This is a genomic window from Desulfopila sp. IMCC35006, from assembly GCF_005116645.1.
In the GTDB taxonomy this organism is placed as follows: Bacteria; Desulfobacterota; Desulfobulbia; order Desulfobulbales; family Desulfocapsaceae; genus Desulforhopalus_A.
This window is the reverse complement of record NZ_SWCM01000010.1, coordinates 57672-115342: the sequence shown is the minus strand read 5'-3', so window position 1 is coordinate 115342 and position 57671 is coordinate 57672. Positions and strand designations below refer to the sequence as shown.

Sequence of the window (57671 nt, the reverse complement as noted above, 5' to 3'; positions counted from 1 at the left end):
GCGCCTGAACGGTATTGACCGTCTCACCTTCCAGCTTGATGGGAAAGGAAACAAAGGCCGAATATTGCTTGATGATCGAATTTATTTTCCACTTCTGGGCATAGTCCTTGGCTTCGTCTTTCAGTTCGACAATAACTTTGGTGCCTCGATGCAGCCCAGCCATTTCGCTGATGGTAAACGAACCGGTTCCGTCGGACATCCATTCATGACCCTCACTCTTATCCCAGGATCTGGTCTGCACCCTGACTGTCTTGCCGGCCATAAACGCCGAATAGAAACCTACACCGAACTGGCCGATGAGACTGACATCTTTTTTAGCGGCTTCAACAAGCTCAGCGAGATAGGTGTTGGATCCGGAATGGGCAATGGTACCCAGATTATGCTCGAGTTCACTTTTAGTCATACCGATGCCGGTATCGGTAATAGTCAGGGTGTTCTTTTTTTCATCCAGCTCAATGGTAATTTCAAGGGGCAGGTGGTCATCAAAGACCTCCGTTTCGGTGATACTCGCATGGCGAAATTTTTCCAGGGCATCGGCCGCATTGGAGATCAGCTCCCGAACGAAGACGTCGCGCTCGGTGTACAGAGAGTTGATGACAATATCGAGAAGTTTCTTCGTTTCTGCTTTGAATTCATAGGTTGCTTTTTGATCAGTCATGTTTTACCTCACGTAATGTTGTACTTGATAACTTAGAAATAATTTTTCCGGCATTTGCTGCCATTTGACCACAAGTCGCTCGACAAAGAAGAGCCGGAAGATTATCTAGTCAAGGCCTTTGTCCCGCTTAAGGGGGCCTTTCCGTTGATTTTTTAGAGAAAGTCGGCGAAAATGGTAAGCATCGATGGTTCTCTGTCAAGAGTATTGGAGGGGCTGCCAGGTTGACATCTCAATCCATTTAACCGAGTACAGGCCTATGCAAATAATAGCCTTTGGCGACATACATATGGCAACAGCGGCAGCGGCAGTAATTCCCGGTATTAAAGACGCCGACCTGCTACTCCTGAATGGAGATCTGACCAACTATGGTGGGGCCGCCGAAGTCAAAAAGGTTCTCGACGATATCATGCGAATCAACCCCAGGGTGCTGGCCCAGTTCGGCAACCTTGATAAAACAGAGGTAAATGAATATCTCGAAAAACTGGCAATCAACCTGCACGGCCAGGCCCGGCTGGTGCAGGGAGAGGTTTGCCTGATCGGTGTTGGAGGCTCCAATTTTACTCCGTTTCATACTCCATCTGAAATGCCGGAGAAAGAACTGCTGCATCTTGCCGATCGTGCCTTTCGCCAGGGCCTCGACTATGTTTCTCTGGCCCAGCCCCTGCATAAGAGGAAAATTCCGCAGATCCTGCTCTCCCATGTGCCCCCATTCAATACCAGGGTTGACACCTTGCGCAACGGCAGGCATGTGGGCTCAAAAGCTATCCGCACTATCATTGAACAATACCAGCCGGAGCTCTGCATCACCGGCCATATCCATGAAGCAAAGGGCCACGATATGATCGGCAAAACCCCTGTTTACAACCACGGCATGCTGCGACAGGGCGGCTGGATACATATTAATATACAGCAATCTCAACTGACAATTACTCTTTCATGAATAACCACTATCAAACGCTTATTTTAGGCGGAGGCCTTTCCGGACTTGCCGCTGCCCACACCCTGCGACACAACGATCCCCGCCACCGATTCTGCATTCTGGAAAAAAGCGGCCACACCGGCGGCGTTATCCGCACCCATCGGGACCAGGGCTACATCACCGAAATCGGCCCCCATGGATTCTTAGACAACTGCCCGGAAAGTAAACAGATCCTGGCAGAAACGGGGCTTGACCGGGAATGTGTCAAAGCGCCGCTCATCGATTTCGTCAGATATGTCTACCTGCACGGCAGACTCAACCTCATCCCCCAGACTCCCGGCAAGATTCTCAAGGCTCCTCTTATTCCCTGGCAGGCCAAACTGCGCGTGTTGGCCGAATTGTGGCAACCGGTTTTGACCGGCGAACCCACAGTTGCCAAATGGATAAACCACCGCTTTGGCCCGGCTCTGCTGCCCTTTGTCGACGCCGTCTATACCGGGACATATGCCGGAGACTTCGACCGATTGACCATCGACAGCGTCATGCCGGGCGTTCGTGCCCTGGAAAGAGAATATGGCTCGGTCCTCCGCGGTCTTTTTGCGACATTACGTCAAAAAAAACGCCGGGAAAAAGGGGCAAAGAAGGTCCCCTTCACGATGCCGGCCATGACCAGTTTTCCGGCGGGCATGCAGCGTTTACCGGAAAGACTGACAGAGCCGCTTACCGCCGGCGAGGATCTCCACCTCAATACTGAGATTTTGGCGGTACAAGCCGACGGAACCGGCTGGCAGGTACACACGTCGCAGGGCATGTTCCGCGCCAGGCAGGTCATTTTTGCCCTGCCGGTCAATGCCGCTCTGCAGCTGCTTGGAGCCATGGATGCAGCTCTGCCGGAGAAAGCTATCCCCGAGACCTGGATCGCAACAGTAGTCTTTGGTTTTGACGACAGCGTCAGACTCCCTCCCGGTTTTGGCTATCTGACACCGGAACAGGAGCAGCGCTTTACCCTTGGCTCGCTCTTTTCCTCGAATATGTTCCCCGGCCGTGCCCCGGCCGGTCATCTGGTCTTTGAAACCCTGGTCGGCGGGAGACGGCACCCGGAGAGGCTGAAGCTTGACGATGCAACCCTGACCCAAAAAGCCTTGGAGGATGTTCGGCAGATCCTCAACATCACCAAAGAACCTACCTATACTACAATTTTGCGTTCCCATGGCGGTATCCCGCAACTGGAGAAAAACTATCCGCAACTGCTGCAATGGCGCAAAAGATTTCTTGCCGCCCATTCCGGGTTACACATTGTCGGGTTTGGCTGGGAAGGAATAGGACTCAACGATATGATGAAACACGCCAGCCGTGCAGCCATGGCGGTACTTTCTTCATCCCGCGCCGGGCAATCCGGTGCAGAGATTAAAGGCATTTACTTCTAGAAAAAATGTACCCTACATGAGAATGGCGCGGTAAGAAGTTTGATATACGAGGCGTAGTGTTTTGGGCCGGCTTCCGACTATACAAGCAATATGTCGGAAACCAGCCCAAAAAATACGCCCTTAAGGAAGTGCCCTTGGGGTACAACGAAGGAGATCGAGCTTTTTACGACGCCATCAGAGTTGTTTGACCTTATTACTGAGAATCTCCAACTGGGCATTAACAGAACCGTCCCGGACCAGTTTATCGGAGACCACTTTGATTGAGTGCAGCACTGTCGAGTGATCACGATTAAATATCTTACCGATGTCAACCAGGGATTCCTCAGTGTATTTACGGGCCAGGTACATGGCAATCTGCCGTGGGGTGGTGATGACCTTTTTTCTTGATTTTGACTGCAGCTCTTTGACGGAGACATTAAACTGGCCACTCACCAGGTCACAGATCATCGCTGCGGTAAGTATCTGATTGACTCCGACGACCGAAGCCACCACCTCCCGGACCAGATCCATATCGACCTGCCCCCCGGCCAGTCTTGCCTTGGCGCGAACGGCGATCAGTGCTGATTCGATCTTGCGGACATCGCCGCGGATATGATTTGCCAGGTAGCCCACTAAATCCTCATCGAGATACAGATTCTGCTGCAGGGCTTTCTTCTTGACGATTCTAAAACGGGTCATAACATCCGGTGCCTTCATGGTGGTAACCAGCCCGGAAGTCATCCTCGACCGAAACTCGCTGTCAATCCCAACCAGATCATCAGGGGTATTCTTGGAGGTCAGAATCACTCTCTTGCCTGATTTAATGAGGGTATCGAGGATATCGTTCAGCTCCTCCTGCGTTTTTTTCTTGCCGGTAAGAGAATGCACATCCTCCACCAACAGAATATCACAGTTATCCTGGTATTTGCGTTTGAAATCATCCATGGTCCGGGTCTGGATACCACGAACCATCTCCGCCGCGAACTGTTTGGCTGTCAGGTAGTGCAGCCGGGTCATCGGCGATTCGGAAAATACCTGATGCGCCACGGCATGCGTCAGATGGCTCTTGCCCAGGCCGGTGCCACTATTAATATAGAGACAGGGACCAACCAGTCCATCCTTGGCAACCATCGACCTGCAGGCGGATTCGGCAAGAATATTGCACTCTCCGACCATGAACTCATCAAACGTATAACGCGGATGGAGCGCCCGGAATTTTGAATTGTTTTCCGGAACATGGGGGAGACGCATCTGGCTTCCGGACACGGGTTTACCCGTCGAAGTAACCGGAAGGCATTCCCGGCTCTTCTCACAAAAAACAAGCTGCGTTGCATGCAGTCCGTTTTCCTGTAATTTGTCCGCTATTACCGATGCAAAATTCTGTTTGACATATGCACTGAAATATCTATCCGGACCTGAAAGATAGAGTCGATTCCCCTGTAACTGTTCAAACTGTAACGGCTCTATCCAGAGCTGAAAAATATTATCTGCAAGAGATTCCTTGAGACTCTCTTTAATTTTCGCCCAGACCATAAAAGAAACCTTCACCCTTATTTACTTCAATAGTTTAAAATGCCAATAAGATATGTTTCCGGGGCAAAAAACGACAACCACACCCAGACCCCAGCATATCTACATACCGTAATTGAATAATCTTCAGCTATGACAACCAATTGAAAAGAATCACCGAGTTGTGAATAACCCGATGTGAAATTTATGTGAGGAAATAAACTCTAATTCAAATTTTTGGTCAAAGACGATTTTCAGATATTTTGCGGGGACGGCTGTCGATTATCCACACCTGTCGGAACCCCTTTGTTTTAGCGGAATCCACGGCAGCAGCAGGCTGCGATGCCTGTATTTCTGAGCATTGCATTTAATCTCATTTTTTTGGCGACATCTAGCACCCTTAGGGCTTTATCAACAAAGTTATCAACAGTTACATATAATTTTTCAACTCAATATTACTTCATTTTATGATGATTTATTCAATATTGCTCAATTTTTCAACTACTCCACTCTAGCAATCGCGATAAGTCGCGGCTTTCAGCCGAGAATATTTTTTTGGCGACTTCAGAAGTTCAGCAGAGAAGGTTCAGAGGGATATGCAGTGACCTTTGCCCTGGTGTTCCGCAGCCTGAATGGCTGCGGTCAAGCCCTCAGGGATGGGTTTAGCGCGTCCCGGCAAAGGTCATTTTATCTCCACATTCAGCGGAGGTTTAGCGATGATAAAAATATTGTTAAACCGGTAAAAAATTATTGCATCCCTCTGAGTCTGCCACTGTGTGGCACGCCAGCCCTGGCCAGAGTCAGCACCCTTACTTCCGCGGCACCGCTGGCCATTATGACCTTGCTGCATTCTGTCACGGTAGTACCGGTAGTAAAGACGTCATCGACAAGACAAATTCGGCTGCCGGCTACGTCAGCGGTCGCCTTGACCTGAAATGCGCCCTGCAAATTTCTTCTCCGCGCATTTCGGTCGAGTTCTGTCTGCGGCACCGTATTTCTGGTCCTGAACAACCAATCCGCCTTGATAATACTGGGACGCTCAGCAAAAAACAACCTGGCCAGAACAGCAGCCTGATTAAACCCCCGATGGCGCAGTCGTCGAATATGCAAAGGAACCACCAGCACATAGTCAACAAAGGCATACTCAGCCAAATCATAGTCGCCAATCACGGCAACTAATCCAGGTATAATTGAGAACTCACCGCCATACTTTAACTTATGGACCAGCCATTTGACCTGCGGCTCGTATCGTACAACCGACCTGGCCATCGTGTACGGCGGTGGATTTCTCAGACATTCGCCGCATAAAGGGTCGTGTCCGGCACCGGATACACCAGAGATTTCAATACCGCAGACGCGGCAAACAGGTGGGGTCAGATAATGAATTCCCGAAGCGCACCGCTTGCAAAATCTAGCTGGCCCGGACACGGGCAGCCTCACGCCGCACCCCGAACAGCCTGGTGGCAGAATGATGTCCATACAACTTCCGGCAAATCTGGTCAGCCACATTCCTTTTCCTTTTATTCTGGCAAACGAATTTTCTTTGTCTTCATCCTCATCTCAGAGAGCACAGCAAATCCACTCGATCTCATTGTACCTCTTATTTCTGAAAATTTTCTTCTCTGCTCGTTTGGATCCTTTGCAATTGCGATGAAACATGGCATAATGTGCTCGCTTTTCGCTTATTTTTTTGCAGCACATCTCATGAACGAATAATTGCCCAACCCCGGCAATCGAAAAAAAAGCCAGGATAAGTCCCTTGGGGGACAATGTGTTTTCTTGCCAAGAAACAAGAAAATACATTGCGAGGTACTAATAACTCAATATGTGCGATGGGCAGGTAAAAAATATTTTGCCGCAGCATCGCTATCAGGAAGGTTTCTATGATTTCATTCAGGAAGGTTTTCTTCCAATTTCCGGCAAGACTCGCACCTCTTTCCTGCCTTGCTCTGTTGATTTTCGTCGCTTTCACGGTCTCTCCAGTGTGGGCGAGCAAGGCCAAAACCACATTTTTACCGTTAAAGGTCAATAGCCCTGGTGAAAGCACGAGTCTTACCGCAAAAGCGGACAGCGACCTTCAGGCAGCCCTCGCCGAGTCCGGCATCACCTTTCTGCCACGTATCGAGTCGGAAAAGATGGCCAATTACCGGGGCAGCTGGCCGCCTCCGGTTAAAGTTATGCAGGATATAGCGGCAAAGACCGATTCCGAAAACCTGGGCACGGGCAATCTTACGCTTATCGGCAGCCAGATCAGCATCGACATTAAACTCTTTGATCTTCTCGCGCCGAACAGTCCCACCTACTATTCCCAGACAACTGACTCCCCTGATGGCTTGCAGGAAGCGTTCAGGAAAATTGTCGCTGAAATAGCGGGATACAACGACAGGGATTTCCGTATCGCCTCTATCGCTCCAGAGGGAAACAAGAACATCGATTCCGGAGCAATTCTCAGAAAAATAAAGACCAAGCCAGGGGATCCGTACGACCAGGCTTCTCTTAGAAACGACCTGAAAGAAATCTATGCGATGGGCTATTTCAATGATGTCCAGATCGATGTCAGCGATACCCAAAAGGGCAAAAAAGTTATCTTCAGAATTATCGAAAAACCGGTCATAAAATCGGTACTCTTTGAAGGAATAGATGAGCTGAAAGAAGATGATGTCAAAGCAGCGGCCAACATCAAAGAACATTTTATCCTCAACCCGGCCAAGATTACCGTCGCCGAAGAAGCTATCCGCCAGCTGTACAAGACCAAGGGGTTCTATAACAGCAAGGTGACCGCCAAAATCACCTACCCCGACAAACAGGGTGCCGTTGTCCAGTTCGTCATTGACGAAGGGGTGAAAATGTACATCAAGGAGATTACCGTTGAGGGTAATAAGACCTTTACTCAGAAGGAACTCCTAAAGCAAATCGAAACCTCAACCAAATGGTTTTTGTCATGGTTGACTGAAGGTGGCCTGCTCGACATGAACAAGGTGCAGCAGGATGCAGGGCGGATTGTCGCCTTCTATAACGACAACGGATTTCTTGACGCGAAAATCGCCGAACCGGAAATCAGACAGGACAAGGAATGGCTCTATGTCAAATTCATTGTCGAGGAAGGTCCGCGTTACAAAGTCGGGACTATCGATTTTACCGGCGATCTGCTGAAAGGCAAAGAACCTCTGTTGGCCCTGCTGACTATTAAGACCGGTGAATATATGAGCAGACAGGCCGTCCGCGACGATATTCTCAAAATAACCGACTACTATGCTGAAGCCGGTTTCGCCTTCGCCAACATCCGGCCGATTATCAAGAAGGCCGGGAGCGAAAATATAATGGATGTCACTTTCGATATCAGTAAGAACAATCTGGTCTATATCGACCGGATTTCCATCAGGGGCAACACCCGGACGAGGGACAACGTCATCCGCCGGGAGCTGCTCATTGCCGAAGGTGGCGTGTTCGACTCAAAGGCCCTGCGCGAGTCGACCCAGGCCCTGCAGCGGCTCTCTTACTTTGAAGAGGTAAATATCATCCCCGAGCCATCCCTTGACCCCGACCGGATGAATGTTATCGTTGAGGTAAAGGAAAAAAGCACCGGCAACTTCAGTATTGGTGCAGGCTTCAGCTCCGCCGACAATCTCATTCTCATGGGACAGATCTCCGAAAACAACTTTCTGGGCCGCGGTGACACCCTGTCGCTGAGCGGCAATCTCGGCAGCAGCAGTTCGAGGTACAACCTGGGCTATACGAACCCGCATCTCAACGATTCGGCGCTCTCCTGGGGGCTGGACCTGTTCAGCACCCAGCGTGAGTACGATAACTACACCAAGGACTCCAAGGGCGGTGGTATTCGTATCGGCTATCCAATTTTTGGCAAATGGAAGCTCTACGGCAACTATAGCTTCACCAACACCGACTTGACTGACGTTTTGGACACCGCCTCATACATTATCCGCAATTCAGTTGACCTGCATACAACCAGCGCGCTGAAGTTTTCCTTCGTCCGGGACACCCGGAACAATCTTTACAACGCCTCTGAAGGCTCCAGGAATGTGCTGAGTGTCAAATATGCCGGAGGCCCACTCGGCGGGGATGCCCAGTTCACCAAATTCGAGGCCTCATCCGGCTGGTATTTCCCGATGTTCTTGAAAACCGTTTTTCATCAGGAATTTTCGGCCGGCCAGGTGTTTGAGAACAAAACCGACAAGCTGCCGGTGTATGAACGGTTCTATCTGGGCGGGCTGAGTTCGGTGCGCGGCTTTGAATACGCCAAGATCAGTCCAGTCGAGGCGAATAGTGCGGGTGGGTATGACCGTGTTGGCGGTGACAAAATGTGGTACACCAATTCGGAGGTTATTTTCCCCCTGCTGCAGACCCAGGGACTCAATGGCCTGGTATTCTTTGATGCAGGGCAGGTTTTAGACGATAATCAGGACTGGGCCAATGCCACTGACAACTTTAAAAAGGCCGTTGGGCTTGGGATAAAATGGCTGTCACCAATGGGGCCTCTCACCGTGGTCTGGGGCTACAACCTTGATCCCGTCGATGACGAAGACACCTCGGTATGGGATTTCAGCGTCGGGGGGACATTCTGATCTCTGCATGCGCCTCTGTGGCTAATACCATTTTATAGTACGCCCTTAATAGAAACACAGTTTACACCTTATTTCAGCCGGTTATACAGGTATCCCCTGTATAACCGGCACTTTTATTAATGATATACAATACTCTCACAACCCTTTTGGCCGACAGCCCCAGTGTCTCGGTTTCAGGTCTGCGCGGAGCGAGCCCGGCATGGCTTGCCGCGAACCTTGCCGAACACCATACCTGCTGCTGTATTGTCCCGGACGAACACTTACTGTCGATTTTCGAACAGGATCTGCACCTTTTTTCCGGCAGACAGGTGCTTGTCTATCCCGGCCACGAAATACCGCCTTACACCCCACTGTCTCCTGACCAGCTCACCACCGCCTCCAGGCTTTCGACACTCTATCGATTAAAAGAAGGATCAGGCGGCATCATGGTCACTTCGATTGAGGCATTGCTGCGCCGAATCATGCCGGCAAAGCTGCTTACCAGTGTTGCGGAATATCTGATGGTTGGTGAGGATTGCGATCAGGACGACCTGCTGCACAAACTCACCTACCTTGGTTATGACAAGGTGGCCCTGGTCCAATCAGTCGGCGATTTTTCGGTGCGGGGCGGCATTATCGACATCTATCCCCCGCCTTTTATCATAGAACCTCACACCCTTCATGAAGGCCCTGTTCGACTCGATTTTTTCGGCGACACCGTCGAATCCCTGCGCTCCTTTGACCCTTTTACCCAGCGCTCCACCGAGGAGATCAGCGAGGCCACCCTGCTGCCGGTGACTGATCTGCTGTTTGACTACAGCTCTCCGAAGGTTCGGGAAAATCTTTCGCAACTGTTTTCCCGATACGGCGAAAAACTGCAGTGGAACAGCGAAGAAACGGCAAGCCTTATGGAGCAGGTGGGCAGCGGCCGTCGCTTTGCCGGGATGGAATTTTTTCTCCCGCTGTTCTTCCAGGATCAGACTCCGTCCAGTTCATCGGTTCTGGATTTTTTGCCCAAGGAAGCAGTTGTGCTGATGATTGACCCGGAAGGTATCCACCAGTCCATGGACATCACCCATGAACGTATCATGCAGAATTACCAGACGGCTCTGGACCTCGCCAACCCTGCCCTGCCACCGGAGATGCTCTTTCTCACCAAAGATGAAATAACCAGGCAGCTGGCTGGATTCAAACAGTTGCGACTGACTGATTTTCCCCGGCAGAACGATCGCTGCCTGGCCGTTTCTTCGAGCAACCACCAGCTCCTGAAACAGGACATATCCCTCAAAAGAGCCAAAACCGGACTGCTGGCACCTTTATCCGAGCAGATTTACCAATGGCAGGCTGCAGACGGGCAAGTGATCGTCTGCTGCCGCTCCTCCCGTCATACGAAAAATCTGGCCGAACTCCTCAGCAAGCATCACCATCAGATTGAAATAATTCCTTCTCCCCTGAATCTTGACCAGTTCCCGGAAAAATCCGCCGAACAGTCGTTGTATCTCTGCGACCACCCCCTGTCCCAGGGATTTTCGCTCTCCGACAGCAGGCTCCATATTCTGTCCGAGAGTGAACTCTTTGGCGAGATGCGCCTCGGTGGAAAAACAAAAAAGAAGGCAACCGGCGAACCGCTCCGTTTCACTGAACTGCACGATGGTGACATCGTTGTCCATCGTGATCATGGCCTGGGGATATATCGCGGTCTCAGCACCATCGCCCTGCAGTCAATCATCAATGATTTCATGCTCATTGAATATCGCGACGGCGACAAGTTGTATCTGCCGGTTGATCGGCTTAACCTGATCACCAGATACCAGGGACTTTCCGACCGGGCACCCAAAATCGATAAACTTGGTACCCAGAACTGGAAGACCACCACCGCCAAGGTCAAAGAAGAGGTGTGGAAGGTCGCCCAGGAGCTTCTTCATATTTACGCAACCAGGGAGATACGGGAGGGCAGGCAATTTTCACCGCCGGGGGCGCTTTTTCATGAACTGGAAGAATCCTTTGATTTTGATGAAACCCCGGGACAGGAAAAATCGATCAACGATGTCATCGACGATCTGACCAGCGATCGCCCCATGGATCGGCTGGTGTGTGGCGATGTCGGCTACGGCAAGACCGAAGTCGCCGTGCGTGCCGCTTTTAAGGTTGTCGAGGACGGCTATCAGGTGGCTGTTCTGGTACCTACCACCGTGCTGGCGGAACAACATGCCAAGACCTTTGCCGAGCGACTGCACGGGTTTCCGGTGAACATCGGCTGCCTGAACCGTTTTCGTACCGCTGCGGAACAGCGGGCCATCTTAAAAGAGCTGAAAAATGGCGGTGTTGATATAGTTATCGGCACCCACAGGCTCCTCTCCAAAGATGTCGTCTTCCAGAATCTGGGCTTGCTGGTCATCGACGAAGAACATCGATTTGGCGTTGCCCATAAGGAAAAACTGAAAAAACTGCGGGCCGAAGTAGACATCCTGACCCTTACCGCCACGCCCATTCCGCGCACCCTGCAGATGTCACTGTTATCCATTCGTGACCTGTCGGTTATTTCCACCCCGCCGGAACACCGGCAGCCGGTAAAAACCTTTGTCGCCCGCTACGACGACCTGGTCATCAAAGAGGCGGTCACCAAGGAAATCAGGCGTGGCGGGCAGGTCTTCTTTGTGCATAACCGGGTCAAATCGATTCACAAGATGGCCGCGCTCATCCAGAAGCTGGTGCCCGAGGCGAAGATAGCCGTTGCCCATGGGCAAATGGCCGGCAAAGAGCTCGAAGACATCATGGTCTCTTTTATCAAAAAAAGGATCAATGTCCTGGTCAGCACGACAATAATTGAATCAGGGCTGGACATCCCTTCAGCCAATACCATTATCATTAACCGGGCCGATATGCTCGGTCTGGCGGAAATCTATCAACTGCGGGGCAGGGTCGGACGGTCCAGCACCCAATCATTTGCCTACCTGCTTGTCCCGTCACTTGACAGCCTGAGCAAAGACTCCCGCGACAGGCTCCGCGCCCTGATGGACTGCAACGAACTGGGTGGCGGCTTCAAACTGGCGATGAGCGATCTGCAGATCCGCGGCGGCGGCAATATCCTCGGCGTCTCCCAAAGCGGCAATATCGCCGCCATCGGTTATGACCTGTATCTGGATCTGCTGCAAAAGACAGTGGCCGATCTGAAAGCCCAGGCGGCAAGCGGTCAGTGCGAGACGGTCAGCGACGATCTTGATCCGGAGATAAACCTGCAGCTCTCGGCGTATATTCCGGACAGCTACATTCCCGACATCAGCCAGCGCTACATAACCTATAGAAGAATGGCAGCCCTGGCTGGCTCTCCGCCGGAAATGCAGCTTGACCTGCAGGACGAGCTGGTTGATCGTTACGGACCTCTGCCGGTGGAAACCAGCACCTTGTTTCGCATAATCAGCCTTAAAAAGGGTCTTGCGGCATTGCGGATAAATAAACTCGAACAGGGCAGAGACAGCCTGGTGTTCACCTTTCAGGGCGACACACCGCTTTCAGCTGAAATGCTCTTGCGGTATCTACAACACCACACCGGCAGAAAGAATAGTCTTGTCGCGAAATTAACCCCGGACAGCCGCCTGGTGCTCAACGGCCGACTGTCCTCCATCGAGCATATCTTCGACACTCTCGACACAACGCTTGAAGAATTAACCACCCTCGCCCATGCAGCTCACTGACACACCACGACAGATTCCGCCAGATTTTTCCTGGGACGCCATCGATACCGTCTTGCTCGATATGGACGGCACGCTTCTGGATAAATATTATGACGACTACTTCTGGGAGCAGTATGTACCCGAAGTCTACGCCGCCAAAAACCAGCTTGATGTAATCGACGCGGCACAACTGCTGCTGGGTATCTATCGGAGTGTCGAAAACACCCTGCAGTGGACCAATCTCGATTACTGGTCGGATCGTCTGAAACTCGACATGGTGGCACTCAAACGAGATATCCGCCATCTGGTCGATTGTCATCCCCATATTATCGAATATTTCAAACATATGCAGAAAATGGGCAAGAAATTATACCTGATCACCAATGCCCATCCAAAGTCACTGGAAGTGAAAATGGACCAGGTGCAGCTCGGCGACTGGTTTGAAAGGGTGGTCTGTTCGGTGGAGATCGGCGCAGCCAAGGAACAGCCGGAGTTCTGGCCCAGACTGCAGCAGCTGTTAGCCCATGATAACGAGAGGACCCTGTTTGTCGACGATACCGAAAAAGTGCTCCACCGTGCAGCCGAATTCGGCATCCGCCATGTGATACATATCGCCAAACCCAGCTCCAGGCTGCCCGTCCAGTTTTCGACCCGCTATCAATCGATTGTCAACTTTCAGGAGCTGATATTTTAACCAGCCGGTAAACGAAAAGAAAGCCGGGATACGTGCCCTGGAGGTTGGTTTAAGTTCGTCATCTCAAAACACTCTCCATATTTCTTGTTTTTTATGACAGGCTTTAAGGAGAGAGGCACCAAACAGCCGGTCAGCCGGCAATACGCCCCAACCCGGGGATTTTTCATCCACTCCTATGCACTTTTTTCTCCTCTTCTTATGATATCTCCGATCAGTGGCAGAATCACCAGTCTCCCTTCTCTTGCGCTGCTGCTGGCGGTTATCCTCTGGGCCAGCTCGTTTATCGCCCTGAAAATCGCCTTTGTTGCCTATGATCCGATGGTGGTGATCTTCGGCCGCATGTTCGTCGCCTCCATCTGTTTTGTAATCGTCGGCCGCAGGGTTACCCAGGCACTGCATTATTGCCGGGGTGACTACAAACTTATCATCGCCATGGCCTTTTGCGAACCGTGCCTCTATTTTATTTTTGAGGCCAAGGCGGTACAAAACACCACCGCCTCCCAGGCGGGCATGATTACCGCACTTGGACCGATACTTGTCATGACCGCCGCCGCCCTCTTCCTGAAAGAACGGATTAAAGGACGATCATGGCTGGGATCACTGATCGCCATTACCGGCGTCTGCTGGCTCACCATGGAGAGCAGCCCGAGCCTGGATGCTCCCAATCCACTGCTCGGCAATTTTTTAGAATTTTTGGCCATGGTCTGCGCCACAGGCTATACCATCATCCTTAAAACCCTCACCGAGCGATATTCCCCTTTTTTCCTGACCGCGATGCAGGCATTCATCGGCTGTTTATTCTATTTCCCGCTCCTTTTCCTGCCATCGACGGCCCTCCCTGAGCAACTGCATCACGGCCCTGCTCTCGCCATCATTTATCTTGGTGCGGTTATAACTCTCGGTGCCTACGGCTTATTCAATTACGGCGTAAAATATCTTCCGGCCAATCAGGCAGCTTCCTATATCAACCTGATCCCCATTTTTTCGGTGCTGCTGGGCTGGTCAATTCTAGGCGATACATTTACCGGCTGGCAAATATGTGCCGGAGTCCTTACTGTCGGGGGAGTTTATCTGACGCAGAAATAAAGTTATTTGATTACCCCTCAAACTCAGCCTATCGGCATGGAGGGGGGTGAACTGTTCGTGTCTCGGGTCTCTGCAGCCATGGACGGCTGCAGCGAAGCCCCCAAGGATGGGTATACGGTGTCCCGAGACACGAACAGTTCACCCCCTGATTCAGTAGCTGAACATGAGGGGGAATCAAATAAAGTTATGTAACTGTTTATTTTTAAAAGAACCCCGCCCAAAAGATTCGCGGGGCTCTTTTCAGTACTCGCTTGACGGGTGCTCTTTTCAGTCCCCGTCCTGTGCGGGGGTAAGTTCATGCACAAGATAATTATCTTGTACACCAGAGAACCCCGCCTAAAAGATTCGCGGGGCTCTTTTCAGTACTCGCTTGACGGGTGCTTTTTTCAGTCCCCGTGCTGTGCGGGGGTAAGTTCATGCACAAGATAATTATCTTGTACACCAGAGAACCCCGCCCAAAAGATTCGCGGGGTAAGTTCATTCACGAAATAATTATCTTGTAAACAGCACAAGATAATTATTTCTAATTCACTAAGGAGTGTCCAATGAAAAAAACAGCCATAGTAGCATGTATCTTTCTTCTTGCCGGATGCAGCGCAGATTATCCGCTGTCCGCCAACCTGCATCTCCGTGCCGGGAACCAACCGATGGGAATCTACGACAATACGACAACCGCGATCCTGAGCGGCCATGATGCGCGCAAAAACAGTGCGGTTGTGGCATACCAGATTAAAGGTCAGTCTGAAGTACTGCTGCCCAATGAGACTGAACCCCATGTCCTTGTCGCCAACCAGCTGGCGCGGGGGTTTTTAGAGCAGGGCTTGGTGTTTGAAAATGGCGCCCCGGTCCGCATCCAGCTGAATCTTGAAGAACTCCTGGTCAAGGTCAACCGCCCCAAACTCCTGTACAACGCCACCGCCAGGAGTCATATCACCCTGATTGTCACCAACAGGGGGACAACGCTTACCAAGACGTACGTCCGGGAAGCAAACCGGGAAACGGCAACACAGCCGCCTGTTAAAGATCTGGAAAAGATGCTCAATGAGCAGTTGACCGATATCGTCAAGCAGATTTTGCAGGACGAGGAAGTACGTACGGCCATCCGTACACGTTAACATACGGCCAGGATTAGCCGGTGGATCAGGCCGATTTCTGGATGCGGCTGACGGCCTGTCGATAGAGTTTTTCGGCCTGATAGCTGCTCCGGACAAAAGGGCCTGACGCCACCCCGGAAAATCCTGCGTCGAGCGCCTCCTGCTGCAGTTCGGCAAATTCTTCCGGCGGCAGAAAACGGTGGACGGGCAAATGATCGGTGCTCGGCTGAAGATATTGGCCCATGGTGAGAATATCGCAGCCTGAGAGCAGCAAATCATGCCAGGTCTGGACAAGTTCGGGGTGGGTTTCGCCTAATCCGAGCATCATCCCGGACTTGGTCGGAAGATGTGCATTTATCTTTTTTGTCTGACGCAGAAGCTCCAGAGATCGTTGATAGAGGGCCTGAGGCCGCACTTCGGGGTAGAGACCGGCGACGGTTTCGATATTATGATTGAGGACATCAGGACCTGCCGCAATGATCGTCCGTAATGCCTGCCAGTTCCCCTGCAGATCGGGGATCAGCACTTCGACCAGGGTTTTTGGGCTGCTCTCCCTGATCCGACGGATTGTCTCGGCGAAAAAAGAGGCGCCGCCATCGGCGAGATCGTCTCGCGTCACCGAAGTAACCACCGCATAACGAAGCCCGAGAATGACGACGGCTTCAGCGACTCGCCCTGCTTCTTCCGGGTCAGGCATGCTTTCCGGCTGGTGCCGGACAGCGCAGAACCGGCAATTACGCGTACACCTCTCACCGAGGATCATGAAAGTTGCCGTCCCCTTGCCATAGCATTCAAACTGATTGGGACAGTGTGCCTCCTGGCAGACGGTGGTAAGGTCGTGGCTTTTCAGCAGCTGGCGGATCTTTTCATATTCCGGCCCGGTCGGCAGGCTGCGCCTGAGCCATTTCGGTTTGGCCGTCTTTTTTTCTCTCTGACATTGTGACATCTGGATGGTCCTTGTCGAGTGGTATTAAATTGCGGTTGAACACAGCTCTAAGCTGATCGAACAGCGCCCCCTTCACCTCGTCCAGGGCAACCGCCCTGCCGCATTCCCGACTCAGCGTCGTCATCCGCACCCCGGTCAGCCCGCATGGATTGACCCAGGAAAAAGGCTCGAGGCAAACATCTACATTAAGAGCCAGACCGTGGAAAGCAACCCCATGACGGATAGCGATCCCCACGCTGCCGAGTTTTCGGCCACCGGCCCAGACACCATGGTTCCTCAGGTCCCGTTCTGCCGCCACCCCGCACTCTGCAGCCAGGTTGATCATCAGCTGCTCCAGTTGATGGACATACGCAGCGACCGTCAGACCAGCCTGGCGCAGGTGGATGATCGGATAGATCACCAGTTGTCCGGGGCCATGATAGGTTATATCGCCGCCTCGTTCGATGGGAACCAGCGGGATGTTTTTGTCCTGAAGGAACTGTTCCGAAACCATCAGGTTCTGCAGCCCTCCCCGCCTGCCAAGGGTAAAGGTGGCCGGGTGTTCGGTGACTATAAAAATGTCACCTGCGGCCGTTGCCTGTCGGCGCTTTTCCACCAGCGCCTGCTGCAGCCGATAGGCCGCGGCATAATCGCTTTTTCCGAGATCGACAAGGCGGGCTGCCGTTTGCTGCTTATCCACCTGGTCAGCCGCAGAGACAGGGCTTGCGCGCTGCCTGGGTTTCATCCAGACGACGCAGCTTGGCCTTCACCGGGGCCTGCCGGAGCAGTTCGGGATGCTCTTTTGCCTCCTGCACCACCAGTTTCATGGTGGCAATGAACTGGTCGATATCATCTTTACACTCCGTCTCGGTCGGCTCGATCATCAGCGCCCCGTGCACCACCAGCGGAAAATAAATGGTCGGTGGATGGTAACCATAATCAATAAGTCGTTTGGCGATATCGAGAGTGGTAATTTTATCCTCTGCCTGCAGGGCGTCGGAAAAGACGCATTCGTGCATACAGGGCCTGTTGTAGGCAAGCTGCAGGGTACCCTTTAACTGTTCTTTGATATATGCTGCATTGAGTACTGCCAGCTGACTGGCTTTTTTTAGATTTTCCGCGCCCATCGTCCGGATATAGCAATAGGCCCGGATCAGCACCGAGAAATTGCCGTGAAAGGCATGTACCCTGCCGACAGACTCAGGACGGTTAAAATTCAGGCGATAGATATCCCCGTCTTTTATGGCGCTCGGTACCGGCAGAAATTTTTCCAGCTCGGCCGTGACACAGATCGGCCCGGCCCCCGGGCCGCCGCCGCCATGCGGTGTTGAAAAAGTCTTGTGCAGATTGAGATGCATCACATCGATACCACACCTGGCCGCGTTAATAACCCCCATGATGGCGTTCATGTTCGCGCCGTCGCCGTACACCAGACCTCCTTTGGCATGGACAATATCGGCAATTTCACGAATATTGGTTTCAAAGAGGCCAAGGGTATTCGGGTTGGTGATCATGATCCCGGCACACTCTTCATCCATTGCCTCGGCAATTGACTGGACCTTGAGGATACCGTTTGCCCCGGATTTGATCGGCACCGGCTTATAGCCGCACAGGGCGGCACTGGCCGGATTGGTGCCATGGGCGGTATCAGGAATGAGGATCTTCGTCCGCCTGGAATTTCGACTGCGATGGTAGGCGGCAAAGACCAGCATTCCGGTCAACTCGCCATGGGCACCCGCCGCCGGCTGCAAAGAGACCCCGGGAAGCCCGGTGATGGCGGCCAGATACTGCTGCAGTTCATACATGATCTGCAGATTGCCCTGGACCTCATCATCGACCAGCATCGGATGGGCGGCGGCCAGCTCGGGGGTGGCGGCCAGCTTCTCGTTGATTTTCGGGTTATACTTCATGGTACATGAGCCAAGCGGATACATACCGCTGTCCACCCCATAATTCCATTGAGACAATCGGGTATAGTGGCGTACCACATCGATTTCACTGAGATCGGGGAATTCAGGTCCGGCCCCCTGCAGCTCGGCGGGAAACTCCGCCGGCGGCACATCACTTGCCGGAATACTCATCCCGTGCCGGCCTTTCTGGCCTTTCTCCCAGAGCAGGGGTTCCTCAAAAATCAATCCGCTTATACCTGGTGTCTTCGTCATGGCTTCACCTCAGCAACTACTGCATCTATGACTTCTCTGGCAACCGTTTCCGTCACGCAGAACAGATATTTCCCGGCAAGTTCCGGGTAAAACCTGCCCAGCTCCAGACCGGCAACAATTTTCCTGGCCAACAGCTTCTTATAGATCGGTTCGAAATCAGTGCCGAACTCAACAACAAATTCATTAAAAGTCGGGGAATCAAAGACGATTCGCGCCCCTTTCCGGATCAGCTGACTCTTGAAATATTCGGCGCGGTCGTAGTTGGCCCGGGCCAGCTCTCTCAGCCCCGAACCACCCAGAGAGGCCATATACATCGCCGCAGTAAGCGTACAGATTCCCTGATTCGAACAAATATTGGAGGTGGCCTTTTCCCTTCTGATATGCTGTTCCCTCGTTGAAAGGGTCAGGACAAAGCCACGTTTACCTTCGATATCGGTCGTCTCGCCGACGAGTCGACCGGGCATATTCCTGGTGAACTGATCCCGGCAGGCAAACATGCCGAGGGCCGCCCCACCAAAAGATCTCGCCAGGCCAAAACTCTGGCCCTCCCCGCAGACTATGTCAGCACCGCATTCGCCGGGATTTTTGCACAGGCCGTAGGCAAGAGGTTCGGTAAAACTGGTGATGAAAAGAGCCCCGGCTTCATGGATAACCCGCCCGAGAGTAGTGAGATCCTCGATGACCCCGAAAAAATTCGGCGACTGGACAGCAACCGCCGCCACCCCTTCGATGCCGGCAAGACCGGATACATCGGTGCGTCCGTCTTTACCCACCGGTAATTCAATCACTTCATGATCCGTCGGCTGAAGGTATGTTCGGACCACCTCGCGATAATGGGGATGAATTGCCGCAGAGACGGCCACTTTGGTCTTTTTCTTACCGATGCGCAGCCCCATCAATAAAGCCTCGGCAAGGGCGGAGGCACCATCGTACATGGAGGCATTGGCCACATCCATGCCAAGCAGCCTGGCGGTCAGGGTCTGGTATTCGTAAATACCCTGCAGTGTCCCCTGGGCCATTTCCGGCTGATAGGGGGTGTAGGCAGTGAGGAACTCCGACCTGGCCATCAGCGTACCTAAGGTTACCGGGATATTGTGATGATAACTGCCGGCACCGATCAGCACCTTGTTTTTATGGGTGACCTTCATTGCCTCGGCTAATTCACTGAAATGATCGGTCAGCGACCATTCGTTCAGCGGTTCAGGCAAATCCATTGTTCCTTCGTACCGACAATGGTCAGGAACCGAGCAAAAAAGTTCCTCCAGACTTTTTCTGCCAATGACGTCCAGCATGGCACGAATCTCTTCATCAGTATGAGGCAAATAGCGCATGGTTTTATCCTTTGAGTAGGTCCCGATAGGAGGCAACAGAATGGAGATCCTCAAGCTCATCCATATCGGCAGGTTTGATTTCAATTATCCAGTGCGTATACGAATCTTCATTTATGAGTTCCGGGGCATCGGCAAGATCTTCATTGACCGCAACGATTTCACCGCCGATCGGCATATACAGTTCAGAGACCGCCTTTACCGACTCAAGGGTACCGAATTCTTCTCCTTTTTCGAACGTTGCGCCTACTTCCGGCAGCTCGACATAAACAATATCCCCCATCTGGTCCTGGGCATAATCACTGACGCCGATCTTAAGGGTAGCCCCGCTCTCACTCACCCATTCGTGATCGTCCGTATAACGCAGTCCCTCTCTAAAATTCAGCTCACTCAATTCTTTCACGGCCCCTACCTCCATTAAATGTTGTTGTGTCAACCCAGCATCAAACTCATCGCTTTTCTCGCTGTCCTGTCCGGACGAACATCCGCCCGTATTTCAACCTTTATTTTCCGTTTCCCGTCGCTCAGGATAACTGTCTCTCCAGGAACACATTGTTTATCAAGCAGCACGAAGCCGCAGCAAAGTCCCTTGGCCTGAAATTGTTTGTTGCCTGCCACGCTGACGATTTCGCCATCGACGCGGCCAATGGCCATATCCGTAGTACAGGTCAAGATCGAGCCCAGCCTCTCGCCGGTTTCCGAGGTGACAAAACTGTCACTGCCGGCGCCAATTTTACGCGGGTCGAAACCGGCAAAGGGAAGAGTATACTTGTCCCAATTCGACTGCAACAGCGCTTGTGCACCAATAAAGTCTTTACTGAAACCGGAATGGCCATCGTTGAAAGGCAGGGCAAAGGGCCAGGGATTATTGAGAAATGGCCATGGGCCGATATCCTGGTGGGAAAGCGGCAGGACCGCACCCGCCCTGAGTGAATCACGAGCGGCCAGACCGCAGGCCAGAACGCCCTTTTCTCTTCCCGCCTCAAGTACCATGGTCCAGACGGATACCAGGCGATCAATGGGGACAAAAAGCTCAAAACCGAATTCTCCGGTATAGCCGGTTCTTGACAGCAACAGCGGCGTACCATCGACCAGTTCAACCGAGGCGGAGGTCTGAAGATCGGCGAAACCGCCCTTGCACGAAAAGTACACCAGCCGTTCAAAAACCGCAGCCGGATTTTTAAGAATTTTTCCAAGGATTCTGGCAGAGTCCGGACCCTGAATATCCATCTTGCCGACCCGATCCGTCAGATCGACCACGGTGACGGTCCTCTCCCCACCATTTTCAACAAGATGGCCGGCAATTTCTCCGCCCATGCCGGCATTCACCACCACCATGAAGGACTCAGCCTGCAACTGATAGACAATTGCATCGTCGATTACGGTGCCATCCGTTTTAAGATAAACCCCATAAACACATCGCCCGTCGACCAGCGGTGATTTGCCCTGACCAAGACAACAATCTATATTCTTGCTCAGACAACGCTGCAAAAGAGTTCTTGCCCCCTTGCCCTGCACCGATACCGCGGCCATATGACTGGTATCGAAAATTCCGGCACCCTGAATGACCGCCAGATGTTCGGCTTTAGCGCCCGTCTTATACCAGAGAGGCATATCATAATTGCCGAAAAGAGCCATATTGGCCCCATTTGCCACATGCCAGCTGTGCAGGACAGTTTCTTTGCTTGTTGCCATTTCGTCACCTTTGAGTTTCTCTACAACCTTGACATCTTCGTAATTACGGCAGAGTAAGAGGCACCTTCAGATTAAAGCTCTTATATACAACAAAAGTCTCCACTGCCCTGACGTTCTCCAGCCTTGCCACTTCTTCTGTATAGAATTTCACCATGGGAAATTCCTTGGTAAGCAGCACGGTCAGGATAAGATCAAAACGGCCGGTTACCACGCAAACGGAGATAACTCCGCGTAATTTACTGAACTCCTCGCCTTTTTTGACCAGATCCATATCCTTTAAGCGTACTCCGACCAGAACAATATTCTGTTCGGGCACGGCTTCGGGATCTACGAGGGCGGTTATATCGAGAACGCCCTCTTCTTTCAATTTCTTCACTCTGGCCCGAACTGTCCCCTCAGAAAGCGCCAATAAGTCGGCAATCTTCTTAAACGGCATCCGTCCATCCCGCAGGTGATTAATAATTGCCAGATTTATTTCATCGATTTCCATCGAGAACACCACTTTTCCATTAAACTTTCACGCACGCAAAAGCAAGCGAAATACGATATAATCATCTCACTGGAGATTAAATTACGAATACATTATTTTCAATAGATATCTTTTACGCTTTTCGTATTCATCCATCAATTAATCTGTATTTTTATATCATTTTATGCATTGTCGTTCCATTCGTCACGCCTGTACTGCAAAATGTTGGACCCCAACCACCGGGCAGGTAGGGATTTTCCCTACCTGTCAAACGATTTTCACTTACTCGCTCATGGGTCGAAAGCGCATCCGTTTTGATCCCTTTACCTACATCTATCTCATTAATTTTAATAGATAAAAAACAATACGCCGTTTTGCCCGAAAGGCGCATTTTTCTGTAGCATTTTTTCAAAGTATGGGGAATGCTATGCCCTGAAAACCATGTCCACCGACACTACCAGAAGAGAGCTGCTTTTATTTTTCCGGCGGTATACTAAATATCGCTGGATACGCGTAGCTGAGTCACTGGAACGAAATTTCCTGATCCAGCCAAGAAGGTACCTGGTAGACGCGGTTGCATACAAGATACGGTCTGGTTTGCATCTGCCGGACCTTACACTTTTCACCTCACCTGTGACAAACAGGAAAGGAGTATTCAATGGGAGTATCTAGGCGGGATTTTTTAAAGCTATCAGGCGGCACCGCATTGATAGCATCGCTTGGCGTGAACCTCGATTCGGCAAAGGCTTATGCCCGGGAATTGCGAATCAAAAACGCCAAGCAGACGACAACAATCTGCCCCTACTGTTCAGTCGGGTGCGGCATTATCGTCTATGCGGAAAACGGCAAAATCATCAACACCGAGGGTGATCCCGATCATCCGATCAGTGAGGGCACGCTCTGCTCCAAAGGAGCGTCGGTCATGCAGCTGGCCAATAACGACAAGCGACTCGGCAAGCCGTTGTACCGCGCACCTGGCGAGACGGCATGGAAACAAGTCGAATGGGAATGGGCTCTCGATAGAATTGCCCATTTGGTCAAAGACACCCGGGATAAAAGTTTCAAGACGGTTTCAACCTCCAAAGTCATGGAAAAACAGGCCGACGGCACTGAGCTGCTGGTCGAAAAGGAATTCGTCGTCAACCGGACGGACAAAATCGCCCACGTCGGCAGTGCAGCACTTGACAACGAGGAGTGCTACCTGCTGCAAAAACTTGTTCGGTCCTGGGGCCTGGTGTACGTAGAACACCAGGCGCGTATCTGACACAGCGCAACTGTTGCGGCTCTGGCAGAGTCGTTTGGACGCGGTGCAATGACGAACCACTGGATTGATCTGAAAAACTCCGATGTAATCCTCGCCATGGGCGGGAATCCAGCCTCAAACCATCCCATTTCAATGAAATGGATTATGCGCGCCCGGGAAAAGGGTGCCAAACTGATCTGTGTCGATCCCCGATTTTCACAGACTGCCGCCAAAGCAGATCTCTACGCCCCGCTTCGATCCGGGACGGATATTGCTTTTTTGGGCGGCATGATCAGGTATATTTTAGAAAACGATCTGTATTTCAAGGATTATCTGGTCAACTATTCCAACGCCGCCTTTCTGGTCAACCCCGACTTTAAAGGCCCGGCGGACCTCGACGGTCTTTTCTCCGGCTATAACCCGGATACAAAAAAATACGACAAAGCCAGCTGGGCCTTTCAAAAAGACGAAAACGGTATTGCCCTGAAAGACGTCAGTCTGCAGGACCCCAATTGCGTATTCCAGCTGCTGAAAAAACAGTATGCCCGCTATACCCCGGAAAAAGTTGTGAACATCACCGGGACTCCCATGGATAAACTGATGGAGGTGTATAAGCTCTACAGCTCCACCGGCAAACCCAACCGGGTCGGCACCGAGTGCTACGCCATGGGCTGGACCCAGCACACCATCGGCACCCAGAACATCAGGGCCATGACCATCATCCAGATGCTGCTTGGCAATATGGGCATGCCCGGCGGCGGCATCAACGCCCTGCGCGGCGAGTCAAACGTTCAGGGCTCCACCGACTACGGCATCCTCTTTCATATCCTGCCCGGCTACAATCCGGTACCGAATGCCGCGCTGGTCGATCTTGCCACCTATAACGAAAAAAACACTCCGACAACCAAAGAACCGGGGAGCGTCAACTGGTGGTCAAACCGGCCCAAATACGTCGCCAGTTACCTGAAGGCCGTGTACGGGACCGCGGCAACCAAAGAAAACGATTTCGGCTACTCCTGGATGCCGAAGCTCGATGTCGGCATGAACGCTTCCTGGCTCATGATCTTTGACAAGATGTACAAGGGAGAATTCGACGGCTTCTTCGCCTGGGGCCAGAACCCGGCATGTTCGGGAGCGAACTCCAACAAGACCCGGGAAGCCATGACCAAACTCAAGTGGCTGGTCAACGTCAACCTCTTTGATAACGAAACCGCCTCTTTCTGGCGTGGCCCCGGCATGAACCCCAAAGACATCCAGACGGAAGTCTTCATGCTGCCGTGCTGCTCTTCAATGGAGAAAGAAGGCAGCATCACCAATTCCGGTCGCTGGGGGCAGTGGCGCTATAAAGCTATCGAACCCCAGGGCGGCTCACTGCCCGATGCGGAGATTATCAATGAGCTGTTTTTCAAGGTAAAAGAACTCTACCAGAAAGAAGGCGGCGCCTTTCCGGACCCCATCGTCAACCTCAGCTGGGAATACGGGGAACGCGATGCGTCGGGCAAGATCAAGCATATCGATACCCACGCTATTGCCAAAGAAATCAACGGCTATTACCTCGAGGATGTCTATGACACCAAGGTAGACCCACCCGAACTCATCGGTAAAAAAGGCGACCTGGTGCCAAGTTTTGCCTTCCTTCAGGCCGACGGCTCCACCTCCAGCGGCAACTGGCTTTACTGTAATTCCTATGTCTTAAAAGACGGCAAACCTGTCAACATGATGGCGCGGCGCGGCAAGGAAGATCCGACCGGGCTTGGCCTGTACTCCGGATGGTCCTGGGCCTGGCCGGTAAATCGCCGGATCATCTACAACCGGGCCTCGGTCGATCTGCAGGGAAAACCCTGGGATCCAAACCGTGCGCTCATCGCCTGGAATCCGACCAAACCTGCACCAAAAGGTAAAACCGGAGGCTGGGACGGCGATGTTCCGGACGGCGGCGCTCCACCAATGGCCAGCTCCGGCAAACTGCCCTTTATCATGAAGGCCGATGGCATCGCTTCGGTGTTTGGTCCTGGGCTCGCCGAAGGCCCGTTTCCGGAACACTATGAAGCCCTGGAATGTCCGGTTGAGAAAAACTCGATGTCCGGTCAGCGGATCAATCCGACCATCAAGATTTTCGGCGACAAGATGGATGCATTTGCCTCGTGCGACATGCGCTTCCCCTTTGTCGGTACAACCTACCGTGTCTCCGAGCACTGGCAGACCGGCTGTATGACCCGACACTGTTCCTGGCTGCTGGAAATGCAACCACAGAACTTTGTCGAAATGAGTACCGAACTGGCCAAAGAGCTGAAGCTCGAAAACGGCGAAACGGTTGTCGTCTCCTCCGCCCGGGGTAAGGTCAAGGCCGTCGCTTTGGTCTCCGAGAGGTTCAAGCCGTTCAAGATAGCCGATTCAACCGTCCATCAGGTTGGCCTGCCCTGGCATTTCGGCTGGCAGTTTCCCGAGGACGGCAGCGGCTACGACAGCGCCAATCTGCTAACGCCAAACGTCGGCGACGCGAACACAATGATACCCGAGTCGAAGGCCTTTATGGTCAACGTCCAAAAGGCATAGGGAGAGCAATATGGCAAACGAGACTACCAACAACCGAAAAGCACTCCTGGTCACGCCGGAGGCGTGCATTGGCTGCAGGGCATGCCAGGTGGCATGCAAATCCTGGAACCAGCTGCCCGGCATCAAAACCACCAATCAAGGCACCTATCAGAACCCACCGGATCTGGCCAGTGCTGCATTGAACATTATCCGTTACAGCGAAGTACCGTCGCAGGAAAATCCGGTCCGCTGGCTCTTTGTCAGCAGGCGATGCATGCACTGCGAGGACGCGGGCTGTATGACTGTCTGCCCCTCCGGCGCACTCTATCGGACCCCCGAGGGTGCTGTCGCCTATGACCGTGACAAGTGCATCGGCTGCAAGCTGTGTGTCACCGCCTGCCCGTTCGATGTCCCCCGCTACGATGCGGACGGCAAGGTAACCAAGTGTCATCTCTGCGTTGACAGGATCGGCGCGGCCATGCAACCGGCCTGTGTCAAGACCTGCCCCACCGGAGCATTGAAGTTTGGCGACCGGAACGATCTTATCAGTACCGCCAAAAAGGATGGCTTTACAACCATCTACGGCGAGAAAGATCTGAGCGGCCTGGGCACGATCTACGCTTTCAAGGACGAGCCCCAACTTTACGGCATGAAACAAAATCCAAGCATCCCGAGCAGTGTGGTCTTCTGGCACACCTATCTGAAGCCGCTTTCACTGTTTGGCTTGGGCGGTGTGGTTGCTGCTGCGGCGATCCATTATCTGGCCATAGGCCCCCATAAGGAAAAGGAAGAGGAAAAGGAGGTGTAACATGGCAGAGATGGTAAGAAAATCGAGTGTTGATGAAATTGTGAATCACTGGATACTGGCGGGAAGCTGCTTCCTGCTGATGATCACCGGATACGCTTTCCTGTTTCATATAGACGCCATCAGTAATGTTTTCGGCGGATACAACTCCATGAAAAACGTGCATAACTGGGGAGGAGTCGTTTTTATTATTTCGCTTCTTTACTCCATACGGCATTATCTCATCGATGCGCTGCATTACGACGCTGACGATGTGCAATGGTTTAAGGTTGCGGGCGGGTATCTGTCGCACAAGGTGACAGTGCCGCCGATGGGTAAATATAATCCCGGCCAGAAGCTCTATTATCTGGCTATTCTGGGCGCCGGAATTGCGATAGCCCTCTCGGGATTAGCCATCTGGCTGCTAAAGGATAATGCCGCACTGTTGCTCATTTCCCACCTGGTGCATAATGTCTCCTTTAGCATCTTTGTGATCGCCGTACCGGTTCATATCTACCTTGGAACCTTTGCTAATCCCGGGACATTCCAGCTCATGGTCAGCGGCACTCTGTCGCTTGAAAGCGCCAAGAAAAGGTATCCTAAATGGATGAAAGCGGCTGGCAAGATGTGATGGCGTCGTAAAAACTCCCCAAAGGGGATAGCAATCTTCATCTGCTTCGTTGTGCGCCCTTAGGAAGTGCCCTTGGGGTACAATTTTTCTATCATTACGACGTACTTTAGTACGACGTAATGATAGAAAAATCTTACGCATCGCATATGAAACTTTTTACTTAGCCATCCTGGATGCTAGTATTTGTAACGTGCCCCAATAAACCCGACGTTGCCTATTATATTGAGGAGATGAGGGGATACCGCGGTATCCCCTCCTTTGTCTGCCATGCTGAAAAAAATAGTTATCTGTATTGCCATGCTGCTACTGTGCGGGATGGCGCAGGCCGAAGAGCAAAGGACCGAAGTTCCGATTGGCAACTCGCCGGTCATAGGACCGGCCGATGCGCCTGTTACCATAATCGAGTTCATAGATTTTCAATGACCCCACTGTGTGGCGGCCGGTCCGACCGTCAAACAGATTATGAAGACCTACCCCGATAAAATTCGTCTGGTCATCAAGAATTATCCCTATAAATATCGAGACTTTGCCAAGATCGCCGCTGAGGCATCCCTGGCGGCCCGGGATCAGGGAAAATATTGGGAGATGCACGATATATTGATTAGCCGCTCCCCCAACTTAGACCGGAAAAACCTGCTCGCCTACGCCGAGGAACTGGGCCTTGACATGAAAAAATTCACCGAAGCTCTTGACAGCGGCAAACATGCCAAAGAAGTTGAGAGCGACGTAGCACTCGCTGAGTCAATGGATCTCTACAACACCCCGACCTTCTATATCAACGGCCTGCAGGTTGTTGGCGAACGCCCCTTTGAGTACTTCAAAAAGATCATCGATGCCCAGTTGACGCAGGCAGGAAAATGACGACAAAAATAATACTCTGGCTGTTTCTGGCAGTACTCTGCCTGCCGATTGACGGAATGACTGGCGCACTCAAGCCATTTACCGAAGTGCCGATCCCGGCACATAATCGCCAGACACCGGCGAAGATCGAGCTCGGCAAAAAGCTCTTTTTCGATCGACGCCTGTCCGGTGACGGGACCATGAACTGTGGGACCTGTCACGACCCTAACCAGGGATTCAGTGACGGACTGGCAATTTCCCTCAACTATCCAACTACCCGGAATTGGAGAAATTCGCCGACATTGATCGGTGTTGCCTTCCAGAAATTCCTGTTCCATGACGGTCGTGCAGCAAGCCTGGAGGAGCAGGCGCTCTTTCCGATGATGTCTGCTTTTGAGATGAACCAGAATCTCGATTTTGTGGAGGAGGAGATCCGCGCTGTCCCGGAATACGTCACTGAATTCACAGAGGTGTTTGGTGATAGTGACATCACCCGTGAACGCATCGCCATGGCTATCGCCGCATTCGAACGAACCCTCATTTCCCGCGATACCCCGCTCGACCGGTTCCTCAGCGGAGACGCCAGGGCCCTTTCACCAAAAGCACAGCAGGGATATGAGATATTCACCGGCAAAGGTAATTGCACCACCTGCCATTACGGAGTGACACTGTCTGACGACCAGTTCCATGTCCTCAACGTCGCGGAGAATCCCGAGCACTTGAAAGACCCGCGCATTGCGACAACCCGTCGCTTCGTCGCCAAGCTCTATCACTTCCCGGAATATCGTACCCTGGCAACCGATCCCGGCAGGTATCTTATCACCAAAAAAAAAGAAGACTGGAAGGCCTTCAGAACACCAACACTCAGGGAGATCGCCGCGACAGCGCCCTATATGCATAACGGCATCTACGACTCTCTGGACAAGGTCATTGCATTCCTCAACGAGGGGGGCGGCAAAGACAACAACGAGCTACAGCCTCTGCATCTTTCCCCAGCAGAACTGGAGCAGCTGCGCGTTTTTCTTGAAGAAGGATTAACCGGTACCCCCATCACCCTGACCTACCCAAAAATTCCATAAGGATTATTATGACCATAGATATACAGTCGTTGATCGAACAACGGCCGCACCTCAAAGACCCTCTCGCCCTCTATGCCAAATGGCAGCGCTTTCATCGCGAGGCGAGGGAACTCCTGCCGAAAGGAAAATCCGCCATCTCAGCGGAAGACTCCCAGGCATATCCGCGCGCCGACGCCCGCGCTGTTTTTCGACTGTTTGTTTCGGTCTTCGCTCTGCCCGAAAACGATCTGGAACCGCTTTGCCAGGCGCTGGAAAAAGGTGCAATCGACTTTATGCAGTTGCCACAGGACAAGGTTCCAGACATTTCCGACCTGCCCTATACACCTGAGGAGCTGGCCGGCTTGCTCTTTCTCTTCAGCAGGCCGTACTTTCTGGCACTGCCGGAGATTTTCCCACTGGATGGCAGTCAGTGGGAGAATGGCCGCTGCCCCCTCTGCGCCGCCCAGCCGGCAATGACATCCGTCATGGAAGGCCCCAAACGCAATCTGCACTGTTCCTACTGTGGCACTTCCGGCCCATACCGGTTTATCGGCTGTCCGAACTGTGCGAGTGTCGATTCGGCGCAGCTGAACACCATCATGTCAGAAGACGAACCTGGTTTTCGAGTCGTCACCTGCGATGCATGTCAAACGTACGTAAAGGTAATCGAGTTCCCGCTTCTTAAAGAGATGGGCTTCGACCTGGCGGATTTGGCCAGCCTGCCCCTTGATATCATAGCCCAGCAAAAAGGCTTCGCCCGCATGGCACCAAATCCCATCAGTCTCAAAAAGATCGCCTGACATAAAGCTCATCGCAGCGCCAGGTAGCCGCCAATGACTCTCGTCAAGGTGGTAACCATACAGATGACGGCAAAAACAGTGGCCAACACGGGAAAGTGGCCGGGGAAAAGGCAGCAGAGCACAAAAAAGATCATGGTTTCGGTCCCTTCCGCAAGGCCGGTCAGGTAATAGATCCCTTTTTGTGGATGGACTATGTTGGCTATTCCCCGTCGCTCGGCCATTACGGCAAATGCCAGGAAACTGCTGCCGGTCCCGACAAAAGTGACCAGCAGCAGTGACGCGGCCAGTCCGTTTTGCTCTGGATCGGCTGCGGCAAAACCGAACACCACCGTCGAGTAAAAGATAAAATCCAGGACGATATCAAGAAACCCTCCGGCATCTGTGGCCCTCGTCACCCTGGCCAGCGCGCCGTCGAGCCCGTCGCCAATCCTGTTGAGTGCAATGCAGAGCAGACCCAGCCAGTACAGGTGCAGAGCAAGGGCGGGCAACGCCCCCATGCCGATACCAAAGGCGATAAGAGATACTCTATCTGCACTGCAGCCTGATTTTTTCAATCTGGCAGCTCCCCGGTCCAATGGGGTTCGAAAAAGCCGTAGACTCCAGCGATCAAGCATTGAGCACCTTCCCCCTGAGCGTATGTCTCTCTTAGAAACGGTCAAGAAACGCCAGCTCGGCTTCCGTTGTCCCGATCAGGATCAATTCTTCTCTTTCTTTCAGAGAAATCAAAGGATCAGGGCCGACAATCAGCTTGCCGGCCGATTTGATGGCAATCACCGAACAGCCGGTTGATTGCCTGATGTGGCTCTGCACCAGATTCTTGCCGACCAGAGAGCGGGGCATTGGGCGCCTGAAAATGTTCAGCCCTTCGGTAAACATGGAAATCTCATCATTTTTCAAAATATTGATAATACTGTTTGCCCCCATTGACGCGTATGACAAAACCAGGTCAGCTCCGGCCATATGCAGCTTCGCCACGCTCCGCTCATTAGTCGCCCGACTGATAATCTGAATTTCCGGGCGTAACTGGCGGCAGTAAAATGCCAGGTATATGTTCATGGCATCATTGTGCGTGGTTATGATGACCGTCTTTGTTTCCATGACGCCGGCTTGTTCCAGGACTTTAATATCGGCCGCATCTCCTTCGATAAACATTTCCCCTTTTCCGGCGGTCAGGTTGGGCCTCTTTTCGACGATCCTGTAGCTGATTTGATGCTCTTCCAGCGTTTCGGCGACCGCAAGGCCGACCCGACCGCCACCGAGAATAAGCACCGGAGCACCAGCTGCATGCATCTCTTTGCCGTTAGCATACAGCTCTTCAAATCTATCCAGCTGCTTTGCAGTACCGGCAAGGAGCAGCAGGGTCGTCGAGCTGATCACCGTCTCGGGCCTGGGCACCTGAAACTTTCCTTTCTCCCAGAGCCCGACCACCGTGACTCCAGTCTTCTCCCGCATCCCGATGTCCACCAGATTCTTGCCGCCAAGCGAGGTCTGTACCGCCGATATTTCAGCAATGTGCAACCTGTCAAAGCTGCTGACAAAGTTAACCGGTCTGCCAAGTCCAAGCGTTCGATTGCCCATTGCATGGCCGAGCATCTTGGCAAATTGAAAGACATGGGTATTGCCGGGAAACTGGAGGATATCAAGAGAATTTTCATGGTTGGCGCTGGTGACGATGGGCACGGTGCGGGTAATCTCTCTGACGGTAAAGGCCACCGAGGTGTTGATCATGTCATCACTCGTTGCCACCACCAGGGCGGCGTTCTCAACGCGGAGACGATAATAGGTTTCAGGATCCTCGGGATCCCCGACAACGACCTTGTACCCGGCATCGTAGAGTTCTGCGGCCTGGTGCAGTTCACCAACAACGAGGACATACTCAAATTCGCGCCGTTTCAACTTGGCGACAAGCTTTTCCGTTATCGGGTCGAGACAGGTGATAATGATGTGGCCGGAGGTGTCCTCAGGCAACTCACGGGGGGTACGGCTCTTCGATTGCGCTTCCAGCCACGGGGAGTAAAAAAACTGAATAAAGGTGAACGGCAGCATAATCAACAGCAGGATAACGCCGGAACCAAGGACCATGATAGTAAACAGCAGGCCCAGATCGGTCGAGAAAGTGATATCGCCAAAACCCAGGGTGGACATGACGGTAAGAGTCCAGTACACACCGGTCACCCAGCTGAATTCCCTTCCCTCGTAGAGCATGAGCAGATGGAAGCAAATGCTGTACAGGACAATGATGGAGAAAATAAAAGCGATGAACTTGGCCAACAGGACCATATTTTTCCTGGTGGTTTTGTTCTGAAAGAAAAACAGCAGCTGAGAAGGGAGAAATTTCATAGTGGGTCGAAAAAACAAAAAAATGAATAGATCAGTGCGTGACAGTTTGACCATCTGACCGCCAATCCCCACTGTATATACTAGGCTGAGAATAGCTTTGCTACTATTCTCAATACAGTGGCTCGTGTCAATCCCTGCCACACGACTCTTATAGATTGCCCTCCATCTTCCCGAGAGCTGATATGTATTTGGCAAAACTCCAGAGTGGCTTCACCGCCAGCTACCAGATTCGCCAGTCCTATGAGGCGAAAGAAAACTCCTTTAATTTCCGAATAGTATTTGATCTTGGAAACAACCCCGGCCAGTTCATTCAATCTTTTGCCGACCATGTCGCTTTATTTGACGACAATTTACAGCAGGCTGTCTCAGCCCATACCGGTAAAGACAGCGAGACGGTACTTGAACGAGTACTGCATGATTTCCTGCCGCAGGAGGTACAAAAAAGACTCGATAGCTTCCGGGGGCGCAGTACATTTCGCACAGGCCCACTTACCGACGCGGAGAAAGACCAAATTGCCGCCCAGGTTCATCTGTTTGATCGTCGGCGCCTCTATTATCTTCGTTATGGGGCAGTTGACCAAAGCCGCCTGGCCCGTCTGCATGAAAAAAGCTGTCGTCCGCTGCTTGGTCAAAGCCGCGATGAACGGGAATTTTATTTTACCGCCGAAGAGAAAGCCCTTCAACCTGGTCAGTATCTGCAATATGTCTACGCGATTTTTAATCTCCAGCGATACTTCCACCAGTCTTTTGCCCCGTGGCTGCCGGAATCACTGGCCTTCGAGGAAATAGCCGAACATTTTGAACCGGAGCTGTGTCGATTAAATAACGACCCGCAATTCTGGCAGAACGAGCAGAGAGGCCATGCCCTGCACCACCACCTGACCCGCTACCTGTTCATGTTCTTTGATTACACCCCGGACCGGCGCTCCTTCTTTGCCGATTTTGCCAAATCATTTATGGCCGGCCATCGCACTTTCCGTTGGCCGGAAAAAAAGACAGGCCTGTCGGCTGAAAAGATCAGTGCGGTATTTGCCACCCCTTTTGAACAGTTGAAAAAGATGAACCGGGCGCAACTGAGCCGTCTGTACCGGTCAAAGGCAATGCAGCTGCATCCGGATCGGGGCGGCGACCACGACCTGTTTATCGAACTGACGGCTCTCTATACCGAGCTGCTGAAAACTAAATAGGGCCCCGGCTACCCGGCTGCCCCTCTGCATCTTTTCAGCACGGAAGCTATATAGCCATCGACATCAAACTTGCGGCGACAGCCGGCAGCATTCATATAGCGGATCTTGCCGAACACCGGACGTTCCTGCCAGGCCCGGTCATGCACGCCGCCAATGGCCCAGGCTATCCCCGCATAACCGTTCGGGTCGCGGCCATCCAGCGAGTACCGATCATTGAGCGTTATGGCGTAATCGATTGCCGTTTCGGGATCGACGGTCCATTCCAGGATTTTTTTAGCCCAATACATTCGCAGGTAGCCATGGAGTTTGCCGCTCTGGACCAGATCAAGCTGGCAGGCATTCCAGAGGCTTTCGTGGGTGGCGCCGGCCTCCAGGTCGGCCAGGGAATAGATATACTCTCTTGTATCGCTGCGATGCTGGTTGAGCGTTGTACGCGCCCAGTCGGGAAAACCGGCAAAACGATCGTAGGCAGGTTCGTACAAACAGAAATTATCGGACAGCTCGCGGCGGACAACAAGCTCTTCAAGAAACGGTTCCTTCGCTTCTGGCGACACCTCTGACCGGTTTACCAGCCAGGCCAGTCTCTGGGGGGACAACTGCCCGAAATGCAGATAAGGAGAAAGACCTGACTGACCGTCCACGCACGGATTGTTGCGGAGTGCACCATAAGTATGAAGCTTATCGTGAACAAAAGAAATGGCCGCCTGCAATGCCGCATCTTCGCCTGCCGGCAACCGGGTCTGCAGCACCGGTGCCTGGTCGGCCACGTTGCGGACAAGTCGATCGAAATCAACGGTGGCAGGAACCGGCACACAGGCAAAAGGATGGTGCTTGACAGCCGGGATGTCAGTCAGAAAACTTTCCAGGAGTCGCTTTATTTTCGGCCGAATCGTGTAGGCGGCATACTCCTTTTGGGCAGAAACAGTCCAGGCAGGAATAATATTGTGCGTATCTACCTCAACATACGGCGCCGTCAATTCGGATAAAAGGCTGGCTTTCCAGCACTGTTTAATGCTGAGAGGATCGAAATCACCGATCAACAGGTGGGCATCGATCCCGTGCAAAAATCCAGGGAGTATCTGTTCGGGGCTTTTTTCAAGCAAGGTAAAGCCAATATTCAACTGGTGGAGTTTTTGCCGGACTTCTTGAAGCCCCCTGAGCATGAACCGGTAGTGGCACAAGGTGGCCCCCGGATAATCACCAATCATACAGAATACCACCAGCAATCCTTTGCGGCGGATCAGAGCCTCCTGCTGTGCCAGCAAAAGCGCCCAGTTGTCGCCGACTCTCTGGTCCCGGGACATCCAGTAAACAACGGGCCCTTCTCCCCTTCCGCCATCGGCCAGGCGTCGGCTTCTTCGTTCTATATCGATGTTTCGTCTATTCATTCCCATCAGCCGAATACCTGAAGCGCAAAGTGATAGTTTATACGATTACTTTCCTGCCATTTATTACTTCTTGATGCCACACTAACATATGCTTAATTATTAGTCATGATAGCCTTGCCGGAGAAAATGAGCAATGGCGGGAAAGACGATACATCTTTCAATCTTCGTTGTTATTGTGTAAACAGAAATAAATTCCTCACTAAAAAAATACGCCGATTATGCCTGATGCCATCCCCAAAAAGACTGTACTGATAACCGGTGCGACCGGTTATATCGGCAGACGCCTGAAACATCGTCTGCTGAAGAGTTCTGCTCTGAAAATACGGATTTTGGTCCGCAACCGAAACAAAGTGCAGGTTTCCGTTGCTGACAGGGTCGACATCCGCGAAGGATCGACTTTTGATAAAGACATCCTGCATGATGCCCTGGCAGGGGTTGACACAGCATTTTACCTTATCCATTCCATGGGATCCAAAGATGATTTTCAGGACAGGGATCGGGTCAGTGCCGAGAATTTCCGCGATGCCTGCATAGCAAACGGGGTACGGCGAATCATCTACCTCGGTGGACTAGGCGTGCGGCAGGACGCGAGCAAACATCTGTTGAGCCGGATCGAAACCGGGGAAATTCTTGCCGCCAAACCCGATCGGATCCAGACGATCTGGCTGCGCGCCGGGGCTATTATCGGCTCCGGCAGTGCCAGTTTTGAAATTATCAGAAATATAAGCCAGAAGCTGCCGGTGATGGTAGCCCCCCGCTGGGTGCGAAACCGCACCCAGCCCATCGGTATTGAAGATGTCCTCTCCTATCTGCAGGCATCGATCGATCTGGCACATACCGGGAATCTGATTGTCGATATTGGCGCTGAAAAACTCAGTTTTGAAGAAATGATGCAGCAGGCGGCCGAAATTATGGGGCTGAAGAGATACATTATCCCTGTCCCTGTCCTCTCGCCCCGTCTTTCTTCCTACTGGCTGATCCTTTTTACCCCGCTGCCCTATAAACTTGTCGCGGCACTGGTTGAAGGCCTTAAAAGCGAAACCATTATACAAAACGATAACGCCGCACGATTTTATCCGGAAATACACCCGCATACGTTCAAGCAGACCGTTGCCGATGCAATCGGGGAGCTTGAGCATAACCAGGTGCTCAGTCGGTGGTGTGACAGCAGCAGCAGCGAGGCCTGCGACATTAAGGATTTTGACAACCCTGCCGGGGCTATTTTACGGGATACCCGGATTGTCCCTTTTGCCAATGGCCAGCGACAGCAGGATGTTTTTCGCTCAGCCTGTGCGGTGGGGGGCCGCAATGGTTGGTTTAAGTACAATTATCTTTGGCGAATACGCGGGACTATCGATAAAATGATCGGTGGCTACGGCCTCAATCGGGGCAGGCGAATATGCGGCGAGTTGCGGGTCGGCGATGCACTGGATTTCTGGAAAGTGGTCGATATAAAACCCGACAAACGTCTGCTCCTCTACGCCCAGATGAAATTACCGGGTGAGGCCTGGCTGGAATTCGATGTGCAGCCCGATCAACTGGTGCAGACCGCCCATTTTATACCCCGAGGGGTGCTGGGTCGGTTGTACTGGTATCTGGTTCTGCCCCTGCATCATTTTGTTTTCAACAATCTAGCCCGGACCGTTGTCAGTGCTGCCGGCAAAACCGAGTAACACCCTGGCAGTCTGCAGATGCGACGCCAACTGTATCATGAGATACTGTCCGACGCCCTCGCCGCTTCCTGCTGCTCCTGCCGGCCCGGAAACAGCTTGCAGAAATAATTTCCCATCTTAGAATGATAATCAGGAGTACAACCGAATCGTGACAACTCGATAAAACTCTCAACAACGCATTGCAAAGATACCGAAATGGCGATAAAAAAAATTATTCTCTACAGCTTGACCACCTGCGTGTTCTGTCAGGCCATCAAGAAAATGTTCGACGATCTGGCAATCGCCCACACATGTATACAGGCAGACGAACTCTCTGCAGAAGACAAGAAAAAGGTTTTAAAAGACCTCAGGAGCGTTAATCCACAATGCTCTTTTCCTACGGTAGTGGTTGATGGTGAGGTTATCGTGGGATATAAAGTTCAGGAAATAAAAGAAAAAATAGGCATTCATACCGAAGTGGATGAGCTGTACGAGATGCTGAGAAAAATCAACGAGCCCAAAGGGTATTATTTGAATGGCGACAAAGAAAAAACCTTCGAGCTTCTGCGCAGCCTGCTCACCAATAAAAAACGTTATGGCTATATGGCCTGTCCATGCCGACTTGCCTCCGGGGTACGCGAGAACGATCGCGATATTATCTGCCCCTGCATCTATCGAGAACCGGATGTCGCGGAATTCGGGAGCTGCTTCTGCTCGCTCTATGTCTCGGCAGACTGGTATACCGGCAAGGTGAAACGCCAGATAGTTCCTGAGAGAAGACCGCCCGAACTCTACGAAGACTGAGCCGCTTGGCTTGTACGTATGGTGGCATGATCAGACACACCTTTTTCAGGGGGTACAGCTTCCATAACGCAGAGTTACTGTTCTGTCCTTTTAACTCGATTTCATTTTTCAGGAGGTGCAAGTGATACATCAATTCGATACGGTTATTGTCGGTTCAGGGGGCGCTGGCCTCTATGCCGCGCTCGAGGCCAGTCAAAAGTCCAGGACAGCAGTTTTATCCAAATTACACCCGGTCAGGAGTCATACCGGGGCGGCTCAGGGGGGCATCAGCGCAGCTCTCGGCAATGTCGAGGAAGACAAGGCGGAATGGCACGCCTTTGATACGGTCAAAGGCGGCGATTATTTGGTCGACCAGCAGGCGGCACAGACTCTTGCAGAGGAGGCAATCCAGGCGGTCTATGATCTGGAGAACCGAGGCCTGCCGTTCAATCGCACCAAGGACGGGCGCATCGACCAGCGGCGTTTTGGCGGCCATACCCGCAATTTCGGCGAAGGCCCCGTGCACCGCGCCTGCTATGCCGCCGACAGAACCGGCCATATGATCCTGCAGACCCTGTATCAGCAGTGCATCAAAAACAAGGTGTCTTTTTTTGATGAGTACCAGGTACTCGATGTGATTCTTGAAGACAACACCTGCAAGGGCGTGGTGGTAGTCGAGCTTGCAACTGGAGAGCTGCATATATTTGCCGCCAAAGCGGTGCTCTTTGCCACCGGCGGCTTCGGCCGGATGTTTAAAATCACATCCAATGCGTATGCCAACACCGGTGACGGTCCTGCCGTGTGCGCACGGCGCGGCATTCCACTGGAGGATATGGAATTTTATCAATTCCATCCAACCGGTATTATGGGACTGGGCATTCTCATCTCCGAGGCGGTCAGGGGCGAGGGAGGTATCCTGCGCAACCGCAAAGGCGAACGTTTTATGGAAAGATATTCGCCAAAGCTGCTTGATCTGGCACCCCGCGATATAGTTGCCCGGTCGATCCAGACCGAGATACGTGCCGGAATGGGTATTCGGGGCGACAGCAAAATAGATGATTATGTCCATTTGGACGCCACCCATCTGGGCAAAGAAACCCTGAAGAAAAAACTTCCCGATATTACCGATTTCTGTAAAACCTATCTCGGCATCGATCCGGCAGATGCCCCTATTCCGGTCCTGCCGACGGCCCACTATGCCATGGGTGGAATCCCCACCGATATGCACGGCCGGGTGCTCAAAGATGCTGACAATACCATCGTTTCCGGTCTCTATGCCGCCGGTGAATGTGCCTGCGTTTCCGTCCATGGTGCAAACCGCCTGGGTACCAACAGCCTGCTCGATCTGGTTGTTTTTGGCCGACGTGCCGGACAGCATATCGCCGAATATATCAAAAGTGCCAAGGCAGCAGTGGTCGATGACTCCGCGGCCAACGATGCGCGGGAGTGGATCAGCCGTATCACCGATGGCGCAGCAGGCCCCCATGGCGGCCACATCAGCGAGGAGATGCAGACGACAATGATGGAAAAAGTCGGCATTTATCGCAATGCACAGCAAATGCAGGCCGCCGTGGATGAAATACAGGCACTGCGCAAACGCTATCATGCGGTCCGTGTGCAGGACACCAGCAAGAGTTTCAATACCGATCTGCTGGAGGTCATCGAGCTGGGCAATCTCCTCGATCTCTCACTGGTAACCGCAGCGGCGGCGTTGCAGCGCCAGGAAAGCCGCGGGGCACACAGCCGTGAAGACTTTACCGAACGAGACGATGAGAAGTGGCTGAGACATTCCCTGGCCTATCTGGAAGGCGATACGGTACGACTTGACTATAAACCAGTCGACACCTCAATCTGGGAACCCAAACCGCGTATTTACTGAGTTACAGGAGCCTCTCATGAATATCATTCTCAAAATAAAACGGTATAACCCTGACACCGACAAACAGCCGTACGTGCAGGAATACAAAGTAGATGTTCAGCCAAACGAACGATTGCTGGATGCCCTCATGCAGATCAAACGGTTCCAGGACGGCAGCCTGGGATTTCGCAAGAGCTGTGCCCATGGGGTTTGCGGATCGGACGCCATGCGGATTAATGGCAAAGATGGACTGGCCTGTAAGACTCTGGTAAAGGATGTGGTTGAAAAGGACGGTGACATCGTGACGGTGGAACCGCTTCATCACCTGCCGGTTTTGCGCGACCTGATTGTCAAACAGGACGATTTTTTCAATAAATATCGTGCGGTACAGCCTTTTCTTATTAATGACGAAAAGATGGACAGGCAGGAAAGAGTGCAATCGCCGGAAGAACGGCTGGTATTCGACGACACCACCAACTGCATTCTCTGCGGAGCGTGCTATTCGTCGTGCCCTATCCTGGATACAAAACCAGATTATATTGGTCCTGCAGCCTGCGTTCAGGCATTCCGGTTTATTGCCGATTCTCGCGATCGTGCCAAAAACGAACGCCTGCAGATGGTCCACACATCAGATGGGGTATGGGCCTGTGACAATCATTTTAAATGCACCCAATGTTGTCCCCGCGGTATTCTCATCACCAAGCGTATCAATCAGACGAAACAGATGATCAAGGAACTGAAAGGGGTTAAAAAATGATGGGGTAAAAACCCCAACCCTCCGTTATCTCCTAGGAGTTACGGATGGAGGGGCGGTTTTGGGCTGGTTGCCGACAAGACAAAGGATGTCGAAAGCCAGCCCAAAACTCAGTCTTTTACCGCAGGGACACTTCCTGTGGGCGTGTATCACAGCATCACCTGCCCATCGTTTTTTACAGATGATCCAGAACTACCCCAAATCAGCTCTCCAGGTTCTCACCGCCAGAGCTGACTTTAGTGCGGCATTTCATAAGTGTCGAGCAACATTTCACCCTCAATCGAATCATCCGCCTTCAGGTCGGGCCGGCTGTTCAAAATACGGGCACAGCAATTCCAGCGAATAACAGCCTCCTGATTTTTCGGATCGTCCTCGCCGAGGGCTTGGTCAAAAGCCTCCATAGCCTTGACAAACCAGTCATATGCCGCAGTTCCTGCGCCCGGTCCGCCTTGATGGAGATGAAACTTTGCCCGCCGTTCAAAAATCACACCTTGGTAGTATGCCTTGCTGTAGGAATTATCGAGCTGCGCAATAACTTCCTGTGCCTGCTCAAAAGCCGGAACAATTCCTGACACCCGAAACTTATCGGTTAATGCCAGCAATAAGGTGATGAGGGCTTCCTGGTGCCCCGGCTGCCCGGCCAGAATATCGAGACAGATACTCTCGGCTACATCCGGTTCATTGAGGAGACGGTAACGTCTGGCTTTTTCAAGTGCTGCTTCGGTTGCCTCGGGTTTCAGGGGTTTTAATTGTATCATATTGATTGTCCTATAATTGGGTTTATCTGACGGCAGTCAGTAGATAGGTACATCAAGATTATATGGATTAAAATCGTATTTGCAAGGGGATACGTTGAATCCGCCGCAGCCCTTTTTTCAAGCGCCGGACCATTTCTTTCCGCACAAAACCCATAAACGGATGCGCTTCCGGCAAGGAATGCATAAATCTTTTCCGAACAAAGGAAATAACTATCGTTTTTTTCCGCTTTCATCCACTTTTGCATGCATGCTGCAATACATGACCAGGCTCCAGAGACAGGCCCAGAGCAATGACAAAAAAGCCAGGGCCTGCAGCAGCGGCCATTGAAAAGAAGCTGCCCCCAGCCGTACGCCGGCCCAGTAGGCAGCCGGCCCGCCCAGGGCACCGAACACCGCCGACAGTACGGGCCGGGATTGCAGCCAGGCAAGGCTATGATGCGGCGTGATGGCCAGGCCGAGCCAGATCACCATCAGCCAGAGAGGAATGGGAAATCCGGCAGTGGTAAATTTAAAAAACCCGATATGCTGCAGGGTGCCGTCAACAGCCAGGCCGAGAAACGCCATAATACCCATCATTTTCAAATCCGCAGCTCTGCTGCCGGTCAGGGCAAGATGCATGAGCAGTAGAGGCAGTGCGGCCAGTGCTCCTCTGTTGCCCCCCAGAACACAGAGAAACCAGATGAGCTGATATAAAAGCACATTGATGAACCCCGGTAAAAGGGAAGTAAGCCGGGACAGGTGCCCTGGTGATGACTTTAAATTTTTGATATCGATACAACCTCCGGATTTCTTGTATTTTGCCAGGTTTTCAGGGGCAAGGCACTCATATTTCCATGAGCCCTACCGCCCTCGATGGCCCGGACGGGATGCCACGAGTTGAACAACGCTTATCGATCTTTCCAGAAAACCACCCTCGCAATAGCAGAGATAATATTCCCAGAGTCGCCTGAAGGTCTCGTCATAGCCATTATTGCGCAGGCCGGCAAACGATTCATTAAAACGACTCCGCCAATCCCTGAGGGTCCTGGCATAATCGAAGCCGAAGTCATCTAACTGCCGGACAACCATGTCGGTTTTTTCCGCAATCAGTTGCAGCATCCTGGAATTAGACGGCAGACAACCACCGGGGAAAATATATCGCTGGATAAAATCAACTGTACGTGTGTACTGTTTATACTTCTGGTCGGTGATGGTTATGGCCTGCAACAGCATTTTCCCGTCCGGCTTGAGCAGTTCACCGCATTGAGCAAAAAAAACCGGTAAAAATCGATGGCCTACAGCCTCGATCATTTCGATGCTGACCAGTTTATCGTACTGGCCCGTCAGATCCCGGTAATCACTGCGCAATAGCGTTATCCTGTCAGTCAAACCTGCATCCCTGACTCTTTTGGCAGCCTCCTGGTACTGCGCATCTGAGATAGTGGTGGTTGTTACATGGCAGCCGTAATTTTTTGCCGCATAGATGGCAAAACCACCCCAACCGGTACCGATCTCAATAACCCGATCCGTAGGCTGCAGATCAAGTTTGCGACAGATGATCTCCAGTTTATGGGCCGATGCTTCTTCAAGACTGGCGTCAGCTCGGGGATATATTGCCGAGCTGTACATCATGGTTGGGTCGAGAAAAGACGCGTACATGTCATTACCAAGATCATAGTGGGCCAGGATATTGCGCTTGGACCGGCTTTTACTGTTGGCGTTCAGCGCATGGCGCAGCAGATCGACAGGTCGGAGCAACCATGCAAAACCCCGTTCCATTCGATCTAAGAAAGCCATATTGAGCACCATAATCCGCACCAGAGCCGTCAAATCATCGACTTTCCAGATTCCATCAACATAGGCCTCGCCCCCGCCGATCGAGCCGCCCAAAAGGACCTTGCGGTAAAAGCTTTTGTCGTTCACCAGAATATGCGCCCGTAACGATCCTCCTTTGCCAAAGACCCATTTCTTATGGCCTTCCTGCAGGATAATCTGCCCATGCTGCAGTCCGGTCAACATTTTCAAGACCAGAAATCTCGACCAGCTGACCGGAAGCGATTTCTTGGTTGCTGAAGTTTCACATCGGGCGGCGGTAGTGCTGTTATTCATATCATCTCCTTCTCATAGGGAACATAAGGCACCCCTTTTCTATAGAGCTTGAAGGCCTGCCAGTAGATTCCGGCGATTATATAGAGCGTCATGGCCGGTCTTCTGAGCAGCTCTTTCGTCACAGTGTTCCTGGCAAAGGGGTGTCTTCTCAGGTTGAGAAATGCCTGAAAGACACGGCCCCGTTCATCGTCTACGCCAAGCTGTACCGTGAGGGTTTCAGCCGGGGCTTTGATCTTCCAGCTATAGTGCTGTTGAATCGAATTAAACGGCGATACACGAAATTGTTTTGCATTGTCAGGCTCAAGCGCATTATCGCCGACATAATGCGCGTACTGATGCCGCTCATTCCAGGGAATATTCGACACTTCAGCCAGGAAATGGGTCAATATCCCACTGCCGTCATAACCGTAGTAAAAATTTACCGGACTAAAGTACACCCCCAGGGTTCGCATATTGAGCAGCCCGCAAACCTGCCCGGTGACCGGCCGACCTGTCAGCTCCTCCATCCTGTTTCTTATGGCACCGGCTAACGGCACGGCGGGGTCTCCATAATAATCAGGACGATAAAATCGACTGAGAGCCCGTCTGGTCGTCGAAAACCACGGGAAAACCGAGGGCAGGGCGTCAAGTTCATCAAGATTGAGAAACCACATAAAAAATCGGTATTGAAAACGGTGTTCCACTGGAAGCTGTCGTTTATGGGCGATGGTGCCCACGTACAGGGCCGGTTTCATGATCGCTCTCCTATTGCTGCGCAGACCCGCAGCGCACTTCGGACGCCATCTTCATGAAATCCGTTATACCAGTATGCCCCGCAGAAATGGCTGTTGTTCAGCCCTGAAATGTCCCCCCACCGCTGTTGCGCCTGTATGGCAGCGACAGTATAAACCGGATGGTTGTAGGTAAAACGCTGCAGGACATGTTGCTCAGGGATTTCTTGATTGAGCGATACCAGATAGGTATTTTTTTTAGACAGGCGCTGCAAAATATTCATGTTGTAGGTAAGCGTCGTCTGCTCCCTGGCGACATCGACCATATTGTAATTCCAACTGGCCCAGGCCAGTCTTCTTTTGGGCAGAAAAGAGATATCACTGTGCAGAACGACATTATTTTCCGAGGTGTGAAACTGTCCCAGAACAGATCGTTCCGCAGCGGATGGCTCCTGCAGCAGATAAAGAGCCTGCCTGCCATGACAGGCAAAGATTATTTCATCAAAGCCAGTGGTTCCTTCTGCGGTGCTCACCTGCACCCTGTTGTCTGCTCTGGCAACGCCGACGACTGCACTTCTCAATCTGATACGATCACGAAAGCCCGCCGTCAGGGGCTCAATATAACTACTTGAACCTCCTTCAATGGTGTACCATTGCGGCCTGTTGATTATGTCGAGCAGTCCATGATTATCGAAGAATCGAACAAAAAACTGCAGGGGAAAATCCTTACAACTCTCAAGTCCCATCGACCAGATCGCCGAAATGATCGGCAGCAGATAATTCTCTATAAACAGAGCTGAGTAGCTGTTTTGTTCTAAAAACTGGCCGATAGTGAGCGTTTCGTTTTCACCAGCGGCCCTTCGCACCTGTTTATTAAAGCGGACAATGTCTCTCACCATGGACAAGAACCGGGGACGGACCAGGTTGCTGCGCTGGGCGAAAAGAGTGTTCAGGTTGTTACCGTTGTACTCGAGATCGATGCGATCGTTACGCACCGAAAAACTCATTTCGGTCGGCTGGTACTTCACTCCCAGCCGCTCGATCAACTCGATAAAATGGGGATAGGTACGGTCATTGAAGACTATAAAACCGGTATCGATATCGGAGACTTCGCCGTCTTTTTCAACCCTGACCGTATGGGTATGCCCACCAATATAGTCATTAGCCTCAAAGACGCTGACATTATGGTGTGGAGCGAGGGTGTAGGCACAGGTCAGGCCTGCTATTCCGGAACCAACGATAGCTATCTCCTTTCTTCGCATACTCTCTCCATCTTCTCGTCAAGGTTAGGCCAGATGACACGTGGCAGATACGGATGAATCAGCCCGAGAGATGCAAAACGTTTTGGAATAAGAATTTTCATGCTTCTCTCTCTCCAGGGTGTCAGGCCTATCACGTTTACAGATCAGAATAATTTATCTTTTTTGAAATACAATGGTTATTTCGCCAACTGTAAAGCCAAGCTTCGACATGGTCGCCTTATTCAGCAAAATTTTGTCATCCACGAGAAACATCCAGTCGTCAAAGGTAATCTTCCAGGCGGTATCATCAACCTTGATGTTCAGCACATACTGCCAATTGAGGACGTTGCCATACAGCGTTCCACTGGCGCTGTTGACTACATCTTCAGCCCTGCCGGCATACCTGTGGTTGTCCAGTCGGTCCAGTATCCAGGTTCTTGTCGACTTCTCCCCATCGCTCCAGTCGAAATTTTCGGCAAGGATCAGACTGCCATCACTGTTGACAGTACCGGTAATTGCCACGGTGAACTGACGTGTCAGTCGTCCTTTTCTATCCTGCACTATGCCCCACCCCTTAGTCTGTCCCTGAAAGAAGCTATACAGATCAAGGGCAGGCTGGTTCGCACTGTACTGTTTCATGTCTATTGCGGAGCAGCCTGTCAGGACAACACAAAGAGCAATCATAATAAATAGTCGCATCGGGGTTCCTTCCTTTTTTCTGATTGGGTGGGGTAGAACCTATCATGGAATATATTATAAGATTGGAAACAACCCGCGCAACGATAGCCTAGATGCTGTTTATTGATAGCAAATACTATCATACAAATGACAGTTGCTCCTGTGCACATGGGATCATGATTGCCCCGCTCACCTTGGTACGCACCACGCTCAGTAAGTGTTGTTACTATCAATACTCCATCTATTTCTTATCATTGAAACAGGATGTGTCTGGAGGTAATTTGTTGGGAGAGATGGACTGAAAATCAATGATGGAGGCGGGCAACATTTTCACGCGAGAGGATTGTATGATGAAAAAGAATACAACGGCAAAGCGGGCGGTACTGGAATTGTCTCTTCAATGGCAGAGCCAGTATGGCCTGCACAACGACCGATGGTACGCAGAGAAAATTGATTTCTGGCGGGATTTTTTTCCAGGAAATCTGCGGCAAAATATCGCCGCCCTATCTCCGGGAGATGTCTATCGGGAAGCTTTTGATGCGGGAGGCCTGGTACCTGAATATACTGAGAAAAAAATTATTGAATTTCCTAAACATCTCTTTGTTAACGGACATGACTCGACTTTGTCGCGCCCTCTCCCCGGAAGGTTTTATCCACAGAGTTATGCCTGGAAAGCGCTCAATTCATTTCCGGAAACCACAACCCCGTTCAGACTCATAGCAGCATCGGCCAACACCCTCGTTGCCGACACCAATCATCCCCTGGCCAAATCTGCGCTGACAGTTGAGGCCACAATGATACAGTCCTTGGATACGGCCTCACAGCGTGGCGGTGCGGCCAATGATATTGCCGAGCTGCTCACGATAAACGGTCCGGGCATGCAGGTGCCCGACGCGAGATGTACGACACATCCCTATATGCCATATCCCCTGAGCAGAGAGAGCAAAGAGGAAGACAGCACATTTTATCGACTCCCGAGACTCGTTCATCATCTTGACAGCACGGCACGAGCGCACGTCCGGGCTATATATGGACGACTGTTAGCGCCGGGGTCAAAGATTCTCGATCTCATGAGCAGTTGGCAGTCCCATCTCCCCAATACTTTACGGGATTGTCACGTTACCGGTATCGGACTCAACAGGGAAGAACTGGAAAGTAATAAACAGTTATCTTTCTCTCTTGTTCACGACCTTAATATACAGCCGCTGCTCCCCTTTAGCGACCACCATTTCGATGCGGTTATCTGTACGGTGTCCATCGAATACCTGGTCCGACCTCGTGAAGTGATGGCCGAAGTTGCAAGAATTCTTCGCCCTGGGGGAATTTTCGTGGTTATTGCATCCGATCGCTGGTTTCCCGGCAAACAGATTGAACCATGGGCAGATTTACACCCCTTCGAGAGACAGGGGCTGGTTCTCAACTATTTCCTGCACGAAAAAGGTTTCAAGCAATTACGCACAGAATCACTGCGCGGCTACCCAAGGCCAGCCGAAGATCGACACAGCGACCGGCTGTATCTAGCCGACCCGCTTTTTGTGGTCTCCGGTATCCGTCGCAACTGATTCAGTTTACAGCCGATAAAAAATAAGGGTTGCTTCCTGATTTTTAAATTCGTACTCTCTTTTCTGGCTCCCGATTACCGGGAGCAGCTGGCGATGCTTAAAGAAAAACCGGCGCAACATCCAATTTCACAATAGCCTAGAATGCAAAAGAGGTTGCAGTATGGAGACAAGAAAAGAAAACAACAAAAAAGAACAGGACAACACCTTCGAGGAAGAAGAGATCATCGACAATGCCCTGCTGCAGATGGAGATACTGTATAAATGTCGCTGTGTCCAACCGCCTTTTGGCTCAAATGTGACCATACGCGAGATAAAGAAGGACGAATAGGACAGGGTCACACGGCACCGGATGAAGCGCATACCTGCATACCGATGCTTGTCGGCTGGACAATCGTATCCAAACCGCCGAGACCCTGCTCATGCGACACAGCTGGCCGGGAAATGTCCGGGAGTTGAATAATGTTATGGAACGGACCATGGCGACACTTGAAGGCGATCGGGTGACCGCAGCCGATCTGCGGTTTTACCTGCACCGCGGCAAAGAGCCCCGAGCTGTTGGCCCGGGTTCACTCCTGAAAGAGGTGGTGGCTAAAGCGGAAAAAGTTGCCATCCAGGATGCCCTGAAGATGACCGGCTACCATAAGGTCAAAACAGCGGAGTTACTGGGTATCCACCGCACTCTGCTGTATAAGAAAATAGCCAGATACAATATCGCCCTTCTTCCCGGCTGAAGCAGGGAGGGTGCCCGGTTGAAGGAGGTTTAAACAACCACGGGCGAGAGTTTCATCTCCATCACCGCCGGAAGAAATATCCTGCTGTCCATCAAACGGGGTTTTCCACTGATGATGGGCATAAAATCCATCTGGTCGAGAATTTCCTTTTGGAGATCAATTCCCGGTGCAATTTCAGTGATTTCCAGGCCATCTGAAGTCAGCAGAAAGACACAGCGTTCGGTAATATACACCACTTTCTGCCCTCTTCTGGCTGCATACCGCCCACTGAAAAGTGACATGCTCCACGGTTCCCTGAACAAACTTCTTCGCCTTGCCTTCCTGAGTCATACACAGCGCACCATCCTCTATAGCCATCTCCAGGCCACCTGCGGTAAAGGTGCCGACAAAAACGACCTTGCGGGCATTCTGGCTGATGTTGATAAAGCCGCCGGCTCCGGCCAGATTCTTGCCGAATTTACTGACATTGACCAGAGCAATAAATATACCATGCGTGGTACAAGGAATGCAGGACAGTGCTGCTGCGCACGGGGTGATAGCAAGATTGAACGGTTGGCGCAGAGATTGCACTGTTGCAGATCAGGGTAAAATGTTTATTCTGATCATTTCTACAGAGGACTGAACAACACGAAATTTTTACAATTCAAAAAGGAGAAAAAAATGCTGGCAATTAAAGGATCCGTCGCGGTCATCACCGGCGGCAGCGGGGGCATTGGCAAGACACTGGCTGAATACTGGCTGAAAGAAGGCGGGAAAGCGGTTATTGCGGATATCCAGGAAGAAGCATTGCAAACGACCGAAAAAGAGTTGCAGAAAATAAGCAGTGAAGTCGCCTCCATTGTCTGTAACGTGACGAAAGAAGATGATTGCAGCAGGCTGGCGCAGTATGCCATTGAAAAATTTGGTGCCATCAACCTTGTGGCGCCTTTTGCCGGGATAACCGGCGATGCCATGATGATCAAAACGGATCGCACAACGGGAAAAGTTACCGGCAAGATGTCCCTTGAGCTGTTCCAACGCGTTATCGATATAAACCTTACCGGGGTCTTTCTGACCGTGCGGGAATGTGTTGAACAGATGATCAATCATGACTGCAGGGGGCTTATCTGTCTGGTATCATCCACAGGATCTCTGGGAACGGCCGGCCAGATCAACTATTCTTCATCAAAAGCTGCCATGGCGGTTATGCCGAAGGTCCTGACTGCCGAATTTTTCAGGCGTAATATTGCCGACAAAATTCGCTGTATGGCCGTAGCGCCCGGCTATGTAGGGACGCAGATGGTGAAAAATATCGATGAAAAGGTCCTCGGCAAAATTATCGATCAGGTACCCATTGGCCGACTCATTGAGCCGGAAGAGGTAATTTCGCTGGTTGCCGAACTCTACAAAAACGAGGCTATGGCCGGCGAAACGGTTTTCATCCACGGTGGATTACGTCTGGGCTCGAAGGGGTAATTCCAGATGTTTAACGACTGCATATTTTTAATACGGAGGATACAGGCATGAAAGAAGTGGTGATAGTAAACGGCAGCAGAACGGCGATCGGCAGTTACGGCGGTACCTTGAAAGCCACGCCGGTCGTCGATTTAGGCGCCCAGGTCCTAAAGGGCACCCTGCATGCTGCAGGCTTGCGCCCTGTTGCAAGCGAAGAGTGTATCAAATTTGGTGCAGACAAAATCCGGGATGCGGGACAGATTGAACTGGAGAGTCGATACTATGACTATGCAAGCAGCTCTCAACCGGTGGAAATAGACCAGGTCATCATGGGCAACGTCATCGGTGCCGGCCAGGGCCAGAACGTCGCCCGCCAGGCAATGATCAAAGCAGGCATCCCAAAAGAGGCCAGCGCCACCTCCATCAACAAGCTGTGTGCCTCAGGTATGGAGGCTGTCGCTCTGGCGGTTCAGGCGATACGCTGCGGCGACGCCGATATTATTCTGGCCGGGGGCATGGAAAATATGAGCCTCGTCCCCTACGGCCTGCCGGCAGCCCGCTGGGGCCAGCGAATGGGAGATGCACAGATGGTCGACCTGATGGTGTTCGATGGCCTCCATGAAATTTTTTATGGCTATCATATGGGCATGACCGCAGAAAACATCGCCGCAAAATATGGCATCTCTCGTCAGGAGCAGGATGAAATCGGCGCACTCAGCCATCAGCGGGCCATCGCCGCCATCAGTAAAGGACTCTTTGAAAAAGAGATTGTACCGGTAGCAATCCCGCAGCGAAAAGGAGACCCGCGCATCTTTGCCGTCGACGAACGACCCATGGAAACCAGCACCGAGAAAATGGCCAAACTGCGTCCTGCCTTTAAAAAAGACGGTACGGTAACCGCCGGCAATGCATCCGGCTTAAATGATGCCGCCGCCGCCCTGCTTATTATGTCCGCCGACAAGGCCCGTGAATTAGGTCTCAAACCACTGGTGAAAATCAAGGCCCATTCCTCCGCCGGTCTTGATCCCGCCTATATGGGCTTAGGCCCGATACCGGCGGTGCGCAAAATCATGGCCAGACATAAGCTGACCATCGACGACTTTGACAGTATCGAATTGAACGAGGCCTTTGCCGCCCAGGCGATCGCCTGCATACGCGAACTCGGCTGCGACATCGAGAAAACCAACGTGCTCGGCAGCGGCATTTCTCTTGGCCACCCCATCGGCTGTACCGGGGCCCGTATCCTGGTCACGCTGATGAACCAGATGAAACGCAACAACCAGGCACTGGGGCTGGCTTCTCTGTGTATTGGCGGCGGTCAGGGGATGGCCATGGTGCTGGAAAATATTGCCAGCTAAAATCAAGAGGCACTGAGCTCCCATTAGCAAACAGTGCCTTTCTTGGCCGAAATACGGTATTTCAACATGAAGGAGCATACGCTGAAAAAAAACATCCTGGTTATATACCACTCCCAGGGCGGCACCATGAAACGGATGGCGGAGAGTTTTGCAAGAGGCGCGGCAAAAGAACCCAACATAACCGTCGTCTTCAAAAAAGCGGCTGAAGCCAGTCTCGAAGACCTTCTGGCCTGCAGGGCAATTGCCATCGGTTCTCCCGAATATTTTGGGACAATGGCCGGGATGATCAAAGATTTTTTCGATCGAACATATGAGGCCGCAAAGGACAAAACTACAGGTCTGCCTTTTATCGTCTTTGTCTGTGCGGGAAATGACGGACGGGGGGCAATAACCCAGATTGAAAGAATCGCTGCCGGCTATAAATGGAAACAGGTGCAGGAACATTTGCGAGTCGCTGGCCCGCCGACGGCACAAGATCTGGCCGCCGTGGAAGAGCTGGGGCAGACCCTTGCCGCGGGCGTCGATTTTGGTATTTTTTAGTGAATTAGAAATAAAGTACTTGTGCTCTTTACAAGTACTTTATTTCGTGAATGAACTTACACCCCTCAAGGGGGTACTGAACAGAGTCCCGCAATGCTGTTTGGCGGGATTAGTGAAAACCCCATCAGCAATAAACTTACACCCCTCAAGGGGGTACCAAACAGAGTCCCGCAACGCTGTTTGGCGGGATTAGTGAAAACCACCAGCAATCAACTGAACGCCCCTCAAGGAAGTACTGAACAGAGCCCCGCCCAGCACAAGTATTAAAAAGAATCCCGACCTATTTCCCGTTTCCCGGGCTTAGACGATGGACAATCTCTTTTTCCAGCTGCTTTGCCACCAGCGCCAGAGCCCTGCTTTCCCTGATAGGCCCGGAATTGTTCCAACCCATGACCAGTGCCGATTCTTTTTTCTGCCGGAACTCGGCAACTGAGTGCACCATGGTTTTCCAGCCGAAAAGTTTCTGCACAATGTGCCGCTCGGCAGAACTGAGATCTCTGTCCGTATCAATATCCGGATTGTTGTCTATTGGAATAAGCATATCTCCTTCAACCACCTCAACTCTTTAGAAATCTTTGGCCGGGGCCACAAAACGGCCGTGGGGCCATGATGGGGCTGCAATGGGTGTCCCGAGGTTGTAGCGAACCAGCCGATTTCTCAACTCCAGCAGGTTTTCCACCAGAGCTCCCTCCACCTCGGCGTAGGCCTGCTCGTCGACAACTCTTTTAACGACAATGCCAAGCAGCTCGGTGATGGCATTACCAACAGAGTTCTGACTGATCGTGACGATCAACCGCCCGGCATCATCCCGGTACAGCAATTGTTTATAAGCAGGTTTCCACCTAATCTGATTGGCAAACAACGGATCTTCCAGTACCTGCAAACGCAGCATCCGGGCCGCCTGATGGAACTGGTCGCTAAAGAGCAGGATATCTTCGATTTGATCAGGAAATGCAGCATCGGCGGGAATCCTGTTGTCCTCCGCCGCAACCAGGGCAAACAGAGCCCGGTAAAAATCGAGAAACCCTTTAAGAACCATATCGTATTCTTTCCAGAACTGCCCTCTGCTGAGCGAAGCTGCCCCGCCGACAACCTCCCAGCTGGGCAAGCCCTGAGGATACCCGGTGATAGCCAGTTTACATTTTTCAGGCTGAATCGGACGGAGCACTTCGAACTCCATGACCCCCAGAAACCGCCGATAGACATCACTTAAATAATCGAGAAAGAGACCGTTATGGCCGCTGTCGGTCAGATTTGGATTATCTTCGGCTGCATGGGGCGAGGATGCCAGCAGAGAGTTTTCAAAGACCATGAAATGGTTATGGATCATACGAATGCTCGGCACCCCGGACTTATTCAGCGGCCAGGTCGCATCCAGACTGGCTTCCCCGCAGAACACCAGATGTTTTTCAGGATCGGGATATTTCTCCAACATGAAATCCATCACCACTTTGGTCATCCGGCTAAAAACCAGATTTTCCCCCCGTGAAAGCTGGTCACGACGGACCGGTCGGCCCATGGGATCAAGCACTTTCTGTGAGGTATCGTAAATAATAGAGGTATCAAAGAGATTGGAATGACCAATCGCCTTGCGATAAAGGAGGAAGCCTTCCGGGGTGCGCAACAGCCCGTTTTCTCGGGCAAGATGACGCAGATTGCAGGGACTGTTGAAAAACTCCGTCGGGGCAACACCTTGTGGAATTTCTAAAGGGATCTGCCGGTGCGGGGTAGTTACTTCTCGAGGTGCGCCTATAGTCATGGGACCCTCACCAAATAATTGTTCCAGGAGGAAAAACAGAACTTGTCTCTCGGCGACAACGCTATAATTACTGCGTACCTTACAAATTATTCCTTTGTTTTTACAAGAGAATAATTTTCCTCAAAGTGCTCTGGGTTGGTCGTCCTTTGGTCATTTTCAGCATAAACCGCAGAAACCGCGCGACGGTACAGATGCATATTTCCAGATCAAGCATCGCACGGCATCATGGATTTCTGTACTTATATCCAACACTGTAAACAGACTGAATCAGCTCGAGGTCTGGAGCGGCCACGGCAATTTTTTTTCGCAGTTTTTTAATATGGCTGTCTATAGTCCGATCGCAGACGATACGACGGTCGGTGTAGATGCGATCCATTAACTGGTCCCGGCTGAAAATCTGTCCCGGCCTGCCAGCCAGAATGCTCAGCAGCTGAAACTCGACGGCAGTTAAATCAAGGGCTTTTCCCTGCAGGGTTGCCAGGTAACAGTCTTCATCAAGGATCAGCACTTGATCCGTCTGGGCTGGTTGCAAGCCTCGGCGCAAAACGGCTTTAACTCGAGCCACTACTTCCCGGGGACTGAAAGGCTTGCAGATATAATCGTCAGCGCCGAGTTCCAGGCCAAGCAGCCGGTCGATTTCTTCTGCTCGAGCGGTGACCATGATAATCGGAACATTGGAAAATGTGCGGATTTCCTTGCAGATCTCCAGCCCATCTTTATTCGGCAGCATAAGATCCAGCAGGATAAGATCCGGACTGTTGTCTCTCACCCACGGGACAGCAAGCATCCCGTCCCGGAGACACTCCGTTGCATACCCTGCCTGCTGCAGATAATCACGATGCAGTTCAGCCAGACGCTTTTCGTCCTCTACTATCAATATCTTTTGTTTCATCTGGTCGTTATCTCAGGCGCCTCTATAAAGAGGCAGTTGAATGTTTATCAAGACGCCGCCAAGCGGTGAACAACCAGCCTCAATTCTCCCCTGATGGGCATCAACAATATTTTTACAAATGGCCAGCCCGAGCCCTGCCCCGCCGGTAGCACGATTTCGGGACCCTTCACCCCGGTACAGGCGATCGAAGAGTCTTGGTAATTGTTCCGAAGACACACCCGGCGCCGAATCTTCAATGCGAATAACCACCATACCTTTATCGACCTCTGCCTGAACCGCTATTTTTCCTGGTGAATCAGTATAGCGGAGGCTGTTTTCAAGCAGATTGGTAAATAACTGGTGGAGACGATCAGGATCCCCGAGTAGAGAACAGGAATCGTCGACATCCAGATCTGTCGACAGTTCAAGTCCTTTCTGACGCGCCCGCTGTTCGAACAGTTCGACTGTCCCCACTAAAATTCCGGCCGGGTTGACCTTCACCCTCTTATAATTCAGGGCTCCGATATCGGACATAGAGAGTTCATAGAGATCATTGACCATTCGTTCCAGATGAATGATCTCTCCATGCAGGGCAGCCATTGTATCCGGATCAGGCTGCCGTATTCCATCCTGGACAGCTTCAATCTCACCGCGCAGGACAGCAAGAGGTGTGCGCAGTTCATGGGAGATATCGGCCACCCAGAGCTGCCTGTTCTTTTCATTTTTCTCAAGGGTCATGGCCAGGATATTGAAATCATCAGACAGGCGGCCCAGTTCATCCGCGGTAGTAACGGCAATACGTGTCTTGAATTGGCCGGCGATCAGCTGTCGTGTCGCTTTTGTCAGCGAATTTATGGGGCGCAACAGATGGATGGTCACTGGAAAAGTAAGCAGGAGAGACAGTCCCACCATCACGATGGTTATCAGCACAAACGACTCGGTTTGCTGTTCGACAAAAAGGAGGTCTCCAGAATGGGACAGCTCTTTAAACGGAATCAATCCCAGATAGCCGATGGCTTTTCCTTCGTGAGTGATAGGCCGCATGGTAAGGTTATTGCGCCTTGCGACATCGGGTGGCCCACCAATCACCCATCTCCGGTCAGCATCAAAAAGAACGATTCGCGGCCCCAAATCCCTAGGGAGCCTCGGTGGTAGAATTTCCGGCGGTGGCAGAGGCTCATCACCAGGAAAAACCTTTCCCCTTTGAGGGTCAATTCTTTCCTCAATATCAGAGAGATGGGACGCATCTCTATGTATTTTCCGCCAAAGAGGATGATTTCGGGCAATAAACTGCCAGCTGCCGTTTTGGACATAATAACCGGTCAACTGCACGGCAAACCTATCTAACTGTTCCACTTCCTGGCTCTTGACGTAATTTAAAAAACCACGATCAAAATTCCATTGCAGAAAGAAAAAAAGACCTACCGCAACGATCACGGTTGTCAGCAGGAGCGTGGCAAAGAGTTTGTGTCTGATGCTGATTTTCACAGAAATCCCTTGTTAAGTTGATCCCCTGCTTGAAATCAGGTGCAGAGGGGGATGATGCGCCATAAAAGCAGGATAGAGAACAAATGTGGAAGAAATATGAACCGGCAGTAAAAAATACCATGGCTTCCATAATTCTTCCACATTTCGCATCTAGCCTTGTAGAGGATCAGCAGCAAGAGAGGTGACCTGCGGCACAAAAAAAGCAATGAACTATTTCCATGAGAAAATGAGCACGAATGAGCGGAGCAACTGTTTTTATTATTGGCGGAGAGAACAAATTCTACCTTGATCTACAACAGCTCTTGAGCACCGATGAGATGGTTGTATACCGGAAGGAAAATTTTCAGCAGGCAATGGATTTTTTTGAGCTGTATCCGCCCCACATGGTGGTGCTCGATTGTCCTGAAGGGGTCGATGGCCTCACTCATTGTCAGACAATACGCACCATTTATCCAGAATTATTAATGCTGATATCCGAACGAAAAAATAATAGCTTTCATAAACTGGCGCTTGATCTCGGCGCGGACTCCTCAATGGCCTGCGGCGATGGGGCACCATTAGTTGCCGCAAACATCAAGGCATTGCTCCGCCGATTTATCCCTAAGAAACCAGACCTGCAGCTAAAATTCGGCAGGCTTACCGTTGACGCACGACGACGAGATGTATTCATAGACGGGCAAGCGATCGCGCTTTCTACTGTAGAGTTCCAGTTATTCTGGTCGCTTGCCCAAAAAGCCGGATCTGTGGTTTCCCGCGAAGTCATTCACCAGGATATATACAACACGAGATATAATGGATATGACCGCAGCATTGATCTGTACATTTCCCGTATTCGGCAGAAAATCGGTAATCATACCAAAGCGGCCAAATGTCTCAAAACGGTACGAGGTGTTGGTTATCAGTTTATTGATGATGCAGGTGGCCAGAACCTGCGGCCAAAAAATTGATACAAACTGTTACAATCACGAGATGTTAGAGCTATAAAACCTCTCGTTGGGGCAGTCGATATATACTACGGGATAGCCGTCTTTTTTCTAAGGCTGCGGAACACCTCGCCGGATAAAGGGGAAACAAACCCGGATTCTTTACAATTCCCTCTTAAGGGGAAGAAATACCTTACCGATTATTCGCTTGGAGAAAACAGGTTCACGATCGGTAAGGTACCAAAATGAAAGGAGATCAATAATGATCAGCAGTATAAGCAGCTCGAGCAGTACGATGTCGATGATGCGCAGCAGTGCTATGCAACGCCCCCCCTCACAAGGAAAAGATGCATTTCAGCTGTCTGACACAGATGGTAATGGCCTGGTATCCAAAAGTGAACTTGCGACTCTTACCTCAGAGATTTCTAAAGTTACCGGCAGCTCAATCAATGTCGATGATGCCCTGAGCACTAATGACACCGACCAGGATGGCAGCCTCAGTGGTGAAGAATTATTGCAGATGTTGACCGGCATGGGTTTTTCTCCTTCCGAGGTGACGCCTGGCGAGGGGGAAGAATCCTCTTCAAAGCCACCGCCACCGCCACCGCCAAGGGAGCAGGCAATCTCTGCCTATTCCAATAACTCCGGGGAAGATGATAGTCTGGCCCAATTACTCGAGTTATTACAGAACCAGGAGAATACCGGAACAAGCACATACAGCTCTGTTGACGTAACATCCTGAGTCGATGCGGCGGTATTCTAAGCCCGGTAAACAGGAAGCCAGCCGGGACTCTTTGTTATGCTCGCTTGACGGGTACTCTTTTTAATACCCGCCTGAGGGGTATACGTACCTTGAGACAGATTGGCTTCTTGCAGAAAACAAGAAACCGATCTGCGGGGTACTAAAGAGACGACGGTTTTAGTATTCAGATGGTTTATCCCACACGCTCCATCTCGTTGTTCATTTTTTCTAGTTGCTCGTCCCAAACCGGGGGTACTGAACAGAGTCGTCCTGGCTCCTTCTTGCCCCCGCATTTCTCTGTTTGCTCATTGTTTGCTCATTGCTTCCCTATTTCTTCCTCAATTCAGGGTTACAAACTCGATTAGAATCAATCATATCATCTCCAACTGAGAAACGACGCAAAAGAGACAGAGAGGGAATCAATGATCAGTCACGTAATTAATATAGTACTGACAATAATAGCAGGTCTGGCCATGCTGTTTCTTGCCCTGGCAACTGTCCATGCCGATGACAATTACGACGCCAACAATGGCCAGGAAAAACAAAGAGACCTGGGTGGCAGGAACAGTGTTCCTTCTGCCCTGGTGGATAGCGGTCAGGCCGGATGCTATGACATACAAGGAGAAATCGGTTGTCCTGCTGCAGGAGAAGCATTTAACGGGCAAGATGCCCAGTACCAGGGAACAGCGTTTAATTTTACCGATAACGGAAATGGTACGGTGACGGATAACAACACCGGCCTGCGCTGGCAGCA

The 57671-nt window shown here is 51.6% G+C and carries 52 protein-coding genes and 1 pseudogene (2 of these 53 cut by a window edge); 28 read left to right on the top strand and 25 right to left on the bottom strand.

Translation table 11 applies throughout. The features are described 5' to 3' along the window. Window positions 1-658, bottom strand: the 5' portion of a protein-coding gene (gene htpG, locus FCL47_RS16585; protein ID WP_136814650.1) for a molecular chaperone HtpG. 1223 nt of this gene lie to the left of the window's left edge; only the first 658 of its 1881 coding nucleotides appear in the window; its start codon is at window positions 656-658; its stop codon lies beyond the left edge, outside the window. A 256-nt stretch (window positions 659-914) separates the two neighbouring features. Between htpG and FCL47_RS16580 the strand changes: the two genes are divergently transcribed. Together FCL47_RS16580 and hemG are read left to right on the top strand one after the other, a co-directional pair. After that, entirely contained in the window at window positions 915-1598 is a 684-nt protein-coding gene (locus tag FCL47_RS16580) for a metallophosphoesterase (RefSeq protein ID WP_167496535.1), read from the top strand. Further along, window positions 1595-3004 carry a protoporphyrinogen oxidase gene (gene hemG / locus FCL47_RS16575; RefSeq protein ID WP_136814648.1) on the top strand — a complete coding sequence of 470 codons (1410 nt, stop codon included), beginning with the start codon at window positions 1595-1597 and terminating at the stop codon, window positions 3002-3004. Before FCL47_RS16580 ends, hemG begins: the two co-directional genes overlap by 4 nt. 174 nt (window positions 3005-3178) lie before the next feature. On the opposite strand, the gene dnaA is transcribed toward hemG, so the two are convergent. The 3 genes from dnaA to FCL47_RS16560 form a co-directional block, all read right to left on the bottom strand. Further along, window positions 3179-4516, bottom strand: a complete 1338-nt coding sequence (gene dnaA / locus FCL47_RS16570; protein WP_136814647.1) for a chromosomal replication initiator protein DnaA — start codon at window positions 4514-4516, stop codon at window positions 3179-3181. A 723-nt stretch (window positions 4517-5239) separates the two neighbouring features. Then, window positions 5240-6001, bottom strand: coding sequence for a ComF family protein (locus FCL47_RS16565; RefSeq protein WP_136814646.1), 762 nt, complete (start codon window positions 5999-6001; stop codon window positions 5240-5242). A gap of 193 nt (window positions 6002-6194) precedes the next feature. Continuing rightward, window positions 6195-6464, bottom strand: coding sequence for a hypothetical protein (locus FCL47_RS16560; RefSeq protein ID WP_136814645.1), 270 nt, complete (start codon window positions 6462-6464; stop codon window positions 6195-6197). Between the two features lie 10 nt (window positions 6465-6474). Between FCL47_RS16560 and bamA the strand changes: the two genes are divergently transcribed. The 5 genes from bamA to FCL47_RS16535 all read left to right on the top strand — a co-directional run bounded on the left by bamA (window position 6475) and on the right by FCL47_RS16535 (window position 15623). Next, the gene (gene bamA, locus FCL47_RS16555; RefSeq protein WP_240744271.1) at window positions 6475-9075 is read left to right on the top strand and encodes an outer membrane protein assembly factor BamA; all 2601 of its coding nucleotides are present in this window, start codon (window positions 6475-6477) and stop codon (window positions 9073-9075) included. A 119-nt stretch (window positions 9076-9194) separates the two neighbouring features. Then, on the top strand, window positions 9195-12749 hold the full coding sequence (gene mfd, locus FCL47_RS16550) for a transcription-repair coupling factor (RefSeq protein WP_136814644.1): 3555 nt from the start codon (window positions 9195-9197) through the stop codon (window positions 12747-12749). Further along, window positions 12736-13422 carry a GMP/IMP nucleotidase gene (gene yrfG / locus FCL47_RS16545; RefSeq protein ID WP_136814643.1) on the top strand — a complete coding sequence of 229 codons (687 nt, stop codon included), beginning with the start codon at window positions 12736-12738 and terminating at the stop codon, window positions 13420-13422. The genes mfd and yrfG overlap by 14 nt, the downstream gene beginning before the upstream one ends. A gap of 93 nt (window positions 13423-13515) precedes the next feature. After that, window positions 13516-14508 (top strand): DMT family transporter, encoded by a 993-nt coding sequence (locus tag FCL47_RS16540; protein WP_240744270.1) that lies wholly within the window; start codon window positions 13516-13518, stop codon window positions 14506-14508. 545 nt (window positions 14509-15053) lie between these two features. Further along, window positions 15054-15623 (top strand): YajG family lipoprotein, encoded by a 570-nt coding sequence (locus FCL47_RS16535; RefSeq protein WP_136814642.1) that lies wholly within the window; start codon window positions 15054-15056, stop codon window positions 15621-15623. Window positions 15624-15648: 25 nt separating this feature from the next. Here the strand turns inward: FCL47_RS16535 and lipA are convergent, their stop codons facing one another. Genes lipA through FCL47_RS16500 form a run of 7 tightly spaced genes read right to left on the bottom strand, consistent with a single transcriptional unit; the run spans window position 15649 to window position 22202 of the window. Further along, window positions 15649-16548 (bottom strand): lipoyl synthase, encoded by a 900-nt coding sequence (gene lipA / locus FCL47_RS16530; RefSeq protein ID WP_136814641.1) that lies wholly within the window; start codon window positions 16546-16548, stop codon window positions 15649-15651. Beyond that, window positions 16469-17227 carry a lipoyl(octanoyl) transferase LipB gene (lipB, locus tag FCL47_RS16525; RefSeq protein WP_240744269.1) on the bottom strand — a complete coding sequence of 253 codons (759 nt, stop codon included), beginning with the start codon at window positions 17225-17227 and terminating at the stop codon, window positions 16469-16471. Before lipB ends, lipA begins: the two co-directional genes overlap by 80 nt. A 4-nt stretch (window positions 17228-17231) precedes the next feature. After that, a complete protein-coding gene (gcvPB, locus tag FCL47_RS16520) occupies window positions 17232-18689 on the bottom strand; it encodes an aminomethyl-transferring glycine dehydrogenase subunit GcvPB (RefSeq protein WP_136814639.1) in 1458 nt (485 codons plus the stop codon). Then, on the bottom strand, window positions 18686-20020 hold the full coding sequence (gene gcvPA, locus FCL47_RS16515) for an aminomethyl-transferring glycine dehydrogenase subunit GcvPA (RefSeq protein ID WP_136814638.1): 1335 nt from the start codon (window positions 20018-20020) through the stop codon (window positions 18686-18688). The genes gcvPB and gcvPA overlap by 4 nt, the downstream gene beginning before the upstream one ends. A 4-nt stretch (window positions 20021-20024) precedes the next feature. After that, window positions 20025-20420 (bottom strand): glycine cleavage system protein GcvH, encoded by a 396-nt coding sequence (gene gcvH / locus FCL47_RS16510; protein ID WP_136814637.1) that lies wholly within the window; start codon window positions 20418-20420, stop codon window positions 20025-20027. A gap of 29 nt (window positions 20421-20449) precedes the next feature. Next, window positions 20450-21712 (bottom strand): aminomethyltransferase family protein, encoded by a 1263-nt coding sequence (locus tag FCL47_RS16505; protein WP_136814636.1) that lies wholly within the window; start codon window positions 21710-21712, stop codon window positions 20450-20452. 43 nt (window positions 21713-21755) lie between these two features. Then, window positions 21756-22202, bottom strand: a complete 447-nt coding sequence (locus FCL47_RS16500; RefSeq protein WP_136814635.1) for an Lrp/AsnC family transcriptional regulator — start codon at window positions 22200-22202, stop codon at window positions 21756-21758. Between the two features lie 637 nt (window positions 22203-22839). Here FCL47_RS16500 and fdnG point away from each other — a divergent pair. The 7 genes from fdnG to FCL47_RS16470 all read left to right on the top strand — a co-directional run bounded on the left by fdnG (window position 22840) and on the right by FCL47_RS16470 (window position 30072). After that, entirely contained in the window at window positions 22840-25980 is a 3141-nt protein-coding gene (gene fdnG / locus FCL47_RS16495; RefSeq protein WP_136814634.1) for a formate dehydrogenase-N subunit alpha, read from the top strand. Window positions 25981-25990: 10 nt separating this feature from the next. Further along, window positions 25991-26767: a 4Fe-4S dicluster domain-containing protein gene (locus FCL47_RS16490; RefSeq protein ID WP_136814633.1), complete on the top strand. Its 777-nt coding sequence runs from the start codon at window positions 25991-25993 to the stop codon at window positions 26765-26767. Window position 26768: 1 nt separating this feature from the next. After that, window positions 26769-27374 carry a formate dehydrogenase subunit gamma gene (locus FCL47_RS16485; protein ID WP_136814632.1) on the top strand — a complete coding sequence of 202 codons (606 nt, stop codon included), beginning with the start codon at window positions 26769-26771 and terminating at the stop codon, window positions 27372-27374. Between the two features lie 267 nt (window positions 27375-27641). After that, window positions 27642-27797 carry a hypothetical protein gene (locus tag FCL47_RS24595; RefSeq protein WP_167496534.1) on the top strand — a complete coding sequence of 52 codons (156 nt, stop codon included), beginning with the start codon at window positions 27642-27644 and terminating at the stop codon, window positions 27795-27797. A gap of 9 nt (window positions 27798-27806) precedes the next feature. Then, window positions 27807-28235 (top strand): thioredoxin domain-containing protein, encoded by a 429-nt coding sequence (locus tag FCL47_RS16480; protein ID WP_255580727.1) that lies wholly within the window; start codon window positions 27807-27809, stop codon window positions 28233-28235. After that, the gene (locus FCL47_RS16475; protein WP_136814630.1) at window positions 28232-29293 is read left to right on the top strand and encodes a cytochrome-c peroxidase; all 1062 of its coding nucleotides are present in this window, start codon (window positions 28232-28234) and stop codon (window positions 29291-29293) included. The genes FCL47_RS16480 and FCL47_RS16475 overlap by 4 nt, the downstream gene beginning before the upstream one ends. Window positions 29294-29301: 8 nt before the next feature. Next, window positions 29302-30072, top strand: a complete 771-nt coding sequence (locus FCL47_RS16470; RefSeq protein WP_136814629.1) for a formate dehydrogenase accessory protein FdhE — start codon at window positions 29302-29304, stop codon at window positions 30070-30072. Between the two features lie 8 nt (window positions 30073-30080). Here the strand turns inward: FCL47_RS16470 and FCL47_RS16465 are convergent, their stop codons facing one another. Together FCL47_RS16465 and FCL47_RS16460 are read right to left on the bottom strand one after the other, a co-directional pair. After that, on the bottom strand, window positions 30081-30686 hold the full coding sequence (locus tag FCL47_RS16465) for a CDP-alcohol phosphatidyltransferase family protein (protein WP_136814628.1): 606 nt from the start codon (window positions 30684-30686) through the stop codon (window positions 30081-30083). A 31-nt stretch (window positions 30687-30717) separates the two neighbouring features. Next, window positions 30718-32412: a TrkA family potassium uptake protein gene (locus FCL47_RS16460; RefSeq protein ID WP_136814627.1), complete on the bottom strand. Its 1695-nt coding sequence runs from the start codon at window positions 32410-32412 to the stop codon at window positions 30718-30720. A gap of 182 nt (window positions 32413-32594) precedes the next feature. Here FCL47_RS16460 and FCL47_RS16455 point away from each other — a divergent pair, with 182 nt between their 5' ends. Beyond that, a complete protein-coding gene (locus FCL47_RS16455; RefSeq protein ID WP_136814626.1) occupies window positions 32595-33599 on the top strand; it encodes a hypothetical protein in 1005 nt (334 codons plus the stop codon). A gap of 8 nt (window positions 33600-33607) precedes the next feature. Here FCL47_RS16455 and phrB read toward each other — a convergent pair whose 3' ends face one another. Continuing rightward, entirely contained in the window at window positions 33608-34987 is a 1380-nt protein-coding gene (phrB, locus tag FCL47_RS16450) for a deoxyribodipyrimidine photo-lyase (RefSeq protein ID WP_240744268.1), read from the bottom strand. Window positions 34988-35205: 218 nt separating this feature from the next. Here phrB and FCL47_RS16445 point away from each other — a divergent pair, with 218 nt between their 5' ends. The 4 genes from FCL47_RS16445 (at window position 35206) to FCL47_RS16430 (ending at window position 40037) form a co-directional block, all read left to right on the top strand. Next, window positions 35206-36660, top strand: a complete 1455-nt coding sequence (locus FCL47_RS16445) for an SDR family oxidoreductase (RefSeq protein WP_136814624.1) — start codon at window positions 35206-35208, stop codon at window positions 36658-36660. Between the two features lie 195 nt (window positions 36661-36855). Then, window positions 36856-37443: a ferredoxin-thioredoxin reductase catalytic domain-containing protein gene (locus FCL47_RS25475; RefSeq protein WP_136814623.1), complete on the top strand. Its 588-nt coding sequence runs from the start codon at window positions 36856-36858 to the stop codon at window positions 37441-37443. Between the two features lie 115 nt (window positions 37444-37558). Beyond that, entirely contained in the window at window positions 37559-39301 is a 1743-nt protein-coding gene (gene sdhA, locus FCL47_RS16435; protein WP_370459569.1) for a succinate dehydrogenase flavoprotein subunit, read from the top strand. A 16-nt stretch (window positions 39302-39317) separates the two neighbouring features. Further along, entirely contained in the window at window positions 39318-40037 is a 720-nt protein-coding gene (locus tag FCL47_RS16430) for a succinate dehydrogenase iron-sulfur subunit (protein WP_136814621.1), read from the top strand. Between the two features lie 233 nt (window positions 40038-40270). On the opposite strand, the gene FCL47_RS16425 is transcribed toward FCL47_RS16430, so the two are convergent. The 6 genes from FCL47_RS16425 to FCL47_RS16400 form a co-directional block, all read right to left on the bottom strand. Continuing rightward, the gene (locus tag FCL47_RS16425; RefSeq protein ID WP_136814620.1) at window positions 40271-40792 is read right to left on the bottom strand and encodes a hypothetical protein; all 522 of its coding nucleotides are present in this window, start codon (window positions 40790-40792) and stop codon (window positions 40271-40273) included. A 210-nt stretch (window positions 40793-41002) separates the two neighbouring features. Next, window positions 41003-41491, bottom strand: a complete 489-nt coding sequence (locus FCL47_RS16420) for a DUF2878 domain-containing protein (protein ID WP_240744267.1) — start codon at window positions 41489-41491, stop codon at window positions 41003-41005. A 141-nt stretch (window positions 41492-41632) separates the two neighbouring features. Continuing rightward, on the bottom strand, window positions 41633-42880 hold the full coding sequence (locus FCL47_RS16415; RefSeq protein WP_136814618.1) for a cyclopropane-fatty-acyl-phospholipid synthase family protein: 1248 nt from the start codon (window positions 42878-42880) through the stop codon (window positions 41633-41635). Then, entirely contained in the window at window positions 42877-43614 is a 738-nt protein-coding gene (locus FCL47_RS16410) for a DUF1365 domain-containing protein (protein ID WP_136814617.1), read from the bottom strand. The genes FCL47_RS16415 and FCL47_RS16410 overlap by 4 nt, the downstream gene beginning before the upstream one ends. After that, the gene (locus FCL47_RS16405; RefSeq protein WP_136814616.1) at window positions 43611-44852 is read right to left on the bottom strand and encodes an NAD(P)/FAD-dependent oxidoreductase; all 1242 of its coding nucleotides are present in this window, start codon (window positions 44850-44852) and stop codon (window positions 43611-43613) included. The genes FCL47_RS16410 and FCL47_RS16405 overlap by 4 nt, the downstream gene beginning before the upstream one ends. A gap of 153 nt (window positions 44853-45005) precedes the next feature. Continuing rightward, window positions 45006-45530: a DUF3833 domain-containing protein gene (locus tag FCL47_RS16400; protein WP_136814615.1), complete on the bottom strand. Its 525-nt coding sequence runs from the start codon at window positions 45528-45530 to the stop codon at window positions 45006-45008. A gap of 326 nt (window positions 45531-45856) precedes the next feature. Here FCL47_RS16400 and FCL47_RS16395 point away from each other — a divergent pair, with 326 nt between their 5' ends. The 3 genes from FCL47_RS16395 to FCL47_RS16390 all read left to right on the top strand — a co-directional run bounded on the left by FCL47_RS16395 (window position 45857) and on the right by FCL47_RS16390 (window position 47802). After that, window positions 45857-47071 carry a class I SAM-dependent methyltransferase gene (locus FCL47_RS16395; RefSeq protein WP_167496532.1) on the top strand — a complete coding sequence of 405 codons (1215 nt, stop codon included), beginning with the start codon at window positions 45857-45859 and terminating at the stop codon, window positions 47069-47071. A 160-nt stretch (window positions 47072-47231) separates the two neighbouring features. After that, entirely contained in the window at window positions 47232-47399 is a 168-nt protein-coding gene (locus tag FCL47_RS24430; RefSeq protein ID WP_153306375.1) for a hypothetical protein, read from the top strand. Between the two features lie 91 nt (window positions 47400-47490). After that, window positions 47491-47802 (top strand): helix-turn-helix domain-containing protein, encoded by a 312-nt coding sequence (locus FCL47_RS16390; protein ID WP_136814613.1) that lies wholly within the window; start codon window positions 47491-47493, stop codon window positions 47800-47802. Window positions 47803-47831: 29 nt separating this feature from the next. On the opposite strand, the pseudogene FCL47_RS25680 reads toward FCL47_RS16390, so the two are convergent. Next, a pseudogene (locus FCL47_RS25680) lies at window positions 47832-48273 on the bottom strand (acyl CoA:acetate/3-ketoacid CoA transferase); the annotation flags it as partial. Between the two features lie 189 nt (window positions 48274-48462). On the opposite strand from FCL47_RS25680, the gene FCL47_RS16375 reads away from it, so the two are divergent. The 3 genes from FCL47_RS16375 (at window position 48463) to FCL47_RS16365 (ending at window position 51134) form a co-directional block, all read left to right on the top strand. Next, the gene (locus tag FCL47_RS16375) at window positions 48463-49257 is read left to right on the top strand and encodes an SDR family NAD(P)-dependent oxidoreductase (protein WP_136814610.1); all 795 of its coding nucleotides are present in this window, start codon (window positions 48463-48465) and stop codon (window positions 49255-49257) included. A 47-nt stretch (window positions 49258-49304) separates the two neighbouring features. Next, window positions 49305-50594 carry an acetyl-CoA C-acetyltransferase gene (locus FCL47_RS16370; protein ID WP_136814609.1) on the top strand — a complete coding sequence of 430 codons (1290 nt, stop codon included), beginning with the start codon at window positions 49305-49307 and terminating at the stop codon, window positions 50592-50594. Window positions 50595-50660: 66 nt separating this feature from the next. Next, the gene (locus tag FCL47_RS16365; protein WP_136814608.1) at window positions 50661-51134 is read left to right on the top strand and encodes a flavodoxin family protein; all 474 of its coding nucleotides are present in this window, start codon (window positions 50661-50663) and stop codon (window positions 51132-51134) included. Window positions 51135-51414: 280 nt separating this feature from the next. Here the strand turns inward: FCL47_RS16365 and FCL47_RS16360 are convergent, their stop codons facing one another. From FCL47_RS16360 to FCL47_RS16345, 4 genes are all read right to left on the bottom strand, one after another. After that, on the bottom strand, window positions 51415-51675 hold the full coding sequence (locus FCL47_RS16360) for a hypothetical protein (protein ID WP_136814607.1): 261 nt from the start codon (window positions 51673-51675) through the stop codon (window positions 51415-51417). Window positions 51676-51699: 24 nt separating this feature from the next. Continuing rightward, the gene (locus FCL47_RS16355) at window positions 51700-52893 is read right to left on the bottom strand and encodes a hypothetical protein (protein WP_136814606.1); all 1194 of its coding nucleotides are present in this window, start codon (window positions 52891-52893) and stop codon (window positions 51700-51702) included. 223 nt (window positions 52894-53116) lie between these two features. Beyond that, window positions 53117-53785 (bottom strand): response regulator, encoded by a 669-nt coding sequence (locus tag FCL47_RS16350; RefSeq protein WP_136814605.1) that lies wholly within the window; start codon window positions 53783-53785, stop codon window positions 53117-53119. 12 nt (window positions 53786-53797) lie between these two features. Then, window positions 53798-55252: an ATP-binding protein gene (locus FCL47_RS16345; RefSeq protein ID WP_136814604.1), complete on the bottom strand. Its 1455-nt coding sequence runs from the start codon at window positions 55250-55252 to the stop codon at window positions 53798-53800. Window positions 55253-55488: 236 nt separating this feature from the next. On the opposite strand from FCL47_RS16345, the gene FCL47_RS16340 reads away from it, so the two are divergent. From FCL47_RS16340 to FCL47_RS16330, 3 genes are all read left to right on the top strand, one after another. Then, window positions 55489-56199 carry a response regulator transcription factor gene (locus tag FCL47_RS16340; RefSeq protein WP_136814603.1) on the top strand — a complete coding sequence of 237 codons (711 nt, stop codon included), beginning with the start codon at window positions 55489-55491 and terminating at the stop codon, window positions 56197-56199. A 238-nt stretch (window positions 56200-56437) separates the two neighbouring features. Continuing rightward, the gene (locus FCL47_RS16335; RefSeq protein ID WP_136814602.1) at window positions 56438-56917 is read left to right on the top strand and encodes an EF-hand domain-containing protein; all 480 of its coding nucleotides are present in this window, start codon (window positions 56438-56440) and stop codon (window positions 56915-56917) included. Window positions 56918-57339: 422 nt separating this feature from the next. After that, on the top strand, window positions 57340-57671 hold the start of the coding sequence (locus FCL47_RS16330; RefSeq protein WP_136814601.1) for a DUF1566 domain-containing protein. The gene runs 847 nt beyond the window's last position; only the first 332 of its 1179 coding nucleotides appear in the window; the start codon lies at window positions 57340-57342; its stop codon lies beyond the right edge, outside the window.

Excerpts from the sequence above, each read along its gene's own strand:
- FCL47_RS16415 (WP_136814618.1), bottom strand. The coding sequence starts at position 42,880 with ATGAATAACAGCACTACCGCCGCCCGATGTGAAACTTCAGCAACCAAG.
- FCL47_RS16375 (WP_136814610.1), top strand. The coding sequence starts at position 48,463 with ATGCTGGCAATTAAAGGATCCGTCGCGGTCATCACCGGCGGCAGCGGG.
- FCL47_RS16465 (WP_136814628.1), bottom strand. The coding sequence starts at position 30,686 with ATGCTTGATCGCTGGAGTCTACGGCTTTTTCGAACCCCATTGGACCGG.
- FCL47_RS16430 (WP_136814621.1), top strand. The coding sequence starts at position 39,318 with ATGAATATCATTCTCAAAATAAAACGGTATAACCCTGACACCGACAAA.
- FCL47_RS16335 (WP_136814602.1), top strand. The coding sequence starts at position 56,438 with ATGATCAGCAGTATAAGCAGCTCGAGCAGTACGATGTCGATGATGCGC.
- FCL47_RS16540 (WP_240744270.1), top strand. The coding sequence starts at position 13,516 with ATGACAGGCTTTAAGGAGAGAGGCACCAAACAGCCGGTCAGCCGGCAA.
- FCL47_RS16350 (WP_136814605.1), bottom strand. The coding sequence starts at position 53,785 with ATGAAACAAAAGATATTGATAGTAGAGGACGAAAAGCGTCTGGCTGAA.
- FCL47_RS16355 (WP_136814606.1), bottom strand. The coding sequence starts at position 52,893 with ATGACTATAGGCGCACCTCGAGAAGTAACTACCCCGCACCGGCAGATC.
- FCL47_RS16410 (WP_136814617.1), bottom strand. The coding sequence starts at position 43,614 with ATGAAACCGGCCCTGTACGTGGGCACCATCGCCCATAAACGACAGCTT.
- lipA (WP_136814641.1), bottom strand. The coding sequence starts at position 16,548 with ATGTCACAATGTCAGAGAGAAAAAAAGACGGCCAAACCGAAATGGCTC.
- FCL47_RS16460 (WP_136814627.1), bottom strand. The coding sequence starts at position 32,412 with ATGAAATTTCTCCCTTCTCAGCTGCTGTTTTTCTTTCAGAACAAAACC.
- FCL47_RS16400 (WP_136814615.1), bottom strand. The coding sequence starts at position 45,530 with ATGCGACTATTTATTATGATTGCTCTTTGTGTTGTCCTGACAGGCTGC.
- FCL47_RS16455 (WP_136814626.1), top strand. The coding sequence starts at position 32,595 with ATGTATTTGGCAAAACTCCAGAGTGGCTTCACCGCCAGCTACCAGATT.
- FCL47_RS16390 (WP_136814613.1), top strand. The coding sequence starts at position 47,491 with ATGCGACACAGCTGGCCGGGAAATGTCCGGGAGTTGAATAATGTTATG.
- FCL47_RS16475 (WP_136814630.1), top strand. The coding sequence starts at position 28,232 with ATGACGACAAAAATAATACTCTGGCTGTTTCTGGCAGTACTCTGCCTG.
- FCL47_RS16425 (WP_136814620.1), bottom strand. The coding sequence starts at position 40,792 with ATGATACAATTAAAACCCCTGAAACCCGAGGCAACCGAAGCAGCACTT.
- FCL47_RS16485 (WP_136814632.1), top strand. The coding sequence starts at position 26,769 with ATGGCAGAGATGGTAAGAAAATCGAGTGTTGATGAAATTGTGAATCAC.
- FCL47_RS16580 (WP_167496535.1), top strand. The coding sequence starts at position 915 with ATGCAAATAATAGCCTTTGGCGACATACATATGGCAACAGCGGCAGCG.
- mfd (WP_136814644.1), top strand. The coding sequence starts at position 9,195 with ATGATATACAATACTCTCACAACCCTTTTGGCCGACAGCCCCAGTGTC.
- FCL47_RS16490 (WP_136814633.1), top strand. The coding sequence starts at position 25,991 with ATGGCAAACGAGACTACCAACAACCGAAAAGCACTCCTGGTCACGCCG.
- FCL47_RS16405 (WP_136814616.1), bottom strand. The coding sequence starts at position 44,852 with ATGCGAAGAAAGGAGATAGCTATCGTTGGTTCCGGAATAGCAGGCCTG.
- FCL47_RS16535 (WP_136814642.1), top strand. The coding sequence starts at position 15,054 with ATGAAAAAAACAGCCATAGTAGCATGTATCTTTCTTCTTGCCGGATGC.
- FCL47_RS16565 (WP_136814646.1), bottom strand. The coding sequence starts at position 6,001 with ATGTGGCTGACCAGATTTGCCGGAAGTTGTATGGACATCATTCTGCCA.
- FCL47_RS16470 (WP_136814629.1), top strand. The coding sequence starts at position 29,302 with ATGACCATAGATATACAGTCGTTGATCGAACAACGGCCGCACCTCAAA.
- FCL47_RS25475 (WP_136814623.1), top strand. The coding sequence starts at position 36,856 with ATGGCGATAAAAAAAATTATTCTCTACAGCTTGACCACCTGCGTGTTC.
- FCL47_RS16370 (WP_136814609.1), top strand. The coding sequence starts at position 49,305 with ATGAAAGAAGTGGTGATAGTAAACGGCAGCAGAACGGCGATCGGCAGT.
- FCL47_RS16340 (WP_136814603.1), top strand. The coding sequence starts at position 55,489 with ATGAGCGGAGCAACTGTTTTTATTATTGGCGGAGAGAACAAATTCTAC.
- phrB (WP_240744268.1), bottom strand. The coding sequence starts at position 34,987 with ATGAATAGACGAAACATCGATATAGAACGAAGAAGCCGACGCCTGGCC.
- gcvPA (WP_136814638.1), bottom strand. The coding sequence starts at position 20,020 with ATGCGCTATTTGCCTCATACTGATGAAGAGATTCGTGCCATGCTGGAC.
- FCL47_RS16360 (WP_136814607.1), bottom strand. The coding sequence starts at position 51,675 with ATGCTTATTCCAATAGACAACAATCCGGATATTGATACGGACAGAGAT.
- FCL47_RS16365 (WP_136814608.1), top strand. The coding sequence starts at position 50,661 with ATGAAGGAGCATACGCTGAAAAAAAACATCCTGGTTATATACCACTCC.
- FCL47_RS24595 (WP_167496534.1), top strand. The coding sequence starts at position 27,642 with ATGCTGAAAAAAATAGTTATCTGTATTGCCATGCTGCTACTGTGCGGG.
- dnaA (WP_136814647.1), bottom strand. The coding sequence starts at position 4,516 with ATGGTCTGGGCGAAAATTAAAGAGAGTCTCAAGGAATCTCTTGCAGAT.
- yrfG (WP_136814643.1), top strand. The coding sequence starts at position 12,736 with ATGCAGCTCACTGACACACCACGACAGATTCCGCCAGATTTTTCCTGG.
- FCL47_RS16500 (WP_136814635.1), bottom strand. The coding sequence starts at position 22,202 with ATGGAAATCGATGAAATAAATCTGGCAATTATTAATCACCTGCGGGAT.
- hemG (WP_136814648.1), top strand. The coding sequence starts at position 1,595 with ATGAATAACCACTATCAAACGCTTATTTTAGGCGGAGGCCTTTCCGGA.
- FCL47_RS16505 (WP_136814636.1), bottom strand. The coding sequence starts at position 21,712 with ATGGCAACAAGCAAAGAAACTGTCCTGCACAGCTGGCATGTGGCAAAT.
- FCL47_RS16445 (WP_136814624.1), top strand. The coding sequence starts at position 35,206 with ATGCCTGATGCCATCCCCAAAAAGACTGTACTGATAACCGGTGCGACC.
- FCL47_RS24430 (WP_153306375.1), top strand. The coding sequence starts at position 47,232 with ATGGAGACAAGAAAAGAAAACAACAAAAAAGAACAGGACAACACCTTC.
- FCL47_RS16395 (WP_167496532.1), top strand. The coding sequence starts at position 45,857 with ATGATGAAAAAGAATACAACGGCAAAGCGGGCGGTACTGGAATTGTCT.
- gcvPB (WP_136814639.1), bottom strand. The coding sequence starts at position 18,689 with ATGACGAAGACACCAGGTATAAGCGGATTGATTTTTGAGGAACCCCTG.